This window comes from Limosilactobacillus reuteri (assembly GCF_020785355.1).
In the GTDB taxonomy this organism is placed as follows: Bacteria; Bacillota; Bacilli; order Lactobacillales; family Lactobacillaceae; genus Limosilactobacillus; species Limosilactobacillus reuteri_I.
In genome coordinates this window covers 1-52703 of sequence record NZ_JAJGVH010000064.1, presented here as the reverse complement: position 1 = coordinate 52703, position 52703 = coordinate 1, and the positions used below count along the sequence as shown (strand labels likewise).

At 37.4% G+C, this 52703-nt stretch carries 53 protein-coding genes; 27 read left to right on the top strand and 26 right to left on the bottom strand.

Translation table 11 applies throughout. The annotated features are described in order from the left end of the window. Nucleotides 1-139: 139 nt before the first annotated feature. Entirely contained in the window at nt 140-1369 is a 1230-nt protein-coding gene (locus LMB56_RS03455) for an IS110 family RNA-guided transposase (RefSeq protein WP_229282092.1), read from the bottom strand. A 364-nt stretch (nt 1370-1733) separates the two neighbouring features. Between LMB56_RS03455 and LMB56_RS03450 the strand changes: the two genes are divergently transcribed. Next, a complete protein-coding gene (locus tag LMB56_RS03450; RefSeq protein WP_229274440.1) occupies nt 1734-2411 on the top strand; it encodes a dihydrofolate reductase family protein in 678 nt (225 codons plus the stop codon). A gap of 213 nt (nt 2412-2624) precedes the next feature. Here the strand turns inward: LMB56_RS03450 and LMB56_RS03445 are convergent, their stop codons facing one another. Further along, on the bottom strand, nt 2625-2933 hold the full coding sequence (locus tag LMB56_RS03445) for a hypothetical protein (protein WP_229284153.1): 309 nt from the start codon (nt 2931-2933) through the stop codon (nt 2625-2627). Nucleotides 2934-3470: 537 nt separating this feature from the next. Here LMB56_RS03445 and LMB56_RS03440 point away from each other — a divergent pair. The 6 genes from LMB56_RS03440 (at nt 3471) to LMB56_RS03415 (ending at nt 7506) form a co-directional block, all read left to right on the top strand. Next, the gene (locus LMB56_RS03440; RefSeq protein ID WP_229284152.1) at nt 3471-3956 is read left to right on the top strand and encodes a DUF3278 domain-containing protein; all 486 of its coding nucleotides are present in this window, start codon (nt 3471-3473) and stop codon (nt 3954-3956) included. Between the two features lie 554 nt (nt 3957-4510). Next, nucleotides 4511-5572, top strand: coding sequence for a GHKL domain-containing protein (locus tag LMB56_RS03435; protein ID WP_229284151.1), 1062 nt, complete (start codon nt 4511-4513; stop codon nt 5570-5572). Nucleotides 5573-5584: 12 nt separating this feature from the next. Continuing rightward, complete coding sequence (locus tag LMB56_RS03430; protein WP_229284150.1) at nt 5585-6355, top strand: LytR/AlgR family response regulator transcription factor; 771 nt, start codon at nt 5585-5587, stop codon at nt 6353-6355. A gap of 53 nt (nt 6356-6408) precedes the next feature. Beyond that, entirely contained in the window at nt 6409-6528 is a 120-nt protein-coding gene (locus LMB56_RS03425) for a cysteine peptidase family C39 domain-containing protein (RefSeq protein WP_122481668.1), read from the top strand. A 133-nt stretch (nt 6529-6661) separates the two neighbouring features. Beyond that, nucleotides 6662-7156, top strand: coding sequence for a prolyl-tRNA synthetase associated domain-containing protein (locus LMB56_RS03420; RefSeq protein WP_229284149.1), 495 nt, complete (start codon nt 6662-6664; stop codon nt 7154-7156). 23 nt (nt 7157-7179) lie between these two features. Next, nucleotides 7180-7506: an antibiotic biosynthesis monooxygenase family protein gene (locus tag LMB56_RS03415; protein ID WP_122481636.1), complete on the top strand. Its 327-nt coding sequence runs from the start codon at nt 7180-7182 to the stop codon at nt 7504-7506. Between the two features lie 68 nt (nt 7507-7574). On the opposite strand, the gene LMB56_RS03410 is transcribed toward LMB56_RS03415, so the two are convergent. After that, a complete protein-coding gene (locus LMB56_RS03410; protein ID WP_229284148.1) occupies nt 7575-8597 on the bottom strand; it encodes a serine hydrolase domain-containing protein in 1023 nt (340 codons plus the stop codon). A 212-nt stretch (nt 8598-8809) separates the two neighbouring features. On the opposite strand from LMB56_RS03410, the gene hpt reads away from it, so the two are divergent. The 7 genes from hpt (at nt 8810) to LMB56_RS03375 (ending at nt 14617) form a co-directional block, all read left to right on the top strand. After that, on the top strand, nt 8810-9346 hold the full coding sequence (hpt, locus tag LMB56_RS03405; protein WP_003669452.1) for a hypoxanthine phosphoribosyltransferase: 537 nt from the start codon (nt 8810-8812) through the stop codon (nt 9344-9346). A gap of 130 nt (nt 9347-9476) precedes the next feature. Further along, a complete protein-coding gene (locus LMB56_RS03400; protein ID WP_229284147.1) occupies nt 9477-10154 on the top strand; it encodes an MgtC/SapB family protein in 678 nt (225 codons plus the stop codon). A gap of 19 nt (nt 10155-10173) precedes the next feature. Then, nucleotides 10174-10806 (top strand): GyrI-like domain-containing protein, encoded by a 633-nt coding sequence (locus LMB56_RS03395; protein ID WP_229284146.1) that lies wholly within the window; start codon nt 10174-10176, stop codon nt 10804-10806. A 131-nt stretch (nt 10807-10937) separates the two neighbouring features. Next, on the top strand, nt 10938-11660 hold the full coding sequence (locus LMB56_RS03390; RefSeq protein ID WP_229284145.1) for an ABC transporter ATP-binding protein: 723 nt from the start codon (nt 10938-10940) through the stop codon (nt 11658-11660). After that, the gene (locus LMB56_RS03385) at nt 11657-12775 is read left to right on the top strand and encodes an ABC transporter permease (RefSeq protein WP_229284144.1); all 1119 of its coding nucleotides are present in this window, start codon (nt 11657-11659) and stop codon (nt 12773-12775) included. The genes LMB56_RS03390 and LMB56_RS03385 overlap by 4 nt, the downstream gene beginning before the upstream one ends. A gap of 21 nt (nt 12776-12796) precedes the next feature. Next, nucleotides 12797-13417 carry a TetR/AcrR family transcriptional regulator gene (locus LMB56_RS03380; protein ID WP_229284143.1) on the top strand — a complete coding sequence of 207 codons (621 nt, stop codon included), beginning with the start codon at nt 12797-12799 and terminating at the stop codon, nt 13415-13417. A 21-nt stretch (nt 13418-13438) separates the two neighbouring features. Next, nucleotides 13439-14617 (top strand): diaminopropionate ammonia-lyase, encoded by a 1179-nt coding sequence (locus LMB56_RS03375; RefSeq protein WP_229284142.1) that lies wholly within the window; start codon nt 13439-13441, stop codon nt 14615-14617. Nucleotides 14618-14902: 285 nt separating this feature from the next. Here LMB56_RS03375 and LMB56_RS03370 read toward each other — a convergent pair whose 3' ends face one another. The 5 genes from LMB56_RS03370 to LMB56_RS03350 form a co-directional block, all read right to left on the bottom strand. Beyond that, the gene (locus LMB56_RS03370; RefSeq protein WP_229284141.1) at nt 14903-15226 is read right to left on the bottom strand and encodes a type II toxin-antitoxin system RelE/ParE family toxin; all 324 of its coding nucleotides are present in this window, start codon (nt 15224-15226) and stop codon (nt 14903-14905) included. Continuing rightward, nucleotides 15201-15467 carry a toxin-antitoxin system gene (locus tag LMB56_RS03365; protein WP_229284140.1) on the bottom strand — a complete coding sequence of 89 codons (267 nt, stop codon included), beginning with the start codon at nt 15465-15467 and terminating at the stop codon, nt 15201-15203. The genes LMB56_RS03370 and LMB56_RS03365 overlap by 26 nt, the downstream gene beginning before the upstream one ends. Before the next feature lie 120 nt (nt 15468-15587). Continuing rightward, a complete protein-coding gene (locus LMB56_RS03360; RefSeq protein WP_229284139.1) occupies nt 15588-16241 on the bottom strand; it encodes a glucose-6-phosphate 1-dehydrogenase family protein in 654 nt (217 codons plus the stop codon). A gap of 89 nt (nt 16242-16330) precedes the next feature. After that, on the bottom strand, nt 16331-16654 hold the full coding sequence (locus LMB56_RS03355; protein WP_003669460.1) for a branched-chain amino acid transporter permease: 324 nt from the start codon (nt 16652-16654) through the stop codon (nt 16331-16333). Beyond that, on the bottom strand, nt 16641-17333 hold the full coding sequence (locus tag LMB56_RS03350) for an AzlC family ABC transporter permease (protein WP_122481644.1): 693 nt from the start codon (nt 17331-17333) through the stop codon (nt 16641-16643). The genes LMB56_RS03355 and LMB56_RS03350 overlap by 14 nt, the downstream gene beginning before the upstream one ends. Nucleotides 17334-17438: 105 nt before the next feature. Here LMB56_RS03350 and LMB56_RS03345 point away from each other — a divergent pair, with 105 nt between their 5' ends. Beyond that, the gene (locus tag LMB56_RS03345; RefSeq protein WP_229284138.1) at nt 17439-18839 is read left to right on the top strand and encodes an aminotransferase-like domain-containing protein; all 1401 of its coding nucleotides are present in this window, start codon (nt 17439-17441) and stop codon (nt 18837-18839) included. Nucleotides 18840-18880: 41 nt separating this feature from the next. On the opposite strand, the gene LMB56_RS03340 is transcribed toward LMB56_RS03345, so the two are convergent. From LMB56_RS03340 to LMB56_RS03325, 4 genes are all read right to left on the bottom strand, one after another. Then, entirely contained in the window at nt 18881-20449 is a 1569-nt protein-coding gene (locus LMB56_RS03340; RefSeq protein WP_229284137.1) for an amidohydrolase, read from the bottom strand. A 137-nt stretch (nt 20450-20586) separates the two neighbouring features. After that, nucleotides 20587-21432: an alpha/beta hydrolase gene (locus LMB56_RS03335; protein WP_122481663.1), complete on the bottom strand. Its 846-nt coding sequence runs from the start codon at nt 21430-21432 to the stop codon at nt 20587-20589. Next, a complete protein-coding gene (locus LMB56_RS03330) occupies nt 21419-22720 on the bottom strand; it encodes a PTS transporter subunit EIIC (protein WP_229284136.1) in 1302 nt (433 codons plus the stop codon). Before LMB56_RS03330 ends, LMB56_RS03335 begins: the two co-directional genes overlap by 14 nt. A gap of 73 nt (nt 22721-22793) precedes the next feature. Next, nucleotides 22794-23831, bottom strand: coding sequence for a zinc-dependent alcohol dehydrogenase family protein (locus tag LMB56_RS03325; protein ID WP_229284135.1), 1038 nt, complete (start codon nt 23829-23831; stop codon nt 22794-22796). 323 nt (nt 23832-24154) lie between these two features. Here LMB56_RS03325 and LMB56_RS03320 point away from each other — a divergent pair, with 323 nt between their 5' ends. The 3 genes from LMB56_RS03320 to LMB56_RS03310 all read left to right on the top strand — a co-directional run bounded on the left by LMB56_RS03320 (nt 24155) and on the right by LMB56_RS03310 (nt 26217). Further along, nucleotides 24155-24730, top strand: coding sequence for a glycosyltransferase (locus LMB56_RS03320; protein WP_229284134.1), 576 nt, complete (start codon nt 24155-24157; stop codon nt 24728-24730). After that, a complete protein-coding gene (locus LMB56_RS03315; protein ID WP_229284133.1) occupies nt 24727-25209 on the top strand; it encodes a glycosyltransferase in 483 nt (160 codons plus the stop codon). The genes LMB56_RS03320 and LMB56_RS03315 overlap by 4 nt, the downstream gene beginning before the upstream one ends. Nucleotides 25210-25569: 360 nt before the next feature. Next, nucleotides 25570-26217: a pilin gene (locus tag LMB56_RS03310; RefSeq protein WP_229284132.1), complete on the top strand. Its 648-nt coding sequence runs from the start codon at nt 25570-25572 to the stop codon at nt 26215-26217. A 98-nt stretch (nt 26218-26315) separates the two neighbouring features. Here LMB56_RS03310 and LMB56_RS03305 read toward each other — a convergent pair whose 3' ends face one another. From LMB56_RS03305 to rpmH, 12 genes are all read right to left on the bottom strand, one after another. Then, the gene (locus LMB56_RS03305) at nt 26316-27179 is read right to left on the bottom strand and encodes an aldo/keto reductase (RefSeq protein WP_229284131.1); all 864 of its coding nucleotides are present in this window, start codon (nt 27177-27179) and stop codon (nt 26316-26318) included. A gap of 150 nt (nt 27180-27329) precedes the next feature. Continuing rightward, nucleotides 27330-27824 (bottom strand): GNAT family N-acetyltransferase, encoded by a 495-nt coding sequence (locus LMB56_RS03300; protein ID WP_229284130.1) that lies wholly within the window; start codon nt 27822-27824, stop codon nt 27330-27332. A 39-nt stretch (nt 27825-27863) separates the two neighbouring features. Then, a complete protein-coding gene (gene lepB, locus LMB56_RS03295) occupies nt 27864-28469 on the bottom strand; it encodes a signal peptidase I (RefSeq protein ID WP_003665211.1) in 606 nt (201 codons plus the stop codon). Between the two features lie 309 nt (nt 28470-28778). Continuing rightward, the gene (locus tag LMB56_RS03290; protein WP_229284129.1) at nt 28779-30023 is read right to left on the bottom strand and encodes a carboxylate--amine ligase; all 1245 of its coding nucleotides are present in this window, start codon (nt 30021-30023) and stop codon (nt 28779-28781) included. Between the two features lie 17 nt (nt 30024-30040). Then, a complete protein-coding gene (locus tag LMB56_RS03285; protein WP_229284128.1) occupies nt 30041-31591 on the bottom strand; it encodes a UDP-N-acetylmuramoyl-L-alanyl-D-glutamate--2,6-diaminopimelate ligase in 1551 nt (516 codons plus the stop codon). A gap of 142 nt (nt 31592-31733) precedes the next feature. After that, complete coding sequence (gene asnB, locus LMB56_RS03280; RefSeq protein WP_229284127.1) at nt 31734-33653, bottom strand: asparagine synthase (glutamine-hydrolyzing); 1920 nt, start codon at nt 33651-33653, stop codon at nt 31734-31736. Between the two features lie 198 nt (nt 33654-33851). Next, nucleotides 33852-35795, bottom strand: a complete 1944-nt coding sequence (mnmG, locus tag LMB56_RS03275; RefSeq protein ID WP_229284126.1) for a tRNA uridine-5-carboxymethylaminomethyl(34) synthesis enzyme MnmG — start codon at nt 35793-35795, stop codon at nt 33852-33854. Nucleotides 35796-35806: 11 nt separating this feature from the next. Next, nucleotides 35807-37195 carry a tRNA uridine-5-carboxymethylaminomethyl(34) synthesis GTPase MnmE gene (gene mnmE, locus LMB56_RS03270; RefSeq protein WP_229284125.1) on the bottom strand — a complete coding sequence of 463 codons (1389 nt, stop codon included), beginning with the start codon at nt 37193-37195 and terminating at the stop codon, nt 35807-35809. 156 nt (nt 37196-37351) lie between these two features. After that, the gene (jag, locus tag LMB56_RS03265) at nt 37352-38119 is read right to left on the bottom strand and encodes an RNA-binding cell elongation regulator Jag/EloR (RefSeq protein ID WP_229284124.1); all 768 of its coding nucleotides are present in this window, start codon (nt 38117-38119) and stop codon (nt 37352-37354) included. A gap of 93 nt (nt 38120-38212) precedes the next feature. Then, nucleotides 38213-39046 carry a membrane protein insertase YidC gene (gene yidC / locus LMB56_RS03260; protein ID WP_183144996.1) on the bottom strand — a complete coding sequence of 278 codons (834 nt, stop codon included), beginning with the start codon at nt 39044-39046 and terminating at the stop codon, nt 38213-38215. Between the two features lie 3 nt (nt 39047-39049). Beyond that, nucleotides 39050-39403 (bottom strand): ribonuclease P protein component, encoded by a 354-nt coding sequence (gene rnpA, locus LMB56_RS03255; RefSeq protein ID WP_003665224.1) that lies wholly within the window; start codon nt 39401-39403, stop codon nt 39050-39052. 138 nt (nt 39404-39541) lie between these two features. Next, nucleotides 39542-39676, bottom strand: coding sequence for a 50S ribosomal protein L34 (gene rpmH, locus LMB56_RS03250; RefSeq protein ID WP_003665227.1), 135 nt, complete (start codon nt 39674-39676; stop codon nt 39542-39544). 495 nt (nt 39677-40171) lie between these two features. Between rpmH and dnaA the strand changes: the two genes are divergently transcribed. Then, nucleotides 40172-41494: a chromosomal replication initiator protein DnaA gene (dnaA, locus tag LMB56_RS03245; RefSeq protein WP_003665228.1), complete on the top strand. Its 1323-nt coding sequence runs from the start codon at nt 40172-40174 to the stop codon at nt 41492-41494. A gap of 175 nt (nt 41495-41669) precedes the next feature. Continuing rightward, the gene (gene dnaN / locus LMB56_RS03240) at nt 41670-42812 is read left to right on the top strand and encodes a DNA polymerase III subunit beta (RefSeq protein ID WP_182588467.1); all 1143 of its coding nucleotides are present in this window, start codon (nt 41670-41672) and stop codon (nt 42810-42812) included. Between the two features lie 65 nt (nt 42813-42877). Here the strand turns inward: dnaN and LMB56_RS03235 are convergent, their stop codons facing one another. After that, nucleotides 42878-43672: an SDR family NAD(P)-dependent oxidoreductase gene (locus LMB56_RS03235; protein ID WP_153703081.1), complete on the bottom strand. Its 795-nt coding sequence runs from the start codon at nt 43670-43672 to the stop codon at nt 42878-42880. Nucleotides 43673-43939: 267 nt separating this feature from the next. On the opposite strand from LMB56_RS03235, the gene yaaA reads away from it, so the two are divergent. From yaaA to rpsR, 7 genes are all read left to right on the top strand, one after another. Beyond that, nucleotides 43940-44161, top strand: coding sequence for a S4 domain-containing protein YaaA (yaaA, locus tag LMB56_RS03230; RefSeq protein ID WP_003665230.1), 222 nt, complete (start codon nt 43940-43942; stop codon nt 44159-44161). Nucleotides 44162-44169: 8 nt separating this feature from the next. Then, nucleotides 44170-45294, top strand: a complete 1125-nt coding sequence (recF, locus tag LMB56_RS03225) for a DNA replication/repair protein RecF (protein WP_003665231.1) — start codon at nt 44170-44172, stop codon at nt 45292-45294. Between the two features lie 26 nt (nt 45295-45320). Continuing rightward, nucleotides 45321-47240 carry a DNA topoisomerase (ATP-hydrolyzing) subunit B gene (gene gyrB / locus LMB56_RS03220; RefSeq protein ID WP_229284154.1) on the top strand — a complete coding sequence of 640 codons (1920 nt, stop codon included), beginning with the start codon at nt 45321-45323 and terminating at the stop codon, nt 47238-47240. A 42-nt stretch (nt 47241-47282) separates the two neighbouring features. After that, a complete protein-coding gene (gyrA, locus tag LMB56_RS03215; protein ID WP_153701426.1) occupies nt 47283-49787 on the top strand; it encodes a DNA gyrase subunit A in 2505 nt (834 codons plus the stop codon). Nucleotides 49788-49989: 202 nt separating this feature from the next. Continuing rightward, nucleotides 49990-50286, top strand: a complete 297-nt coding sequence (rpsF, locus tag LMB56_RS03210) for a 30S ribosomal protein S6 (RefSeq protein ID WP_003665235.1) — start codon at nt 49990-49992, stop codon at nt 50284-50286. 37 nt (nt 50287-50323) lie between these two features. Further along, nucleotides 50324-50887 (top strand): single-stranded DNA-binding protein, encoded by a 564-nt coding sequence (gene ssb / locus LMB56_RS03205; RefSeq protein ID WP_003665236.1) that lies wholly within the window; start codon nt 50324-50326, stop codon nt 50885-50887. Between the two features lie 33 nt (nt 50888-50920). After that, complete coding sequence (gene rpsR, locus LMB56_RS03200; RefSeq protein WP_003665240.1) at nt 50921-51157, top strand: 30S ribosomal protein S18; 237 nt, start codon at nt 50921-50923, stop codon at nt 51155-51157. 171 nt (nt 51158-51328) lie between these two features. On the opposite strand, the gene LMB56_RS03195 is transcribed toward rpsR, so the two are convergent. Next, a complete protein-coding gene (locus LMB56_RS03195) occupies nt 51329-52576 on the bottom strand; it encodes an ISL3 family transposase (protein ID WP_229283443.1) in 1248 nt (415 codons plus the stop codon). Nucleotides 52577-52703: the final 127 nt, after the last annotated feature.

Below are 52703 nucleotides of genomic sequence, written 5' to 3'. Positions count from 1 at the left end.
AGTCATGTGGTAATAAGTCAAGATAAAATTATCACTGACAAACTTGTTTTGACCAGATTTTTGACGCACTTAAATAAGCCTTGATCCCAAGGTGTTTTAAAAGCTAAGCGTCGAGAATCAGTTTATCTTCCTATACCAATTACCTCTTTTCCTGATAGATTTGATGATTTTTGAGTAGGAAGAAAATCACCCTAATAAGTTTACGTGCGGTAAGGACGAGAGCGCGTTTTGATGGGGTATGCTTTACTTCTTGATATTTACGCCGATAATATTCACCAAAAACTGGATCTTGGATTCTAACTCTGTTGGCAGCTTCAACCAAATAGTATCTAAGATAAGCATTACCAGTTCTCTTGAGCGGAGTATTATCACTAGCGTAAGCTCCGGACTGCTTTTCTCGCCAGGAAAGCCCAGCATATTTAGCCAATTTAGCTTCATTATCAAATCGTTCGATTTGACCAATTTCAGCTAAAATACCAGCAGCGTATACTGGTCCAATTCCGGGAATGGAGCGCAAAATCTGTTCTTCATCAGTTACTTGAACTACTTTCTCAATTGCTTTGTCGAGGTCTTTAATCATCTTCTGAAAAGCTTTAATTTCCTCGGCATAAACGGAGAGAACTGTATCAACTGAATTAGCAATTACTTTGTCTAAACGATAAGAAGCACGAACTGCCTTTTGAATTATTTTCGCCAAGGCTTCAGGGTTCGCGAAGCGACCCCGGCCGTGTTCATTCAGATAATCGGCTAAATCAGTAATCGAAAGATTAAGTAAGTCATCAGTAGTCATATCTTCAGTTAGCAGACTCATCATCGTTGAACCAAAGATAGAAGTATTCAGTTCATCAGAAATTACTAATTTATTGAGCTTGTAGTATAGGTTCTCAATAAAGTGTTGCTTAGCCCGAGCTAAGCTTTGAACAAGCTCATATCGGGAACGCGTTAAGCGTTGCAGGGCAATGTAGTTCTCTTGACGAACAATCCCTACTGAATAGCGTCCAACACGTAGGAAGTCAGCAATGTAAAAAGCGTCGATTTGATCATTTTTATCTTCAGCGAAGACATCATGATAGCGCTTAGTTTTCTTAGGATCGATAACCACGGATTGTGTATTGAACTTTTTAAGGTCCGAGTCTTCTTGGAAAAACATTGCTGGGTGAAAGCTGTAAATGGAAGTGGCTTCCATGCCAATCACAACTTGGTCGAGATGATTTGAATTCGCCGTATCGATAATCATGTTTTTTAATTCTGTTGCGCCTTTCAAATCATTAACAAAGTTACCATGGAAAACAACTTCAGTTGTTTCTTCAGAAATCATTGAAGTTACTAAATCTTTTGAGCTAACGTCAATACCGACAAAAAGTTTCATTGGAATGGCCTCCTTTCATTAAAATTTACTGGTCTTAATCTGATCACTGCATGATAGCCCCTAATTACAATCACTAAAAACATCCTCGCAAGTATCAGTATTCATTGGTTAGAGAGTTAAAGCTGCACCTAATCCTACTCTGAATTAGTAAACTATCTAATCGATACAGCATGTGAGTTCGAAAATCAGTAGATTGGCTGGGCGGCAGACTTCATAAGTAGTTAAAAACTACAGGAGGTATTAACCTATACCAGTTGACCAAAGCCAATGATAATTAGAGGTTATCATGCGGTGACCAGAAAACAAGTTGTAATGTAGCAAAATCCGTAAGGATATATTTATAGAATACGAGGAGGCTTTATAAATGAATAAACCATATATTATCGTCCATATGATGACATCAGTTGATGGACGAATTGATTGTGGAATGACGGCCCAATTAGCCGGTGAACCCGAATACTATTCTACATTGGACAGTTTAAATGTTCCTACAAGGATTAGTGGACGTGTTACTGCAGAAACCGAATTGACGCGTGATGGTAAATTTAATCCGCAAAACAAAGAAATCCTTGGTAAGACTGACTTTGCTAAAAATGCAACTGCTGATAATTATAATATCGTTGTTGATACTAAAGGAACTTTACAATGGGGCACGGAAAATGGTAATAACTTCCCTCACCTCATTATTACGAGTGAACAAGTTACGAAAGATTACCTTGATTACCTCAATCGGCAAAATATTTCATGGATCGCAACTGGGAAAGATCAAATCGACCTGGCTAAAGCGATGGAAATTCTTGCCGACAAATTTAATATTGACCGTTTAGCAATTGTTGGCGGTGGAAAAATCAATGGCGGTTTCCTTGAAGCGGGATTAATTGATGAAATCAGTATTTTAATTGGGACTGGTGTCGATGGGCGAACCGGTCAACCAAGCCTTTTTGATGGCCGTCCAGAAAGCAGTCGTCCAATCGCTCTGCAATTAAAAGATGTTGCAAGTTTTGACGATGGAGCGGTCTGGTTACGGTATTTGGTTAAGTAACTGAAATTTAAATGCATGGGGTCGTGGTAAATTACTGTGATTCTATGCGTTTGTGCTTTAAAAACAAGAAAACGCAAGAACTCTCGCATATACTTTGAATATTTAAACTAAAGTAACGAAGAGTCTTGCGTAATGAAATTTATAAAGTTGAAGTGCAAGATAAAAAGGTATGATTCCAATATCCAACTGGGATCATACCTTTTATTCTCTAGATTATTGCTTTTTAAGTTTCTTTAGATAGAAAAATAAGATAAACAATCCTATTACTATACATGCGACTGCTCCCGGCCATAAATCTGCCCGAATAATTAAAATAAACACGGCATATGAGATTAGTGCTATCCCTCCTAAGAAAGAATATTTTTTCTTCAAACAACTAATCAGCCAAATTATTGCACCCAGTAAGAAATCGCTGGCCATAACAATATTTTTATCATAAGCATAATATATACAAAATCCAAAAAATATTAATATTGCAATTATATTCCATTTATTCTTTTTCAAAAAATCAATCAAAATCATTAAAACTCCCCATGATAGTCGAAACAATTTTTCCTCCGACTCTAACTATTCTAAAAGCCAGTTCATCCTCTAAAATAAAATATAAAGAAGACTATTCCAATTAAGATCAAAATTACAGAAACTATCCATGTGCTTGGATGAACTATAAAAAGTAATAATCCATATATTATGAACAATAGTGCTTGCAGATATAAAAATTTCTTCCCTAGATTACTAATTAATAGTGAAAGTCCACAAAAGATTGACATCGATATCATGCCAAAATTGTAATCAAATATTAAATACATAAAAGCTATGACAAAAAAATATAATGGATCAAACAAAATTTTTTTCATAATAATTTCCTTCTCAATTTCTATACTTTAAGCATAAAGTAAATTAAGACAGCTAAATAAAAACTTCTAATTCGTACAAATTACACTCATATCCTGCTTCAACATCCTAATACGCTAAAATTCCACTAAAATTAGAAGAAAATTATTAAAAAAGATAAATTATGCTATGGTAAAAACCAAACTTTCTAAGAGGAGTAAATTAATGAATAATAAACTTTTTCAATGGTTCTATAATATGCCCAAATTAACAAATCAAGATAATAAAGATTATATGGCGAAGATTAGTCTTAATATCGCTGTTAGCTTATTTCTTTTTAACCTCGTTGCAGTTCTTATTTCCTTTTTCATTGTTACTACAACAGAGAATTATGAATTGTCTTTTAATATTTTAGCTGGGGCGTTACTGATTTTTACTGTTTATATTGTTGGTGGCTATTCTATATATGCAAAACGTAAAATTAATCGGGTCGTGACTCATGATAACACACATATTGTAAAGAATAGTTTTGCTTCAGCTATATATATGACACTGATTATTTATTTACTTAATTCTCTTACAAATGCTCTTAGCTTTCATACTTCACTCATTAGCGAATTAAAAAATCCTATGAGTTATATAATCCCAACTGTAATTGGGATTATATATGGGGTGCTTATGGCTATTATTACATGGTATAGGGGCAAATAATAAGTATGTTTTTAATTAAGGAAGATTAACTGAAAGCAATTTCCTTATTGAGAAGTTAAACAAAAATTTAACATTTATTATTTTTTACTAACAGAATAATCGGACTCATTTCTTACAGGATTTGAACCTTAAACAACTACTTTTGATTATTTATGATTTTTTTGATGCATCCTGTTAAAATAAATTACTGATAAAACAATAGGAGAGATTTATTTATGAAAAAACTATCAACTCAGCAACTATCTTTAATTAAGGTTGGTATATACTCACTTTTAAGTCTGTAAATAATAATACATATACTTACACTAATAAAATTATAAATAACTTGCAAAATATCTTCCGTTAATTTTAATATGAATTTTTTTATTCAAATTGTTTCAGTAATTCAAGGACTTACTTTTGAACTTTTCACATTCTTTTATCTCGTAAAAATTAAGATCACTAAACGAGATATATTTTTCTTAACTATTATTTTTACTATCATATTCCTTATGATTGGCTTAGGTTATACAGGAGCATATCTCTCAACAATATTAGAGGGAGGGTTCCTATATTTGTATTTTAAAAACAGAACCTCTAATCATAAATTAATTGGTGCTATCCTATTAACCTTAACGACATCAATTGTAATTGATTTCTCAACCTTTACAATTGATAAAGTACTTTCACTACCAATCAATTATATTCTATTTATTGATCCATTCTTTTACCTAATCACTTTTATTATTCTCTACTATTACCATCCTCTTGATAAAATAGAAGAAGATAATACAACTATTAATTTATGGATCTTATCCTATCTTTTTATTACCTTAAATATCGCAGGATTTACCATTTTTACAACTCCACGGGTAACCCCAGCTTTTATTCTTATCTTTTGCTTACTGGTTCTTCAATGCAGTTTTACAGTCTTTGTATACCGAGTTAGTAAACAAATTCAACAAAAGAAACTCCAACTTCAAGAAAAGAAGAACTTATTACTTCTTATTCAAAACCTAGAGGAAAATCAATCCAAGCTAAAAAGGTTTAAACACGATTACCAAAACTTATTAAATAGCCTTAAACTAAGTGCTTTAAATGGTGATAATCAAACTTTACTTAATAAATTAGAAGCTTATTCTCGTGATAATCTTGGTGAAGATGCTCTTTGGCAGTTTCAAGATACTAAAAACATTAAAGATGATGTCTTGCGAAGTATCTTTATTAGTAAATTAAATTCAATTTACCAAAAAGATATTAAATATCATTTTGAATGTTTAACTGAAATTAATGATCTCCCAAATATCGATTTATTTGATTTAATTCGAATAATTGGAATCGCTTATGATAATGCCCTTGAAGAATGCGAAACCTTAAAAAAGTTAGGAGCACGTACTGTAGAAATCAATTCAATGCTGTATCAAAGTGCCCCTAACAAGTTAGAATTTGAAATTAAGAATACTTGTCGAAAGCAGCTTAGCACTAATAAACTCCACCAAGAAGGAATTACAAATAAAGCTAATCATGAAGGGCTAGGATTAGCAACTGTAAAAAAAATAGCTAACAAATACCACAACGTATATATTGCTTACTCCTCCAATAATGGTTACTTTACATTTACAATTTCAATTGAATAGAAAGGAATACTTATGGACTACCATTTACTTGTCTGCGATGATGACAGGACTCAAGCAAAAAATATCGCTACACTACTTAAAATGTCATCAATTATTCTTGAAGAACAAGATATTCATCCGACCATTGATTTGATTGCAACCGACGCAGAGAGTGTATTAGATTACCTTGAGTTTAATAGTGATTTAAATAATATTATTGCCTTTTTAGATATTCAGTTAGATGAAAATTCCAGTTCAAAGGGCGGTCTAGATTTAGCTCAAAAAATAAAAACACTTAACGAAAAGGCACAAATAATCTTTATTACAACGCATGAAGAACTAGCTTTTCTCACCTTTCAACGTCGAATTAATCCGTTGGACTATATAACTAAAACTACAAGCCAACGAGATTTACAAAGACGGCTAACCGAAACCCTAGAACTAGCTATAAGGAAACTGAATGAATTTAACTATATTAAAAAAAATACATTCAGTTATAAAGTTGGTACAAGGATTATAAATGTAAACTTCAGTAATATCCTTTATATCTCTACTACAAAATTCCCTCATAAATTAAAAATTGTTACATCTAATGGTCAAGGAGAATTCTCAGGTGATATTAAAACAATTGAACAAAATTATCCTCTATTTTTCAAAGCTTCGCAGTCTAGCTTAATTAACTTACAAAATGTTGAAACAATTAATACTAAAAAACGGCTTATTAAGTTTTCCAACAATGATTATCTTAAGTATTCTAGAAGCAGATCTAAAGAATTAAATAATCTATATAAATCAAGTCAATAAGACTGATTGTAGATTAGCAACAGTTCTTATAGTTATGGCATTACGGCTCTAAAATTTCATTAGCAACTCTGCGAAAATTTACAAAAACTACTACTGATGGAACTACTGCACTTGGGATTGTAAAAGCAGCAGAAAAGTTAAAAATGGATGTTGAAGCATATCAGTTTATTTGATTCAAAAGATGTAATTTATCCTTTTATTGCTCATCTCATGAAAAAGACAACCTCTCACTCCCTAATTTTGATGGTTTATCCTATAATTAATGTAAGCGTTTCACGATAAGAGATTTAATTAAGGAGCAAAATTATGACATTAGGAACCTATCAGCAAGTTAAAGATGCCCTAAAGAATTTCGGAATAACTGATTATACTGTGATTGATCACCCTGCTGCTCACACCACCGAAGAAGCTGATGCATATATCGCTGGTCATGAAGGTGTTCGCACTAAAACCATGTTTCTGAAAGGGAAGAAAAAGAATTTCTACATGGTTATTATGGATGATAAAAAAACAATGGACTTTCATAAATTTATGGATTTAACTGGAGCTAAAAGGGTTTCAATGGCTCGACCGGAATATCTGCAAGAACAGCTTGGCTTAGCACCAGGAATTGTTTCACCATTTGGCCTCCTGAATAATGAAGCTCATAATGTAAAGGTATATTTTGATAAGGACATTGTCGACGAACCAATTCAGACTTTCCATCCTAACGAAAATACTCATACAATTTTTATTAAGACAGATGACTTGTTCAAATTTCTTAAGCAGATTGATTTTGAACCAGAAATTATTGACCTATAGTTGGAGACCAAGGAGGTGACATTATGAGCTTTACAATGAATCTTTACTATACTGGTGAAGGTGATAATGCTAAAAATTTTGCCCAGGAAATGGAAGAGAGAGGAATTGCGGATCAAATTCGTCAACAACCTGGTAATCTAAAATACGAATACTTTCAACCACTTGATGATCCCCATACGATTCTTTTAATTGACACCTGGGAAAGTCAAGAAGCATTAGACGCTGATCATGATTCACCGATGATGGCGGAATTAGCTAAATTACGTGAAAAATATAATTTACACATGCGCGCAGAACGCTTTATCCCAGAAAAATTACCGGATAAGGATAATAAATTCTTGCGAAAATAAGCAGCTATAACATCAAAAAAATTCTCTAAGTCCTTTAGTAAAAACTTAGAGAATTTTTATTTAGCTATTTAGTGTTCCATATAATTATGAAGAATATCGTCCGAAGTTGCCTTTAATTTTAGATAATCAATATTATTAGAAAACAGCATAATCATTCGTTTCGTCTTGTAATCGGCGACAAAGCAACTGTTATATCCGGGAATACTCCCGTTGGCCCGGATTACATCCCCGTCAAAGTAGACCCCACCAAAATAGGCAACTTCTTGATGCTGCGCTTGTTGGTAGTATTCATTAATCATTTTTGGATCTTTCAGCACCTCATTATATACAAACTTCCAGTAATCGTTTGGCGATATAAATAGGTTCCCTGCCCCAAAGTCTGAGGAGGTCGTTACAGTTACCCGGTGCCAATCAACTGTTGGATCCATTGGTTGCGGAATTTCTTTTTTGGAAACCTCAGAAAAATCTTTAATTTGGTGAAGATGGAGCGGTTTAGCAAAGTTTTTTTGAATATAGGCATTATAGCTTAGATGTGTTTGCTTACTAATAATGGCTGCCAAGATTTCATAATCAACATCCTGATAATCCCACGTGTGCGTATGATCATACTTGAGATGTTTAAGCATATAAGCAATTTGTGCTTTTTGGCCTCTAAGTGGTTCGAAGGGACGATCATTATTAATCAAGCCACTGGTATGATTCATTAATTCCCGAATCGTAATATCTTTACTACCATCAACCTGCGGATAATACTTACTTAGCGAAGTGTCCCAATCTAATTGCTTCTTTTGCTTTAATTGATAGACAGCGGTTCCCGTTACAATCTTTTGAAGCGATGCCGTGGGAAATAGTCGATCTGCTTTTACAATTTGATCCTTATTCGTGGTTTCATTATTCTCAATAGCAACCGGCTTCCCATCTTTGCCATTAACTAGCATCACCCCATTGATATGATGGTCCTTCATATAATCTTGAAGTTGATGTTGCGTTTGCTTGTCAACCACTTCTGCCTTTACCTTTGATGGCGTGGTTAATAAGAAGATAGCAAAGGAACAGAGCGTCAAAAAAATATATAAATTAACTTTTTTCATAATTATAAGTATCCCTTCCAGGCATCCGTTTAAAAAAATATCTACCTGTATTATACAAATTTTATGCCTCATCTTACAAAGCAGAACAAAAATCTGATTTTTCTTGCTAAAACACTTTAAATTCATTCGATTTATGTTAAAATTCTAACGTCAATAAATAAAAACCGCAAAAATAGTTCGTAAATAACGAACATTATCAAGGGAGAGCTAGAATGAATAACGACGTCGAAAAAGTTTTATATACTCAAGATCAAGTCAATCAACGCTTAGATGAACTTGCCAATACACTTACTGAAAAATATCAAGATGAATTTCCAGTTTTAGTTTCCGTAATGACAGGAGCAATGATTTTCACTAGTGAAATGATGAAGCGCCTTAATTTTAAGTTAAACGTTGATTATGTCGACGTTTCTAGTTACGAAGAAAGTTCAGAATCCACTGGAAAAGTTAAATTAATTCAAGATCTTTCCCACGATATTAAGGACCGACCAGTTATTATTATGGAAGACATTATTGATACTGGTCATACGTTAAAATATCTCGCTGATCTTTTCGCTGATCGTGGAGCTAAAAGTATTGAAATCTGCTCCTTACTCGATAAGCCGGACCGTCGTGAAGTTGATGTTGAAGCCGATTACGTTGGTTTTAAAGTTCCAAACGAATTTATTGTCGGATATGGCCTAGACTTTAATGGCCTTTACCGGAATCTGCCATTCGTGGGCGTACTAAAACGTTCCGTATATGAATAATAGTTAAAGGCTGAGAGAAAATGTTATTTCTTTCAGCTTTCTTTTTGGCTTTAAACATCTAAACGCGATATAGTACAGTTAGGCTAATAAAATTGATAATAATTGATTTTTGGTAAAGGAGGGGTAATCGTTGCTTAGGCTTGACTGGTGTTTACGAATGCTCATGGCCGCCTTATGTGGTGGAATCATTGGGTTTGAGCGAAAAAGTAAGGCTAAAATGGCTGGAATTCGGACGCATGCCCTAATTGCTGTGGGGGCGGCAATGGTCATGATCATTTCAAAATACGGATTTTTCGATTTAATGAAAATCACCCATAGCAATTGGAACGTTGACCCATCACGGATTGCCGCTCAAGTTGTTAGCGGGATTGGTTTTTTAGGCGCTGGGACAATCATTAATCGTCACGATGAAATAATCGATGGTTTAACTACGGCAGCTGGAATTTGGGTTACCGGCGCAATCGGTCTTGCCTATGGTAGTGGTTTATACAGTATTGGGATTATTGGTACCTGTTGCGTTCTTTTAGCAGAAGTTATTGGAAAATATCTAGATCAGTTTGCACTCAGACAAGGTAAAGGATTCTCCTGTTTTATTCAACTAGAAGGAAATACTGATGATTTGCATGCACTTATTACTCAGTTAAACAAAAAATATTTTGAAGTTCCGCTCAAATACTCGATCTATGATTATGGAGACGGAAAAATCTCCTGTCAACTTTATGGTGAATTAAGATCTGGCTTCAAATCAGAAAACGTCTTTACTGATCTTACTGAGCTAGGCAACATTAAAAAAGTTGAGCTAGAATAAAAACATAGGAAGTGACAAGATGGCTTATAATTTCAGAAAAGAGCAGAAAGAATTGTATGTCCCCGGAAAGAATCCCAGCCTAATCAATGTACCGATGATGAAGTATCTTGCTGTGCGGGGACATGGGGATCCTAATCAGGAAAATAGTGAGTATAAAAAAGCAATTGAAAAGCTTTACGCTGTTGCTTATACCATAAAAATGAGCAAAAAAGGCACCTACCAAATTCCAGATTATTTTGATTTTGTTGTTCCCCCACTAGAAGGACTATGGTGGCAAGATGGCATTGTGGGAATTGACTATGCTCACAAAGAAATGTTCAATTTCATTGCGATGATTCGGCTTCCTAACTTTGTTACTCAAGATGTTTTTGACTGGGCAATTCAAATGGCTAGCGAAAAGAAGCAGCTTGATTTACATAACGTAGAATTCCTGTCAATGCACGAAGGCCTCTGTGTGCAAGCACTTCATATCGGGTCATACGATGATGAACCAGCAACAATCGACAAAATACATAAATTTATTGAGGAACAGGGCTTAAAAGTAGATATTAACGATGACCGCCACCATCATGAAATTTATTTGTCAGATCCTCGCCGTACCAAGATCGAAAATCTAAAAACAGTATTGCGAATTCCGGTAAAAAACAATTAAAAAGCACTATTAATAGGCACTTCTATTAGTAGTGTTTTATTTTTCACCTTGACTGGTGAGTAAGCACTCACTATAATAAAAACAAAAAAGTAAGTGTTTACTCACCAAAAAAAGAAATGAGGGAATTAAATATGGCAGATCTTATTCAACTTAGTCACTTGAGTAAGAAATTCGGTGACCGTACCATTCTTCATGATATTAATTTAACTGTCACTCCCGGTGAAATTGTTGGGCTAATTGGGCCCTCGGGTTCGGGAAAGACGACCGCAATCAAGACAATGTTAGGAATGGAAAAAGCTACTCAAGGAACTGCCCTTGTTCTTGGCAAAACGATGCCAAATCGAAAAGTACTTAGTAAAATCGGCTATATGGCACAATCTGATGCCTTATACGAAAGCCTCTCTGCCAAAGAAAACCTTGAATTCTTTGGCAAAATGAAGGGAGTAACTGGTAGAAAACTCTCCGAAGAAATTATTCATGTTAGTAAAGTTGTTGACCTTCAAAATTACCTTACTCAGCGCGTTAGTGGTTATTCTGGAGGGATGAAGCGACGACTTTCACTGGCAATTGCATTACTGGGTCAGCCAGAACTACTAATTCTCGATGAACCGACTGTAGGAATTGACCCTGCTCTTCGGCGGCAAATTTGGCAAGAACTCCTTGAACTTCGTAATCAGGGACAAAGTATTCTTATTACTACTCACGTCATGGACGAAACAGAACTAACTGATCGTGTTGCCTTATTGTTACATGGAGATGTGATTGCCTTCGCTTCACCAAAAGAGCTTGAAAAACAATATGGCGTGCCAACAATTGAAGATGTCTTTTTAAAAGCTGAGGAGGAAGAAGCATGAGGACCCTAGCAATTACTAAACGCGTTTTAAAAGAATTATTTCGTGATAAACGAACGCTGGCATTGATGTTTTTAGTCCCAATCTTAATTATGTGGTTAATGAACGTAATGTTTTCTGCCAGTTCTAACACCAACGTTAATATTTCAACAGTAAATGTCAGCCAATCTATTGAACGTAACCTCAAAAAAGTAGACGGCGTAACTGTTACGCCTAGTTCGATTGAACATGCAAGAAAAAAGCTAAAAGATAATTCTACGGATGCCATCATCGAATATGATCAAGCAAAAAATAAATATAATGTGACCTATGCGAATACTGACTCAGGAAAAACGGCATTAACAAAACAGGCATTGAATGCTGCGATTACAAAAACCACCATTAGCTCATTAGCAAATGGTGTCCAACAATTACAAACAATTGTTAAAACGACAAATCCCAATGTGCCGATTGCAACAACTAATTCTGGAAGCTCACCAACGATCAGTAATCATTACCAATATGGGGATGCCGACACTGGCTTCTTTGTCAAAATTGTACCTATTTTGATGGGATTCTTTGTTTTCTTCTTTGTCTTTTTAATTTCTGGAATGGCCTTATTAAAAGAGCGGACTTCTGGTACTCTTGACCGCTTGCTTGCGACTCCGGTAAAAAGAAGCGAAATCGTGTTTGGCTATATGCTAAGTTATGGAATCATTTCAATTATCCAATCGACTGTAATTGTCCTGGCAACTATTTGGCTTCTAAAAGTAGAAGTTGTCGGAAACATCTTTAACGTCATTATCATTAGTGTGCTCCTTGCCCTCGTTGCCCTCGCCTTCGGAATTTTAATGTCAACACTTGCTAATTCTGAATTTCAGATGATGCAGTTTATTCCGCTAGTTGTTGTTCCCCAAATTTTCTTCTCCGGGATTATTCCGCTCGACTCCATGGCCCACTGGGTTCAATATATTGGGAAGATTCTCCCCTTAACCTATACCGGAGATGCTCTAACTCAAATTGTGATGTATGGAAAAGGTCTAACTAGTCTTGGTGGCGATATTTTAGCGTTGCTTATCTTCCTCGTCGTTCTTCTGTGGTTAAATATTATTGGCCTCAAACGGTATCGCAAAGTATAATTTTATTAAGAGGTGAAGCAGATGTCCCAAGTTCTAGCAAATTATGAAGAACAACTTGCCAACGCTAAAATGCCTGCTGGTAAAAAGAAAGTTCTCATAACATCATTAAAACTTTTTGCTAATAATGGCTTTCACGCCACTACTACGGCTAAAATTGCCAAAGAGGCTGGCGTAAGTGAAGGAACAATCTATAAATATTTTTCTTCAAAGGATGATTTACTAGCTAAATTATTGCAGCCTATTTTGATTGAAATTAAAAATAACTTTTTTAGTAATCTTGATGATAAAACAGATTTACCTTCATTAATAAAATTTATTGTTACTGACCGGATTCACTTTATCGAAGTAAACTTTGATTTTATTCGATTAATCTTTCAAGAAATTCTAACAGGTCAATTAACAGATAAATCTTATCGAGATTTTTTTAGTGGCAATGACGGTATATTTGCCAAACTAAAAGAATTCCAAGTTAATTTTCCTGAAATCAATTCAGTGTTGACTCCACCCCAAATTACGCGTATTTTTATTGGTCCTATCCTCACCTATGTCTTGCAGAACAAATTATTAGGCCTACCAGTAAATAACGATGATCTTGAACTAATTCAAAAGCAAATTATAATAAATTTAACATTTGATTATTAAAGTTTGAAAGGAGGATATTAAATGACAAATATTCAATTGATTAAATCTCCATTTTCACTATTAGATAAAGAATTTCCAAATGATCCGCTAATTAATATCGCTACTAATTTTTATCAGTCAGTTCCTTTTTACCGACCCACTCCATTAGTAGAATTAAAACATTTTGCACACAAAAACAACTTAGGTAAGGTCTACATTAAGGATGAAGCACAACGCTTTGATTCACGTTTAAAGGCATTTAAGGCAACAGGTGGTTTCTTTGCAATGGCTTGTTGTATTGCTAAAAGAGCCGGTCTTCCATTAAATAAGTTGACATATCAACAACTTCAATCACCAACAGTTAAAAATATAGCTAATACTTTAACTTTCTATACTGCCACTGATGGTAATCATGGTCGTGGGATTGCATGGGCAGCTGCAAAACTTGGTACTCATTCGGTAATAAAAATGCCTGCTGGCTCAACCAAACTTCGGGCCAAACATATCGCGCAATTTAATAATAGTCAAGTTGAGATTACAGATAAAAACTATGACGATACCGTTCAATACGCTAATAAATTAGCACAGAATGACCCCCATGGTATTTTAATCCAAGATATGGCCTGGCAAGATTACACCGAAATCCCTCAAGAAATATCTGCTGGTTATTCAATTATTGTGACTGAAATACTTGATCAGTTAACTAAGAATAATTATCCAACTCATCTTTTCTTACAAGCAGGAGTTGGACAATTATCATCGGGCATTATTAACGCATTATTTAGTAGCTTGCCGATTAATTACCGTCCAACTGTAATTATTGTTGAACCTTCAACAGTTGCATGTTATTTCCTTTCTGCCCAAAAAGCAGATGGGAAAGCTCATACTGTATCCGGATCACCAAAAACTATTATGGCAGGTCTTAACTGTCAAACTCCTAGCTCTATTTCATTCCCTATTATAAAAGAAACAGCTAGTTTTTATGGCACATTAACAGATGATGTTGCTATCGCCGGAATGCGCACTTTAGCTTATCCAGATGGGTCTGATCCTGTAATTGTATCAGGAGAATCAGGTGTAGCATCTTTTGCTTTTCTTAATGCTGCTGTTCATAACCTAAAATATCGACAACTTCTTAACCTCGATTCATCTTCACGGATTCTTATTATTAATACTGAAGGTGATACCGATGAACATGATTATCAAGAAATTATTAAGTAATTTTTTAGTCTGCCATAACATAAAAGAGCCATCCAATTGAAACTTGAAAGCGCAGAATTGCAGTAATTAACCGCAATTCTGCGCTTCTCCTTATAAAAATAATTTCTTCATTTATTCGGCTAATTGGTCTAGGTTAGATTATTAAACGAATTAATTAGCAAAAACTACTATATCTCGTGTTGGGTCAACCACTACTGACTAAAGTTAGTGGTGGTTGACACCTAATTTTAGTAAAGAAAAGCCAGAGCTGATAGCGCCAATTATGACTAACTTCTGGTACCCTTTTCAAAACTTTACTTTCACTTGCGACGTGCTAAAAATCGATCCAACTACAATAGAATTATTTTCTTTATCTATTCGATAGAAAATTTCGTAACTATGTCCAATCAATAAACGATATGTAGTTTGATCAAGCTGATACAGGTCTGTTATATCAGTTCCCATTTTCGGAAAATCTTTTAATAAATCTATCTTTTGACTGATATGGCCTGTAAAACGGCTAATGGTTGTTGAAGATAATTGTAATTTATCTTGCCAATAATCAATAATTTGTTCTAAGGAATCCCCAAATTGACGTGTATACCTAATCTTCATGTTTTCCCCAACCATACTTACCAAAACGTTCTTTCATTTCTTCGGAAGTAAATAACTTATCACTAGCAAAAGATGCTTCAATCATTTTCCGATCATGTTCAATATCTTCGGAACTGGCAATAGGAGAATACATAATTGTTCCATCATCTTTTAACCTAGGTTCGAATAATGCATTTTCACTTACCTTAAATTGAGCAGGAATAGTTAATGTTAAAGATGTCCCTTGTTTTCGCGCTTTTACTGGTTTATATTGCATATAAAACACCTCGGTATAATTATAGCATAATTATATTAACTCATTTAATAACCCTGCCGAATTTTCATTTAGTACACCCGCAGTTTCAGAAAATATAAAATTCGTGTCTCTATCTTATCTTCACTTCAATTCTTCATATAATGGTGTAAGTTGCCTAATAACTGAACTGATATATTCTTCCATATCATCAACTTGATCTTTTCCCCGAAATGCAAACTTTCCAAGTAAGAAACTTGTTTGTCGGGCCTCAGTATTAAACTGTTGCTGAACATCATGATTATTAAGATATTTAGACAGTGACAGATGATCAGAAAATTCCATCTCATCCTTATCCCAAAGATACCAGTGAGTGGCGTCAATATTATCAGCCCATTCTGGTACTTTATCCAGTAATTTGTTGTATTCATCTGGCGTACTTTGTCGTTGTTCACTCTTATAATGTTGAAACATGAGGTAGACCTGTAACTGTTTTTTATCAAGCATCACCCCAATACAGGGATTATAGTCTGCTAATAATGCTAAACGATAAGAGGCCCAGTAATGATCACGCAGGTTCCAGCCATTCGTCCAACTCTCAACGTGAACCTTCGCAAATTCACCCGTTGGTAGTTGACTAGCGACAGTTTGATTTACCTTCTTCCACACTTGCCAAACTGCTTTAAACTTCTCTTTTAGGTCTGCAACTTCTTCTGGTGAATGAGTTTCTTTAATCTTCTTAAAGGAAAATTCTGGTTGGTCAAAGATTGCAAACATATTTTCAGTTAATGCTGTCATTTTAGCTCGCCCCTTTTTATTCAAGAATATTATAACTAAAAAAAACTAAACTACGACTCTTAATTTACACGAATCATAATTCAGCTTCATTAAAACAAATTCAGCATTACCATATAAAAGCCAGTTCCGACTAAGATTGATAGTGGCATATTTCTTTTCCAAAGGTGAATAAATAATGTTACTAAGCCGGCAACGATTTCTAATAATGCCTTACTAGGCTCAGCAAAAGAAATATTCCGATAACAATAGATTACTAATACTCCCATGATTGCTGCTGGGAGGAATTTCCCCAGTTCTTCCAAGTAAGGTGATAATTCTTTTGACTGGTCAAAAATCAGAAACGGAATAAAGCGAGTCGCCATAGTTACAACTGCGGCGATTAAAATTGAAATAATTTGTTCAGTTAATGTCATTTTTTCTCCTCGTGATTAAATAATTTAATGAAAACAGCGCGACAAGTGTTACTAATGTCACTAATAGGAAAGCATTTTTGTTACAAAATAGTAAACAAATAATTGCAAATACTAAACCAATCAGAGCATCACGCTGAGTTCGGGCATTTTTCAACTGTTCTGTAAACAAAACAATGAAAAGCGCCGTCATTACAAAATCTAAACCAGCTAAGTTGAGATTAATCATCCCACCAAGAAGTCCGCCTAAGCCTGCACCAACTACCCAACTAAAATAGTTGAACGCGGTTATGTAAAAATAAACATATGAGCGATCGAGGCCAGCTGGTACTTTTAACGTTGCATTTAAGGAAAAAGACTCATCACACATTCCGAAAATAAGAATCGGCTTTAACTTTCCCGTATTGGAATATTTTTTTAACATCGTAATGCCATAAAAAATATGTCGTGAATTAACAAGGGCAGTTAAAATAAGAACAGTCAATGGCTGAAAACTCTGGACTAAAAGATTACCAATTACAAATTCGACTGATCCAGCAAAAATGGTCGCAGCCATTAATAACGGATATAAAAAATTAAAGCCCAGTTTATGCATATATATCCCATAGCTGGCGCCTAAAAATAAAAAGCCAAGCATTACCGGACTAGTTTTTTGAAAAGCGTAACGTACTTCCTTTCTCATGGTCGAATTCTCCCTCCTTAAAATAACTTGAATTTATTTTAAACAGGAGTATTTTATCCATACAAGGAATTAATTGTATGGATTACAATATTGGAGTGATTAACTATGCCCATTAATGATTTCTCCCACTATCAGCTTACCTGGTACCCCGACAAAAATAAGCTGACGCGACCAATTTATAAGAGCTTGCTTGACCAACTAAAATCAGCGATTGAGCGTGGAATTCTTACACCCGGAACGAAACTGCCTCCGCAACGTGAACTCGCCGATTATCTCGACATTAATTTCACCACCGTTACTCGTACTTACAAATTAAGTGCGCAACTTGGATTAACTTATGGAATTCACGGTAAAGGAACTTTTGTTAACTCAAATGGTATCGATCCGTTAACTGCCAATTCTCCTTTGACCCGTACCATCGACCTTGGCTTTGTTGCTTCCTTTGAACAGACAAACCACCTCCTTGACAATATTCTTAGCAACACCGTTAAACAAGGCGCCTCGCAACTTCTAACCTATGATTCACCAACTGGGCGTCCGATTGATAAGGAGGCTTTTCGGCATTATCTTGACTGGCTTGGTGTGAGATTAACTCCTACTCAGCATATCCTTATTACAGCGGGAGGAGAAAACTCACTTACATTACTGTTAATGACCTTATTTTCAAGTGGCGATAAAATTGCTGTCGACGAATTTACCTATGCCAACCTGATTGCAACCGCGCAACTAAATAATCTCCATTTAGTAGCAATAAAAAATGATCAAGGCGGGATGAATATTGAAGCATTAAAACACGCTTGTCAAAACAATAATCTAGCTGGCCTTTATATCATGCCGGAATATAGTAACCCGACTGGCGCTGTTCTCTCGATAGCTCGCCGGAAAGAAATCGCAATGCTTGCGCAAGAATATGGGCTAAAAATAATTGAAGATGACTACTTAAGTTTTCTCAGTAAACTCAATCCAGAACGGCCGCCCAAAATAATGGAATTACTACCAGACCAGACTTGTTACGTTTGCAGCATGTCAAAAGTTCTTGCATCAGGACTCCGTGTTGGTTATCTAGTTTTTCCAGCACAATTAGCCCAGCAAATTAAAAATGGCTTCTTTAATACAACAGTCAAAACATCAACACTCAATACAGCAATTGCATCCATGGCAATAAAAGAGCATGTCGTCCAACAAATCATTCAAAATAAAGTCACCCTTGCCAAACAAGCTAATATCCTTTTTGAACAATATTTCCCGACTGCTCCTACAAACCAATTAACCGATTATGCCTTTTTTCGTCGATTACCACTTAAAAATGTTCAAAATACAGCCAAAGTCGAACAAGCCCTTGCTAATATAAATATCCGTTGTTTTGGCTCTGATCGTTTTCAAATTAACGCTTCTTCAAATGACCATTTTCTCCGTGTTTCATTGTCCGCAAATAAGTCACTTGATGAGTTAGAAACAGGACTAAAAAAATTACGCAAGTTTTTGCAAAAATCTAATTTAATTTAAAAAGTGATGTTAAGGATTTTCCCTAGCATCACTTCTACTTTCTATTTAACTCTCTTCCCCGCCATCCAGGTTTCATTAACGTGAATATTTTTAAGTTCGCTATGAGTAACTGTAAAGATATCATCATTTAAGATAACAAAGTCCGCGGCCTTTCCTACTTCAAGGGTTCCATTATCATCAAAGCCGCCAATCTTAGCACCATCCCGAGTATAACCAAGAATAGCTTGTGGAACCGTAATTGCTTCTTCTGCATTAACAACATCGTCATTAGCTGCCCTTCTCGTTACAGCCGCATAAATACTATAAAACGGACTATCAGGCTCTGCCCATGGCGTACATGGAGCATCAGAACTTAACCCTAACATTGCTTGAGAATTCAGCATTGTTTTGACGCGGTAAGCTAATTTAAACTGGGCCGGTGAAAGATAATGACGATAGGATTCATCCTCCGCAAAGAAAAAGATTGGTTGTGTGACTAACGCATAGTTCATTTCACTATTGGCAATTTCTGCAAACATTTGATCAGTCATTAAAGATGCGTGTTCAATTCGTACGGATGGCATCGTTGTTAGCCACGGCTTCATATCTTTTGTTACATCAATTACTGTTTGAATTGCTTTATCGCCCATCGCATGCACAGCTAGTTGAAGCTTATTATCACGCGCCATCTTAACTGCTCGCTTAAGCTTTTCCACTGAAGTTAAACTAACTCCCATTTTTCCCGATGGATACGGATCAGTATTATAGGCCGTTTCACCAGAAATACTCCCATCCATAAAGACTTTAATTCCAGCAACGCGGAGTTTTTCATCCCCGCTTGGTTGCAGTCCAACCTGCGGATCAATTTCATTAAAGACATAGTAGATCGAAGCTTTAGGACCAAACCCTTGTTTAACTGCATCTTGGTATAGTTTTAAAGAAGTATATGGCTTCATCCGGCCCATCATTTCACCAATTGCCACAATTCCTTCTTTAAGATAGTGTTCGGAACTATTAACCATATTAGCTACGTCATTCTCATAGCTCTGTGCCGATTTAGCCCGAATAAGAAGTTGCGAGGCAGCTACTTCGCGCATAAAACCAGTTGGTCGTCCATCAGCAAATCGTTCAATTTTCCCACCAACCGGGTCAGGCGTATTTTCATCAATTCCTGCAAGTTCCAAGGCTTTAGAATTGCCAACAGAAGAGTGACAGTCAGAGCGATAAATAAAGATTGGTTGCGTTGTTGACACAGCATCTAAATCATCACGGTTAGGACTCCGATGTTCTGCTAATTTTGTCTCATCAAAACCCCAACCTTCAATCCACACATCTTCGCCTTGACCATATGCAGGAGAGTTGCGAAGTGCTTCTTGCATTTCCTTGATACTATTAACATTTGGCGGGGTACAAGCAACACCATGGAGGGCATCAGCGATATATTTAGGATGTGTATGACAGTCAATTAATCCTGGCAAAACTGTTTGTCCTTGCAGATCAATAACTTTGCCTTCATTAGGTAAATTATCACCAATTCGTTTAACCGTTCCATCTTCAACTACCATGCTATTAACAAAATGATCCTCAGTATCACCAACAAAGATTTTACCGTTAATAAATGTCTGGGTCATAATCCTAACTCCTTTCAACTTTAGATATCCTTACCAAAGATACTTTTATTATAGAATGAAATCGCTTTAAAAATGACTACAATTTAAAAGAAAAACGCCGTGACTTCTAAGCCATGACGTTTTATAAATCTTTTTAACTAATTATTTGGTCGTGCACGTTCAGGATGCGAATTTAAAATATACCTTCTAATCAAGCTTAAGACTTCTTGATTTTGTGGCAGCGCTGAATGTTGAGCTAGTTTTCCCGTCACTGTAATTTGCGTATAATGACGAACTTCTCCTTGATAAATATATTTACCAGCAAGCACACTACTTAATGGCACTAACCCATCTTCAACATAATTTTCCGACCCAGCAATCGAGTACATCGTCAGGTTGCTGGGTAATTTTTTACGATTTTTAATGAAATCAGTTAGCATTTGCGTCCGCCGCTTTGAAGGTTCCGCAAAGTTATATGGTGTTCCGATTGTCATTAGTCGCTTTATCCGAATTTGTCGCTCATTAAAATAGTGTTCTAAGAAATAGGTATAGATTAGTCCACCATTAGAATGACCAATACCCTTGAAATTATTAAAGTTGTATTGTGCTTTTAACTGATTAAAGGCCGTATTAAACATGCGGGCTTGCTTTTTGATGTTACTATAGCCATCATGATTATTTTCGAATCCGACAACAATAAAAGGTTCATTATCGCCTTGCCTGATCCGTCCAGTATAAGTGATTTGACCATTGTTATAGACTTTAACTTTTAGCAAGCTATGATTCTGCCGGTCACGTTGGTTAATTTTTGTCACCAGCGTATCAAACCGATTAACAGTCGCGCTACTTCCTGGAATCATAATTACTGGAGACATTTGCGATTGTTGCCGCTTTTCAAGAACACTAACACTTTTTCGGGACCAGCAATAGGAAACAGCTGTTAAAAGCACAAGAATAATAATCGAGGAAACGATGATAATCTTATGGCGTTTACTTATCTTCATTTTGAAATTCCTCCTGCTCTTTCACCAAACGTTCCTCAACTGCAAATGCTAATTTGATAAAAGGAATATAAATTATTATATCCATAATCACTAATAAGATTGAGATTAAAAGGGCTCGCCAATCTCCACCAGTTCCAATGAATGGGATCAGGATTCCAGGTGTACCATTGGGGACTGGATAAACAATTGGCGGAATCGCATGAATAAAGATAAATACACTCGCAACCAACATATTAGCGATTGGCAAAAGGATAAACGGAAAAACATAAACTGGATTAAGGAAAACACGCGAGCCAAATAAGATTGGTAATCCATGATTAAAGATTGCAGGAAAAACACTTAACTTCGCTATTTCTTGCTGATTATTCTGTCGGCCGACCCATAAAATACCAATGACTAATGCTAAGGTAACGCCAATTCCGCCAAAGTTAGCAAAGCCATTATATAAAGATGACAGCGTAAAAGGATACGGAACAGCAAATGACTTATGGGTTAAAGCATAGATTAGATTATTTCGGACCTCATTACTATAAGCATCATTAGTAATGTTAACTGGTTCCGCAAATCCTAGCCAAACTAAAAGTGTATTGAAAAATGATAAAGTGATATTAAGAAAATAATTACTATGACGGCCAATTAGTGAAGAAATGTTTTGGGTCGTGATTGCGTCAAGATTAAATGTCCGCCAGACTGCATATAGGGTATGAAGGATGAAGGCCCCGCTAAAGGAAATTGTAAACGGCTTAAGATTTCGTAAGACTCTTGCCATTAACTTCCTACTCCCTAAGCGAATATCACTCAAAGTGAAATGATAGCCCCATTTCACAAAAATCAATCCAATGACATAACCCACAAGACTTCCAATAATCAACCACCCTGCGCCAAAATACCGCGTTTCAAGCGTCTGACTACCCCGAACACTATGATAAAAGATTAATACATAGCTAATCATTGCACAGACACCCGCGATTAGATTTTCTCGTCGATAGCGGCGGGTGGTCATAATTGCACTAACAAATGCAGCATAGGACGCTAACCAGCCAACGGTTATCATTGTTGCATCATTAAATAATGCCCTTAAAAATTGGCGTTCTGGAAGCCACTGCTGAATATAGAATACATTCGCCAAAAAGCCATTAGAAGCTAAAAGATTATCACTAATAATCCAAACAATGGTTCCAATTAAAGCAACCGGGAATAACATTATCATTGTTTCACGAAAAATTTGCACAAACGACAAGCGGTTAAACCACATTGCCCGCTTAATTAGTTTTTCATTTTTATCCATAAGCCTTCCTCATTAAAAATTATCTTTAAACCACAAAAAGTCCGAGCCATTTATTGGTCTCAGACTTTAGCTTTTATTCACTTACGATTACTAATGATTTAATTGCTTCACGCTTGTCCATTGCCTCATATGCCTTTTGGATTTCATCAAGGTTGAAACGCTTTGTGAAAACCTTTCCTGGGTGAATTTCACCCTTTAAGACAGCATCAAGAAGGACATTACGATCGTAAGTAGTGACAGATGCAATTCCACCACGAAGGCCAATGTTCTTCCAGAAGAGATTGTTAGATGCTGGTTCAGTTTGAGGAACACCAACCCGACCAATAATTGCACCCGGGCGAGCTAATTTACCAGCTTGTTCAATCGCAGATACAGCTCCAACACATTCAAGAACCGCGTCTACCCCGTTGCCATCAGTTAATTCGAGAACCTTCTTAACCGCATCATCGCCACGTTCAGCAACAATGTCAGTAGCCCCAAATTCCTTAGCAAGGTTTGCCCGGTCTTCGTGGTGACTCAAAGCAATAATTCGCTTAGCCCCACGTAATTTAGCACCAATTACCCCACAAAGGCCGACAGCACCGTCACCGATAACGGCAACAGTATCACCTCCTTTAACTTCAGCACTTGCGGCAGCGTGGTAACCAGTTGCCATAACATCAGCTAAAGTTAAAAGGTCATTTAATTGTTCGTCTGTGTAGTCTGATGGTTGACCAGGAATCTTTACTAATGCCCAGTTAGCATTTGTAAAACGTAGATATTCGCCTTGGTAACCACCATTGCCGCCAGCTTCTTGGTTCATACAGTTACCATCAAAGCCGGCTAAGCAAGCAGCACAGTGACCACAACCATGAGTAAATGGTGCAATTACAAAGTCACCGGGTTTAACATCTTTAACGTCCGATCCAACTTCTTCAACAATTGCAATTGCTTCGTGACCAACTAATGATCCCTTTTCACGATTGGCAATTCCACGATACCACCAAAGATCAGATCCACACACACAAGCCCGAACAATCTTCAAAATCGCATCAGTTGGCTTTTGAATTGTTGGCTTTTCAACTTCATGAACTTCCATCTTACCGGGTTCCATAAATACGGCTGCTTTCATTTATTTCCGCTCCTTTACGTTTTATCTAATTAACAATATACAATATAAACCTTCAAGTCGACTACAAGGCAAGTACTTTTTCTAATTTAAATTGACATTTCAGATAACTAAAATTTTTATTAATTATTCGATTTATCATCAAGCATCTTTTTCTTTCTTAGTTCATACATAGTAATCTTCTTTCTCTAAGAAAGGCATGACATAATCTTCAAAATGATCTAACTTGTATGATAAATAATTAAGGGCATTATCAAGTTCATTTCTCTTAGCTAACAGAATTTTATATTTTAGTGCGGTAAAATAATAAAAAGAAGGTGGAGAAAATGAAAATTCTAATGGTAATTGACGATTATTTTAACACTACTAACGGCATGGCCATTTCTACGCAACGTTTTACAAGACAACTTCGCCAGTTTGGTCACGAGGTTCGAATTCTTTCCACCTCATCAAATGATAATAAGGTTGATTATCCTGTCCCCAGAATAAAACCAGTTTTGTTTTCAAAACTCATCTCGCAGCAAGGATATATCTTCGGCAAGCCAATTGATTCTACCATTCAAAAAGCTGTTCAGTGGGCTGACATCGTCCATCTTGACACCCCTTTTTTTCTTGGTGCGCGAGCGGGAAGTATTGCTAAAGAATACAGAAAAACGGTTACGGGAACCTTTCATCTTTATCCAGAAAATATGACTGCTTCCGTTCCTGTTTTTGATCGACCGCTTATTAACGACCAACTTATGCGGCTTTTTCGAGACTGGTCATTCAAAACCTGTACAGCAATCCAATGTCCTACCCTAAAAGTAAAAGAACGGCTCATAAAGTATAATTTCCCCTTACAATTCTTTGCATCGAGCGGTACTCAAACGAAAAAAATCAAGAAACTTTATTTAAAGCTATGAAACAAGTTCACAATAGTAAAAACATGCACCTTATTTTAGCGAGCAAAGGTCCTTTAGAAGGAAAATATGCGCAATTAGCACAGGAAATTTCTAGCAAAGTTATTATGAAGTATTATCCACCACACGAATTACAGCAATTGACTCGCAACGCCGATCTCATTGTTCATTGTGCGAATGTGGAAGTTGAGGGGATGTCTTGTATGGAAGCTTTTGCATCAGGATGTGTTCCAATTATTGCAGATAGTCCTTTATCCTCAACAGTTTCATACGCACTTACAGAGTACAACAAATTTCCTGCTGGCGATGAAATAAGCCTAGCGAAACGAATCGATTACTGGTACACTCATCCCCAACAGCTAGAGGATAACCGGCAAAAATACGTTAACTACGCTAAAACACTTACTGTGAAAAAATCAGCTGAAAAAGTTGCTTTAATGATGCAAGATGCTTTAAATCAAAATAAGGAATATAAGCTCTAACAAATAAAAGAAAGTTAGTTGAAACCTTCGAATTTCATATCGCCCAAAGGATGTTGCAACCGTATTTAAGATTTTGACAACATACCAAGCTCAAATTAAAAAAATGGTTACAAAAGTTTATCCATGGGATGAATTAGAAGCAGCAATTAAATTGGCATCTGATTCCCACCGATCTTTGAACATTCAAATTAAGTGCTAAATAATCTTACCTAGTTTCCAATTAATTCTTAATAATCTTCCCAAGACTAACATATGCAACAGCTAAGAAATTTGGTAAACTGTAAGTGTCTAAAAACTGATTGGTCAATCGACGCATTAAACTACGCTGATTGACCATTTTGTGTATTTTAGGAGGAACTTATGGATATCATGGAAATTTTAGGAGACTTATTTAGTTTAATCTTCCTAGGGGCCCTCATTTGTGTGATCATTTTTGCTATTATGTGGTTTCGTACTAATCGCGAGAAGGACAAAGAAAAATATCAAAAGAGTAAAAAATATACAATCATCTCTATCATTATGTTAGTCATAGGCTTCGTTGGTTCAGACATTTTTATTCCTGATGATGAAGAAAACTCAGCTAGTACCGAACAAACTAGTAAAATTTCGTCAAGCAGCAAAACAAGCAGTGCTGAGCCAGAAGTTGATTCCGAGATTTCACGCAAGCCTACACAGAACACAATCGTCAAAGTAACTGAAGCCTTAAATAGTGATCTCATAACAGCAGATACTGGTAACACCAAATGGGCATGGAACGAAGAAGATGCTTGTTGGGAGACAACGCTTGATCAGAATAGTACTCTATACCAATCAATGAATTCCGGGCAAGTGTCATTATGGAATAGCTATGTGCGAGACATTCAAGAAGCTTCGCAAGCAATAGCAGATGAAAAGCTCGATTCTATGTCTACGTTTAAGGTATTGACACCCACTGATCAAAATAGATGTTTCTTAATTGTAAGAGATGGAAAAATAAAATATAATATTGGCGAAGATTTAACTAACTAAAATTTTTGTCAAGAATATAAAATAACCTAAGTTCAAAAAATGGCACGCCTGTTTGAATGTAATCAGCACTCAAACAGACCTGCCATTTTTATTTAATTTTACATTTTTCCGCCATAAACTGGGAAGACATCAAAATCGCCGTAGTCTAATGGCTTTACTCGCCGTAATAGGTCCATATCAGCTTCGGAAATTTCAAAATCGATTTCAGCATTTTCTTTCATATGCTCTGGATTAGCAGTCTTTGGTAAGACAATCATTCCTAATTGCCAATCATATCGAATGCATAATTGTGGAACTGAAACGTTGTACTTTTTCGCCATCTTTTCAATTACGGGATTGTCCAAAGCCGCTCCGTGAGCAACTGGTGAATATGCTTCAACCGCAATGTCGTGTTCATGAGTAAATGATAAAAGATTGAATGGAGTATGACCAATATGAGCTAAAACTTGATCAACAGCGGGAACGGTATCGCTATTCTTGATAATATTTTCAAGATCGGCTTTTTCAAAATTAGAAACCCCAATTGTCCGAATCTTGCCTTCACTTACAGCATCTTCCATAGCCCGCCATGCCGCAAGATTTCCTTCAAGGTATCGATTGTCAGACTGATTTACTTCTTTCCATGGTTGGGGACTATGAATAATCATCATATCGATATAATCAAGCCCCATCTTTTCAAGAGTTTCATCAATCGACTTCTTGGTTACATCATAGTCTTTGTGTTCGGCAGCCACCTTTGAAGTAACAAAGATTTTATCTCGATCTATGCCAGCTGTGCGGACACCTTCACCAACTCCCCGCTCATTTCCATATGCTTGAGCAGTATCAATGTGCCGGTAACCAATCTTAATTGCATTGCGAACTGCTTCGGCTGCTTGGTCATCATCAATCATCCAGGTTCCTAATGCAAACTTTGGAATTTTCACACCACTATTAAGCGTAATTATCTCATCTAAAATCATTGTTCTCCATCCTTTCACATTTCAAGTTATCCCTACAAAGCTATTGTCGTCATTTTTTTGACAAATGTAAAATGGTAAGCCTTGATAAAATCAACAAAAAAGAGGTTAAAGCTTAAAATTGTTCAACCTCAATCAAGTTCTTCTACTAATTTAATTAAAATTTCTGCCCATCATATAAAGGGACCGCATTTGACCATTTATCTCAGAAATCTGTGGTAATTTACCCCATTCTTTGTACCCGCAGGAGGTAAAAAGACGATAGCTTGCTTGATTTTCAATATAAATATACGCAATTACGGTTCTTATATTTAAATGATCTTCAATTTGTTTTTGCACATATGTTAATAAATCATGGCCAAGATGTTGCCGTCGATAATCTTCATGAATATAAATAGCTATCTGTGCCGAATGATCATAGGCCGGATGCGGATAAAAATACTCAAGGGCACACCAGGCGATCACTTGTTCACTGACTGTCGCAACCCAAATTGGATGAGTACTGTCAAATTGCATAAACCATTCACGCCGATCAACAACCTCAATCGGTGCACTCTCATCATTGACTTGTAATGGAATAGCTTGATTAAATATGTCGACAATCGCTGGTAGATCATCTATTGTCGCTAGCCGAATTTGATAATCCATTTCAAAGCTTCCTTGCAGAATTTTTTACCCACTAAATTATTACTTATCATAGAAGTGTTGCCATTCTTTATTAACGTTTTCGCGCGTCGTCTTTGTCCCAGTCCATGATGGAACTTTTACGACCCCATCAATCTTACTCTTAGGCACAAATCCCCAGTAACGACCATCATTGGAAACGCTCCGGTGGTCCCCAAGAACAAAGTATTCACCCTTCGGAACTTTTGTGGCACCATTATTCTTTAACCAACTATTTTGAACCGAGATACTACGCAGTGTCCAGTTTCCAGTTCCGGTTGTTCGTTGACTCTTACTAATGTAGTCTTGATTAATCTTTTTGCCGTTAACATAAATGTTTCCATTCTTAGAGCTAACAGTATCACCAGGAAGTCCAATTACTCGCTTAACATAATCAGTCTTGACCGATACTTGCGGATCAACACCATTAGCATCAAATACAACGACACTTCCATGATGGATCTTGGCAGTTTTCAAGCAAAATACTCGTTCATTATTTTGTAAGTTTGGTTGCATGGATGGTCCATCAACCCGAACAATTTGGAAGAAAAACTGCTTAATTACTAATGCGATTATTAACCCGATTAAAATGGGAATAATCCAACTCATTGCTTCACGAAATGCTTTCATTATAATTCCTCAATTTCTTTATTTAACTGTTATTAATCATACAACTAGTAATAAAACCTGAAAAGTTATTTATAATAAATAATATATTATTTTCACATTTAATAACATTAAAAAGATGTGAGTGGAAAATTAACCTTCTCGACAAGGCGGTGGGCTAAGGATAGAACGGTGATTAGCACGGCACGGGCTGATTATCGTTCGGACTTAGCCTCGAGCCTTGTGGTTAATTTCCACGATATCTTAAACAATATTCGTATAAATAAAGAGGCTGTTGAAAAAACAAGTTTTTCCAGCCTCTTCTTTTAATTTTTATTTCTTTTCGACAAAGTACTTTTCGAAGTTCTTTTGATAGTTATGATTAATCCGTTGTTCCATTAACCACCGCATGAAATTCATGTCCTTGTCATAATGGAAAGTTGTTCCATAACGACCTTCTTTAATAAGCTCCTCAGCCTGCTTTTTAATTTCGTTATTTTTAGCATACTGAAGGAAGGTCTTTTTTGAAACCCCAAGCCATAACTTGTAGTTGCTTTCATCCTTGTTTCCATAAATCGTCTCTTGATCTTTTAAGCTATCAAAAACGTAATCTTCAACGGGGAAAGTAGCAAGTTGATAGCCATTTAATGAAACGAAGAAACTACTACGACCTTGGCGAGGATTGAGGTCAAATACCTTGAATTGGCCATCACGACGGTCATATTTTAAATCAAAGTTAACAAATCCAGTAAATTCAATGCTTTCAAGGAAATTCTTGATGTTGTCATAGATTTGTTGGTCATATGCTGGCATAATCGCAACGTAATTACCAACATTTGCTGGATTACAATCTTCAAGTAGCGGGTGACCGAGACACATCATCTTTACCTTATGATCTTTATCGACATAACAATTGATGGTCCGCATATTACTATCATCACCAGGAATAAATTCTTGTAAAACGAGGTCCCCATTGTATGGACTATGCTCATAGATAATCTCCAGAACTTCCGCTAATCTTTCTGGTGTCTTAATAATATAAGCCTTTTCGTATCCTTCAAAGTTTCCCTTATGCCATTGCACCGCATCAGCAGCCTTTAAAGCAATTGGAAATTCAAATGGTGATTTATAGTTCTTATAATCAAGGTCTGGTTTTAAAATATCGGTTTTAGGATAAGGCAAACCATACTTTTCACAGACATTGTAGAACTTCTCTTTATCCGTTAATGTTGCCACTTCATCATAATCAGCATACGGGCAGAACATGTGCTGCGAAAGTTCTTTACGGTTTTTCGCAACTAATTCAGTATAGTCATCCCCACAACTAATTAAAACGGTCTTCTTGCCTTGCTTAGCAAACTCATCTGCCGCTTCAATTAAAACCTTCGTAAACACTTCTGGTGATTGTAATTGTTCGTTATAATGCAACTCGACAATTTTTGAATAACGGGTTGGTGCCAATGGTTGGCGAGCATATAATTGCGACTTAATCCCATATTTTTCATACATCGACCGTGCCATTCCGTAAGCGTTGAAATCACTACCTAGAATCAATGGAACAAAAGGTTGTTCACTCATTAGATCCCCACTCCTCTTTATTTTTCTAGTTCATTAATATAATCACGTGCAATCTTCACATCAGTTGGGTAAGGGACATCTTCCCCATTAACTTTTTGATAAGGATCTTCACCTTTCCCTGCAAGGACTACAATATCATCATTTTCACTACCGTCAATTGCCTTTTTGATCGCCGTTTCGCGGTCCATTTCAAATTGAATATGTTTTACTTTATCATGATCAATATAAGAATCTATTTCCCGGGCAATAGTCATCGGATCCTCAAACCCTGGATCATCAGTCGTCAAAATTACTTCATCTGGTTGTTCTTCAGTTAAAGCTTTTCCAAACCCTGGACGGCGCGAAATACCTTTATCACCGGTCGCTCCTAAGACAACTGTTACTTTGCCAGCATTAGTTTGTCGTTTTAAGAATGCCAAGAGTCGCTTCAAGCTAGCGTAATTATGGGCATAATCAACATAAATTGTTCCATGGGTATTACTGTTAATCATTTCCATTCGACCACGGATGTGAACATGATTTAATGTTTTTACGGCATCATTAGCACTCGCCCCAGCTAATCCACTGGCAATGATTGCAGCGACCGCATTTCCTTCATTATAATCTCCAGGGACACTCGTTTTATAACGACCATCTAAGTTCAACTGCTTTGCTTTCTCAGTTAAGGCGGTCAACTCAAATTCACTTTCATGAAGATCTTCTAAATCATTTCGATATTCAAAATCTATTTGGGCATTGTCAGGTAATTCGATGGTTGCTCCTCGCCGTGCAAATAAAAAAATGTCCTCTGGTTGTGTAGTTGCCTTAGCCGTGTAATAAACATCGATAAATTTTTCCGTTTCTGCATTGATTAAGCATTTAGCAGAATTTACTAATAATTGTTCCTTGCAGTGAAGATAATCAGCAAAAGTTGGGTGCTCATTTCGTCCGATATGGTCTGGCGAAATGTTTAAGAAAATTCCAACATCATACTTCAAACCATAAATCCGGTTTTTCTTGTATGCTTGCGATGATACTTCCATTACTAAGTGCGTCATCCCATTATCAACGGCAACGCGCATATCATGGAAAAGGTCTAAGGATTCGGGAGTAGTCAAATCAGATTTAAATTTATCTTCCGGCTTATTGCCTAGAATCCGATCAAGCGTTGAAAAAAGGGCAATATGATCAGCTGTACTTTGGGCTAAAATATGGTCAGCAAAATAAGCCGTTGTTGTTTTGCCTTTTGTTCCTGTAATCGCAATAATGAACAAATCATTTTGTGGATAGCCATAAAATGCTGCCCCCAGTAAAGACATTGCTTTTTGTTCATCGTTCACGATAATAGCTGGCAATCCTTCGCCCTCTGGATATTCTTTTTCAGCCACATACGCAATCGCACCTTTTTCTTTAGCAGATGCTAGGTATTTAGGCAAAAAATTTCCTTTACAAAAGAATAAAGTTCCTGATTTTACCTTCCGTGAATCATAGGACACGCTAGTTGCGGTAAAATCAGTCAAGTTACTAACATGATCCAATAAATGGTGCTCGCGCAATAATGCTAAAGCAGGTGTAATATGCAATTCCATCTTGCAAATGACTCTCCTTCAATCTAATCTGCCCTATATTATTTCATTTTTTATCACAAAAATAAATAAGGGTTATCAACTAACAAAAAAGGAGACTTAGAAGAGTCCTACAGCCCTTCGCCAGCCTCCTTTAATATTTTTTCTATGCTTCTGTTGTAGCCGTTTTTTGTGCGCGGTCAATTCCTGATTCATCAGGTCTGAAGTTATCAATGAAGTATAACTTATACCACGTTAAGAAGGTGTAGATTGTCCAAATCTTACGACGACCATCCACCTTGCCTTCGAAGTTATCATCAGCAAGTTTTAGAAGCTTTTCTTGATCAAAGAACTCTTTTACGAAGTCTTGTTCAAATAATTCACGTACTTCTTGGTAATACTTCTTTTCTCGAAGCCATGCACGAACTGGGGTTGGGAAGCCCATCTTAGGCCGAGTAGCCCATTCTTCCGGTAAGTGCCGGTTAGCTGCCATCCGGAATGCCCACTTTGTATCCTTATAGTTAAAGAGATACTTAGTTGGTGTTGTTTCAGCCACTTTCATTACCTCTTTATCAAGAAGTGGTACCCGGATTTCAACAGAGTTAGCCATACTCATCTTATCCGCCTTTAAGCAAATATCGCCAGGCATGAAACGGTGCAAGTCAATATACTGCTTCTTTGCGACTTCATCGATATCTTTATCTTCCATCTTATCAAAAAGTGGATTAAGAATGTCGGCAATACTTGGTCCACAATCAAATTCTGGTTGCAAGTAGTCAGCGGCTTCTTCAGGACTAAAGATGTATGCTTGACCAATAAAAGTATCCCGTGCTGGCGCTAAGTTGCGGTACATATGCTCTTGGCCGTGGAAGTGTTTCCCATCTAACCACTTAGCAAACTTATACCGACGTTCGCGAGGCATCTTCTTTAATTGATCAGTTACCCACCGGATAAACTTAACTTTAGTGTTGAAACCATAATCAATATATCCTGCAAATAATTCATCAGCACCTTCACCAGAAAGTAGAGCCTTGTAGCCGTTATCCTTTGCCAACTTGTTCAAGAAGTATAAAGGAACAACAGATGGGTTAGAATCGGGTTCATCTAAGTAGTATTGAATCATTGGGAATGCATGGAAAGCTTCTTCGTTAGTTAACTTTTCATCAGTATTCTTCAAGCCCATCTTAGCTGCTAATTCACGTGCTTGTTTGGTCTCATCGTAAGTACTATCAAATCCGATTGAGAACGTATTATCTGGACGCATCAAAGCCGTTACTAAACTTGAATCAACCCCCGCGGAAAGGAATGAACCAACCTTAATTCCTTTATCCGCAAAAGTATGTGCCTTAACAGAATTCTTAACAACATCGTCAATCTTGTTAACAGCTTCATCAAATGTCTCGTCTTCTGGTTCAAAGTTTTCGTCCCAGTATTGAGTCATTTCAAACTGACCGTCTTTATAAGTGAAGTAATGACCTTCTGGAAGCCGGTAAACACCCTTAAAGAAAGTTTCTTGAGTAACTGGGTATTGGAATGTCATGTATGGTTTAAGCGCTTCTTTATTAAGTTCTTTCTTAAAATTAGGGTGATCAAGAAATGCCTTAATTTCAGACCCAACAAAGAAAGTACCGTTCATTTTAGCGTAATATAATGGTTTGATTCCAAAATGATCACGGGCACCGAACATTTCTTTAGTCTCAAAATCCCAAATAATAAAGCCGAACATTCCGCGCAGCTTGTTAACAACATCCTTGCCCCATTCTTCATATCCGTGCAAGATTACTTCAGTATCGGCATGGGTTTTAAATGTGTGACCCTTACTGATTAATTCTTCACGTAATTCTTCAAAATTGTAAATTTCACCGTTGAATTCAATGGCTTTTGAGCTATCTTCATTAAAGATTGGTTGATTACCAGACTTAACATCAATAAAACTCAAGCGCCGGAAGCCAAGTGCTACATCATCATCCACATATTGACCTTCCGCATCAGGCCCCCGGTGAATAATCCGGTCCTTCATTTTTTTGATTAATTGGTCTTTAATTTGTGGTTTTTCATTATCAACAAATGCAACAATCCCACACATTATAAATTTCCTCTTCTTTCTCTTAAATTCACGGATCACAAAATAGTTATTTAAAATTCGTTATTAAAACTCGAACCTAAATTATACCATATAATGCCAAACTTAAGTATATTATCCCTTTGCTTTAAGAAAACCATAATAAAATCTGGAGAGCGGAGTCATTACTCTGTTTCTCCAGATTTTATTTCCCGGGAAATTTTATTTGCGATCCTTCTTGGAAAACTTCCCCTGGCGGACGTAAACACTCAAGATTGCAATATCAGCGGGGTTAACTCCACTAATTCGTGAAGCTTGGGCTAAAGTTTCTGGACGAATCTTTTCAAGCTTTTGACGTCCTTCAGTTGCTAGACCATCAATATCACCATAATCGATATCATCTGGAATCCGTTTAGCTTCCATCCGTTTCATCCGTTCAACCTTAACTTCCTCTTTCTTGATGTAACCAGCATATTTCAATTGAATTTCAACCTGCTCAATCACATGACGATCAAGTTCCTGTTCTGGTGCCGGAATGAATTCGGCCAACGTTTGATAATCGAAGTATGGTCGCTTCAAGAGGTCAGCTGCCGCAATTCCATCTTTTAAGCGATTATCCCCGTGCGCTTCAATAAATTCGTTAACCTTATCATCGCTTGGCTTGAGCTTAATTTCTTCTAATCGTTTGATTTCAGCTGCAACTTGACGCTTCTTCTCTTCCATTTTAGCAAGCCGCTCATCACTAACTAAGCCAACATGATGACCCATTTCCATTAACCGGAAATCAGCATTATCATGACGTAAAATTAGCCGATATTCTGCCCGACTTGTAAGTAAACGGTAAGGTTCTTTCGTCCCCTTTGTTACTAAGTCGTCGATCATCACGCCGATATATGCGTCCGAACGCTTAAGGACAAATGGTTCCTTGCCTTGTGCCCGTAATCCTGCATTAATCCCCGCAATTAATCCTTGACCCGCTGCTTCTTCATAACCCGAAGAACCGTTTGTTTGGCCTGCAGTATAGAGATTCTTAATGATCTTAGTTTCCAGGGTTGGGTGAAGTTGGTACGGCGCAACTACATCGTATTCAATTGCATATCCAGGACGCATCATTTCAGCATTCTCTAACCCCTTGATTGAGTGCACAATCTTTTGTTGGATTTCTTCTGGCATTGATGTTGAAATTCCATCAAGATAGTACTCATCCGTATCCCGGCCTTCTGGTTCAAGGAAAACTTGATGCCGCGGCTTATCAGCAAAACGAACAATCTTATCTTCAATTGAAGGACAGTAGCGTGGTCCAACCCCCTTGATAACACCAGAGAACATTGGTGCCCGGCTAAGGTTTTCCCGAATAATGGCATGCGTCCCTTCATTTGTATAAGTTAACCAACAAGATAATTGTTCGCTAATTGGAATATAGGCACTATCAGAAGTATCAAAACTAAAGTGATGTGGTTCCTCATCCCCTGGTTGTTCTTCCGTTACACTATAATCGATTGTCTTTCCGTTAACCCGTGGTGGCGTTCCCGTCTTAAAACGTTCAAGATCAAAGCCAAGTTCTTCAAGGTTTTCCGAAAGTTTTACCGCTGTCTTAGAGTTATTTGGACCAGATTCATACTGTAATTCACCAATAATGATCTTTCCGCGCGCTGCAGTTCCAACAGTTAGTACAACCGTCTTAGCATGGTAACGAGCTCCTGTATTAGTAATAACACCTTTGCAGACACCATCTTCAACAATTAACTGGTCAACAGTTGCTTGACGGAGAGTAAGGTTAGGTTCTTCCTCAATCGTCTGCTTCATTGCACGGTGATAAGCATGTTTATCTGCTTGAGCTCGTAATGCACGGACAGCGGGACCCTTACCGGTATTTAACATCCGCATTTGGACATAGGTCTTATCAATGTTATGACCCATTTCACCACCAAGAGCATCAATTTCGCGGACCACGATTCCTTTTGCCGGACCACCAACAGAGGGATTACATGGCATAAAAGCAACCATTTCAAGATTAATTGTTACCAATAAGGTTTTATTCCCCATCCGGGCTGCGGCAAGGGCGGCCTCGCTTCCGGCATGACCCGCCCCGACAACAATTACATCGTATGATCCCGCTTCGTATTGAACGGCATCAGATGTTTGCAATGCTTCTGAACTCTTCATTCTTCTATTCCCTACTTTCCTAAACAGAATTGACTAAATAACTGGTCAAGTAACTCATCTTGGTAACTATCCCCAGTAATCTCACCTAATAATTCCCAACACCGGGTCATATCAATTTGAACTAGGTCTACCGGCATTCCATCATTAATTCCTTTTAAGACATCGCTTAAAGCATCATTAGCTTGGTGGAGTAAACCAATGTGCCGAGCATTGGTAACCATTACATTATTCTGGTTACTTTCAATCCCCTCGTTGAAGAACATGTGACCAATCTGTTTACCAAGTTGGTCCATTCCTTCATGGTTAACGATTGAAGTTTCAATAACGGCACTCTTGCCAGCTAGTGATTTCAATTCCTCTAAATCAACCTTGCGTGGAAGATCCGTCTTATTTAAGATGATGATCCGCTGCTTATCCTTGGTTGCTTCCAGTAATTGGCGATCCTCGTCAGTCAATTCATTTGAACTATCAATCAAGAGAAGTACTAAGTCAGCGGCTCCCAAGGCTTTACGACTCCGCTCTACCCCGATCTTTTCGACTTGGTCATTTGTATCGCGGATTCCGGCTGTATCAATTAACTTCAATGGCACCCCGTTGACATTGACGTATTCTTCAATTACGTCCCGGGTTGTCCCAGCAACATTTGTAACGATCGCCTTGTCTTCGTGAAGCAAGGAATTCAATAAACTTGATTTACCAACATTTGGCTGCCCGATGATAGCCGTTGCTAAACCATCTCGCAAAACCTTTCCTTGCTTAGCTGTTTTAAGAAGACCTTGGATTCGTTGTTGAATGTCCGCTGCTTTTTCTTTTAAGAGTTTCGTCGTCATTTCTTCAACAGCATCATATTCTGGATAGTCAATATTAACTTCTACCTGCGCTAATACATCCAAAATATCCTGGCGCAAATTACGAATTAACCGCGACAAATCACCATCAAGCTGGTTTAATGCAACCTTCATCGATTTATCTGTCTTTGCGCGAATTAGATCCATTACCGCTTCTGATTGAGATAAATCGAGACGACCATTTAAGAAGGCCCGTTTAGTAAATTCACCTGGTTCTGCCATCCGAGCGCCAAAGCTCAGTACCAATTGCAGAATACGGTTAGTTGCTAACAATCCCCCGTGACAGTTGATTTCAATCACGTCTTCACGCGTATAAGTGTGAGGAGCGCGCATTACTGAAACCATCACTTCATCAACTTCCTGATCCGTATCAGGGTCGACAATATGACCATAGTTAATAGTATGAGTTGCTACTTTGGCGAGATCTTTTCCTTTGTAGATCCGTTGAGCAACTTTCACCGCGTCATCCCCACTAATTCGGATAATGGAAATTCCACCTTCACCAACCGGCGTCGAAATTGCTGCAATCGTATCATTCTCGCTATTTGCCATCGCTACTTTACTCCTTTCTAACAAAAAAAGTGCCAGTCCATGCATAGTAATAAAAATATCACTAACATGGTCAAAGCACTTTCACTACTTTAACGAATATTAAATTTATAACCGCTCATATTCTAAGATCATTACCAGAAATTGTCAACAAATAAGTTAGTCCTTGGGCGCAATCACGATACTCCGGTAAGGTTCCCGACCGTGAGAGTATGTTTTTACGTGGTGATTATTCTCAAGTTCATGGTGAATTTGTTTCCGTTCGCGGGCGGGCATCGGGTCCATAAAAACTGCTTTCCCACTTGCAACTACTTCCATCGCTGCCTTTTGCGCCAGGTTGTGAACTGCTTCTTGACGTCGTTCACGATAATTGGAAGTATCAAGTTCAACGTTTACTTTTGCCGCTCCATGGTAATCCATGAATATATTACTAAGCTGTTCCATCGCATTGATCCGGCGACCGTGCTTCCCGATCACTCGTCCATTTTCCTCAGTCTGAAGATCAATTTTGAGGTCATGAGCTTCTAAATTAATAATCCGTGGTTCAACAGCAATACCCAATTCCTTAAATACTGTTGTTAGATACTTAACCAATTCTTTACTAGTTGCTTGAACCTTTTTAAGATTGGCCTGTTGCCGCCGCTTGATTTCAGCAGGGTCGAGCTCATCTTCAGCTGAATTTAAGCTTGCAGGCTTTTGTTCTGGCTCTTTTGCCGGTTGCTCATCTTTTTCTTCCAGTGAGGGTATCGCAATTTCTTTATCTTTTATTACTGCATCCACTTGCGCTTGGCGTCGTCCAATTCCTAGAAAACCGTGCCGCGGCTGTTGAAGAACCGTAAATTCAATTGTTTGATTAACGGTTGGCTTCAATTGCACACGTGCCTTTTCTTTTGCTTCTTCAATTGTTGTTCCAGTAAAAACTGCCATTTTTATCCCCCGTGAATTTAATTAATTTCCACTCTTTAAATTTATTACCAAATAAAAAGGCTCGCAACAACTACTTGTCACAGCCTTAATAATTTATTTCCGCCGACTTTGGTAAGCGCGACGTTTTGCCTTTTCAATCTTGCGACGTTTTGCTTTCTCAGCCCGTTGCTTTTCTTCACGTTCACGACGAATCTTAAATGGATTCTGAATGATAAGCGTTTGGACAACTTGGAAGGCATTTGTTACTACCCAGTATAAGGTAATAGCTGAAGAGAATCCTAATGCCATGAAGAATACCATAATCGGCATAAACCACGTCATTGTAGTTGTCATTGAATTTCTTTCGGGCATTGAAGCCATGGATAACCATGAACTAATAAACGTAAATAATGCCGCTAAAATAGGCATGATGTAGTATGGGTCCGGGTGACCTAACTGAAGCCACAAGAAAGTTCCATTCCGTAAGGCTGAGGTCCGCCAGATCGCTTGATAAAGAGCCCACATAACTGGCAACTGAACCAGTAATGGAAGCATCGAAGCCCATGGATTAACTCCAGCTTCTTTATAGAGCTTCTGAGTTTCCATTTGCATCTTTTGCATTGACTCGCGATCACGTGATGAGTACTTTTTCTGAATTGCCTTTAGTTGAGGAGCAAGTTCTTGCGTCTTCATCATGGTCTTTGTTTGGTAGAACATCAATGGCAGTAAAATGATCCGGATGATGATCGTAAAGATAATTATCCCCATTCCATATCCGCCAAAGTGCTTTGATAACCAAATGATAAATTGTGAACAGTTATAGATAATGTAGTGGTCCCAGATACCAGTACTATGACTAGTAATTGGCTTATTGGAGCAAGCAGCTAAAAATAGGGTTAAGCTCATGATTGCTCCCAAGCTTAGGAATTTTTTTGTTTTCTTATTCAAATCCTAATCCTCACTTTTTTCATCTAACAAATGTGCACGCTTTAAAACGTGCACTAGGTTTTTCTTTGTTTCTGCCATTGATAAACCATCTGCCGCTGACCGAGCAATAACCAAGAAATCAACATCAGACCGTAATTGCGGTTTCACCTCTAATAATGTTTGACGAATACGCCGCTTAACCCAATTACGATGCACAGCATTTCCAATCTTTTTTCCAACAGAAATACCGACACGAAAATGTTTTTGTCCTGGCTTTTCCATTTGATATACGACAAATTTGTGGTTGGCCACGGAATTATGGGTTTCAAAAACCCGTTGAAACTCACTTTCCTTTTTTACGCGATATGATTTTCTCATTTGTATAATCCCCAGCCTTAATTTAAGTAGATATAAAAATAGGGCCGGACATACGACAACTTTAACGATTCAAATTGCTCGTCAAGCTGACTGCCCTGCCCCACACAATAAAAAAAGCCACTATAAAAGTGGCCGTGGTTATGCAGATAATACTTTTCTGCCCTTTTGACGCCGACGTGCTAATACCTTACGGCCGTTACTGGTGCTCATGCGCTTACGGAAGCCATGGACACGTGCACGGTGACGCTTCTTTGGTTGAAACGTGCGCTTCATACAATTGCACCTCCTATTAAATTCGAGTGGTTTGGTTTCTAGAGTCTAAAAGACGATCTCTTCAAACATACTTTGGTAGTATAACACACTTACCGAAATTAATAAACGGCGAATTTTTATTTAAATTTTTTTGATTATTAACAAAATTAGTAAAATAATCCACAGCGTTGTGTAAATTCATAATTTGTGGACAAGTTATCAACAACGTTTTTCAGAGATTATCCCCAGATTAACACCTGTTGATAAAGTTATCCACAAGCAGTCTTTTAGGTGTTGATAACTCTCTAGTTTACTGCTATATCAATAGCATATATCAACACAATTCTGTGGATAAGTGATAACGGAATCTCCTTTTCCCCATTTTTCACAGCAATATTATTAATTTACACACAGTGTTGTGTAAACTTTTTTATTATTATCCACTTGGTTGTGGAAAACTTTCCCATGTAATGATAAAATACCGTTTGTAATTTAATACTTTAGGAGGAAATTATTTTGACTGAGCTCGATTCTCTGTGGGAAGCGATCCAAAATTCATTTCGTCAGGATACCACTCCGGTTACCTTTGACACTTTGATTGCTCCGGCAAAAGCAATTTCTCTCTCTCAAAATCAACTGGAAATCGAGGTGCCCACTCCGGTGCACCGCGATTTTTGGCGCAAAAATTTAAATACGCAGCTTAAAGAATTCGCTCAACGGGAATTGGGACGAAATATTGAGCCGCATTATATTTTAGAGGGAGAATTTACCTATACAAATAAAAAAACAGAAGATGATCCAACTCCTTCTTTTGAGATGGATACTCCTCTTAATCCTCATTACAACTTTGGAACATTCGTTGTTGGAGAAGGAAATAAAATGGCACACGCTGCAGCATTTGCCGTTGCCGAAAGCCCTGGCAGCCTTTACAACCCGCTCTTTATTTATGGGGGAGTTGGTTTAGGAAAAACCCACTTAATGGAAGCGATCGGTAACCATATGCTTCAAGTTAATCCAAATTCGCGTGTCAAATATGTGACGAGTGAGGATTTTACCAACGATTATATTAATGCTATTCGTAATAATACGACTGAACAATTAAGAGAAGAATATCGTAACCTTGATCTCCTATTAATTGATGATATTCAATTTTTAGCCAACAAAGAGGGAACACAGCTAGAATTTTTCAATACTTTTAATGCCCTTCATGATCGCAAAAAACAAATTGTTATGACATCTGATCGGATTCCAAATGAGATTCCTGAACTGCAAGACCGGCTTGTATCACGTTTCAGATGGGGACTTACTGTCGAAATTACTCCTCCTGACTTAGAGACGAGAATTGCTATCTTGCGGAGTAAAGTTGAGGAAGATCATATTGATATTGGAAACGACACCCTTAATTATATCGCTGGCCAAATCGATACAAACATTCGTGAACTAGAAGGAGCCTTAACAAAGGTTCAAGCATTTGCTAATTTAAGCGGTGAGCGAATCACGCCAAGCTTAGCATCTCAAGCATTAAAGGGACTTCACCGCGTAGCAAAAAACGAAATATCAATCGCTACAATTCAAAAACAAGTCGCTGATTTTTATAATATAACTCAAGGAGATATCCTTGGTAAAAAGCGAGTTAAACAAATCGTTATGCCTCGCCAAATCGCTATGTATCTTTCTCGAGAACTCACCGATTCCTCGTTGCCAAAAATCGGCAACGAATTCGGCGGCAAAGACCATACCACCGTTTTACATGCTATCGATAAAATCGAGGCAGAACTAAAAAAGGATACTGACTTACAAAACGATATTACAAAATTAAAAGCTAAACTACGATCATAAGCTGTGGATAAGTATAATAATTATCCTCAAACTTATCCACAAGTTATCAACAGGTGGATAACTCGCAATAACAGGTGTCTAAATAGTTTTCCACAGTATTAACAGGCCCTACTACTACGACTATATTTTAAACTATTAAATATATTTATATACTTACACAAAAGGACTGAAACATATGAATTTTACAATTAACCGATCTGCATTCATTAGTCAACTAAATAATGTCTTACGTGCTATTTCATCTAAAACCACAATTCCAATTCTTACTGGATTAAAGATGGTCGTAAACGAAGACAACATTGTGTTAACTGGTAGTAATTCAGATATTACAATTGAAAGTGTTATTAGCGCTAATGATGCTGATAATGATTTAACAATTGAAGATACTGGAGCTATTGTGTTACCAGCCCGCTTCTTCAGTGATATTGTTAAAAAGTTACCAGATAAAAAAGTAACTATTGAAGTTACAAGTGGTTTTCAAGCAGATATTACATCTGGTTCAGCTAAATTCCAAATTAATGGTCAAGATGCTGAAAACTTTCCCCATTTACCAGAAATTGAAACTAACAAATCAGTAACTCTTCCTAACGACATCCTTAAAGAAGTAATTCGTCAAACCGTCATTGCGGTATCAAAGCAAGAAAGTCGCCCAATCCTTGCCGGGGTGCATATGACGTTAAAAGATGGCGTCCTAACAGCTGTTGCAACAGATAGTCATCGACTTGCACAACGGAAAGTGGTCCTCGAAAATATCGATAACGGCATAGATTTTGATGTGATCATTCCTGGAAAGAGCATGGAAGAACTTTCCGGAATGATTAGCGATGTCCATGAAGATGTACAAATGCAAGTAACCGAAAATCAAGTATTGTTTATTTTTGGTAATACTCATTTTTATTCGCGATTACTAGAAGGGAACTACCCTGAAACCAGTCAATTAATTCCACAAACTGCTGATACAACTGTTGAGCTAGAAGCTGGGACATTTCTATCATCAATTGAGCGTGCTTCACTTTTATCTCATGAAAGCCGTAACGATGTGGTTAAGTTAAGTCTAAAGCCATCAGAAAATCTTGTCCGAATTAGTGGTGATTCTCCAGATATCGGTACCGTTGAAGAAGAGGTAGTAACGTCTGCTCTTGATGGTAATGATCTTGAAATCTCGTTTAATCCTAACTACATGAAAGATGCTTTGCGTTCTTTTGGTCAGGCAACGATCAAGATTTCATTTACTTCACCATTGCGACCATTTACCTTGGTGCCAACAGAAGATCAAGAAAACTTTGTCCACTTAATTACGCCAGTACGGACATTTTAAGCATAAAAAAGAGGGTGTTGAAATTTTTACAACATCCTCTTTTTGTGTAATTGTGAATTTAGATTTTAGAAGAGTGTCGGGACTAATCCACCGTCAAGTCGGAGTGCTTCACCGGAAAATGATGATGAATATGGACTAGCTACAAAAGCAGTAAAACGACCAACTTCTTCTGGACGAATTAATCGTTGAATTTGTGAAAGTGGACGGTGATTTTTCATGAAGTCACTTTCCCATTTATTTTCAGGAACATCTGTATTGCTATACATGTCAACAAGCATTTGTTGGACTCCTTCTGTAAGAGTTGAACCAGGCATTATAGTATTAACTGTTACATGGGTACCTTTAGTCAACTTAGATAAACTTTTTGCTAATGACAAGTTCATTGTCTTTGTCAAACTATATTGTGGCATTTCACCAGATGGCATAACAGCTTCTTCGCTGGCAATAAAAATAATTCTCCCAAAATCCTGTTCAAGCATTTTAGGCAAATAGAATTTAGCAAGAGCATTACCTGAATAGAAGTTAACATCGATAAAGTGTTGCCAAGTTTCTTCAGAAATGTCGAAGTAATCCATCGGTTTAAAAATTCCCATATTATTTACTAAAATATCAATCTTTGGGAATGCTGCAAATAATTCTTGACGTTGTTGTGATTGGGAAATATCGTATGCTGCCCCTTGAGGATTAGTATCTGGGAATTGCTCTTTAATTTCGCTAACAATGGTATCAACATCTGCTTTTTTACGACCATTGATAATAACATTTGTGCCTTCTTTTGCCATTTCAATTGCAATTGCTTTGCCAATTCCCTTAGTTGATCCTGTAATTAAAGCTGTTTTTCCTGTTAAACCTAAATCCATATTCATCTACCTCCAATAAATATTTATATAATTATATTTCACTGCTAACTTTTGACAAGTAAAATGTATTAATATACTCATCATAGTTAGACTGAGAATAATTTTAATTAACATTTTTGATTTATATTCAGATTTTTGACCATAGAGCAAATTTAACCGAATTTTGATAAAAAAGGCTAAATTAAGTTAATGCGCTCAGAAAGGCTAATAACGCAAAATTAGGCCGAATAATGTGGTATAATAGAATTACAAAAGTAGGTGAAAAAAATGGAAGAAAAGTCAGTGTTGATTGATAGTCCATTTATTACACTCGGCCAGTTACTCAAAGAAGAGGGGATTATTCCTACTGGCGGAGCAGCTAAATGGTTTCTAAAAGAAAATACTGTATTAGTAAATGATGAGCCAGATGATCGGCGAGGACGCAAATTGTATCCCGAAGATAAGATTCAAATTCCTGACCACCAATTACTTGTTATTAAGAGTAAGTAGGGATAAGCATGATTCTGACGGAATTGCATTTACATCACTTTCGAAATTATCAGGATCTAACCGTTCACTTCAACCCTGGAGTGAACGTTTTAATTGGTCATAATGCACAGGGTAAAACGAATATGCTAGAGGCAATCTATGTTCTTTCCCTGACCAAGAGTCATCGAACAAGTAATGACCATGAACTTATTAATTGGCAAGAAAAATCAGCCCTAATAAGTGGTACGGTAGAGAAAAGTATTGGTAAGATTCCGCTTGAATTACAATTCTCAAGTAAAGGAAAAAAGGCAAAGGTAAATCATTTAGAACAAGCGCGATTATCACAGTATGTTGGTCAACTAAATGCAATATTGTTTGCTCCTGAGGACTTGTCGTTGGTAAAAGGGTCCCCAGCTTTACGGCGCCACTTTATGGATCGAGAGTTTAGCCAGATGAGTAGCAAATACCTCTACAATGCAGGCCAATATCGCACACTCTTACGACAAAAAAACAAATATTTAAAGCAACTAAAATATAAGCAACAAACTGATCGCGTCCTTTTAGGAGTCCTATCTGATCAGCTTGCTGCTTTTGGTGCGGAAGTAATTATTGCCCGTCAACATTTTTTAAAGCACCTTGAAGGATGGGCAGCTGATTTGCATCAAGAAATTTCACTAAATAAGGAATCATTACGGCTTGAATACGTTAATCAATTAAAGGTTAGTGATGATACTACTGTTGAAGAGGCTTATCAGGCACTTTTTAAGTTATATCAGGATAATGAACAGCGTGAAATCGAGCAAGGAACAACAATTTATGGTCCTCATCGGGATGATATCCGCTTTCTGGTAAATGATAAAAATGTGCAGGCGTTTGGATCGCAAGGACAACAGCGAACGACAGCACTATCAGTAAAACTAGCAGAGATTGATTTGATGAAAGAGCAAACAGGCGAGTATCCATTATTATTATTAGACGATGTGTTATCAGAACTAGATACGATTCGACAAACACACCTGTTAACAGCCATTCAGAATAAAGTTCAAACATTTTTGACGACCACTAGTCTGAGTGATGTTGCTCGCCAGTTAATTAATGAACCCACGATTTTTGAAATTGAGCACGGCACTTTGAATAAGGAGGAAGTAAAGTGAGCAACGAACAACAAAAAGAAACCAAGATGAAATTGGCTAGCGAGTATGATGCTAGTCAAATTCAGGTTTTAAAGGGATTGGATGCAGTTCGAAAGCGTCCCGGAATGTATATTGGTTCCACTTCAGCCCAGGGACTTCATCACCTTGTTTGGGAAATTGTCGATAACGGAATTGATGAAGCCTTAGCAGGATTCTGTGATGAAATTAATGTTGTAGTTAATCCAGATAACAGTATTACTGTTAAGGATAATGGTCGGGGAATTCCAGTTGATACACAAAAAGAAACCGGAAAGTCAGCCTTAGAAACGGTCTTTACCGTTCTGCACGCCGGAGGAAAATTTGGCGGCGGCGGATATAAGGTTTCTGGAGGTCTTCACGGGGTAGGGGCTTCTGTTGTAAATGCCTTATCCACTGAATTGGATGTTAAAGTTGCTCGTCAAGGTAAACGTTACTACATGGATTTTGATCATGGTCATGTTAAGTCTGCAATGAAGGTAATTGAAGAAGGACTTCCAGAAACTGAGCATGGTACAACTGTTCACTTTAAGCCGGATCCAGAAATTTTCCGTGAAACAACGACTTACAATATTAAAACTTTAACTGATCGTTTAAGAGAGTTAGCCTTCTTAAACAAGGGACTTAAAATCACGATCGAAGACTTACGACAAGCAGACCATGAACGGAAAGAATTCCATTATGAAGGTGGGATTCGTCATTATGTTGAATACCTTAATGAAGATCAAAATGTCTTATTTGACCCACCAATTTACGTGGAAGGTAAAGAAAACGATATTACTGTTGAAGTATCCTTACAATATACAGATTCATATCGCAGCAACTTGCTAACTTTCACTAACAATATTCATACTTACGAAGGTGGGACTCATGAGACCGGATTTAAGATGGCTCTTACACGCGTTATCAATGACTACGGCCACAAAGCAGGTATCTTAAAGTCTAATGAAACCTTATCAGGGGATGACGTACGGGAAGGTTTAACTGCGGTTGTCTCCATTAAGCACCCTGATCCGCAATTCGAGGGACAGACTAAGACTAAGTTAGGAAACTCAGATGCACGAACAGCGACTGACCATGTCTTTGCGGCAACATTTACCCGGTTCTTATTAGAACACCCAGACGAAGCGCGGCAAATTATTGAAAAAGGTCAACTCGCTTCCAAAGCACGGGTGGCTGCTAAACGTGCCCGGGAAGTTACCCGTAAAAAGAGTGGTCTTGAAATTAGCAATTTGCCAGGTAAGTTAGCTGATAACACGAGTAAGGATCCGGAAATTTCAGAATTATTTATTGTCGAGGGTGATTCTGCCGGTGGTTCAGCAAAGCAAGGACGTTCGCGCCTCACCCAGGCAATCCTTCCAATTCGCGGAAAGATCTTGAATGTTGAAAAAGCAACTCTTGATCGAGTCCTAGCTAATGACGAAATTCGTTCTTTATTTACCGCCCTTGGAACAGGATTTGGTGATGACTTTGATATTACAAAGGCTAATTACCATAAATTAATTATCATGACTGATGCGGATGTCGATGGTGCCCACATTCGGACATTACTGTTAACCTTGTTCTACCGCTTTATGAAACCAATGATTACGCATGGGTATGTTTATATTGCTCAACCGCCGCTATATCAAGTTCGGCAAGGTAAATTTGTAAAATACATTGACTCTGATGAAGAACTAGAACAGGTTGTAAGCTCACTGCAACCAAGTCCTAAGCCAGTTATTCAACGTTACAAAGGGCTAGGTGAAATGGATGCTGAGCAATTATGGGAAACAACAATGGACCCAGAAAATCGGCACCTATTACGAGTAAAACTAGACGACGCAGAACAGGCTGATAAGATTTTCCCAATGCTAATGGGAACCAAGGTCGGACCACGGCGCGACTTTATTGAGCAAAATGCTAAGTTCGTTGAAAACCTTGACCTGTAATTAACTGTTGTTTACTGCTAACGCAAAAAAGGAGGAACGACATTGGCTGAACAAGATATGCCTAATCGGATCACGGATGTAAATCTTACGAGTCAGATGAAAAACTCATTCTTGGATTATGCAATGAGTGTTATTGTTTCACGTGCGCTTCCAGACGTCCGTGATGGATTAAAACCGGTACAACGCCGGATTTTATATGGAATGAATGAATTAGGGGTCACTCCCGATAAGCCTTACAAGAAGTCAGCCCGGATTGTCGGGGATGTAATGGGTAAGTTCCACCCACATGGTGACTCTTCAATTTATGAAGGACTTGTACGGATGGCTCAAGACTTTAGTTACCGTTACATGCTTGTTGATGGTCACGGTAACTTCGGGTCAGTTGATGGTGATGGAGCGGCTGCCATGCGTTATACCGAAGCAAAGATGAGCAAAATTGCGGTTGAAATGCTTCGGGATATCAATAAAGATACCGTTGATTTTCATGATAACTATGATGGTACTGAAAAAGAACCGGATGTATTACCAGCTCGTTTTCCTAATTTATTAGTTAACGGTGCTTCAGGGATTGCTGTAGGGATGGCTACTAATATTCCAACCCATAATTTAGGTGAGGTTATTAATGGCCTGCATATGTTAATGAATAATCCTGATATTACAACGGAAGGACTAATGAAGGCTATTCCAGGCCCCGACTTTCCAACTGGTGGAGTAGTAATGGGTAAGTCTGGTATTCGTAAAGCATATGAAACTGGCCGGGGAACTATTATTGTTCGAGCAAAAGTTGATATTGAAGAACAGAAGAATGGTAAGCAACGGATCATTGTCCACGAAATTCCTTACATGGTTAATAAGGCAAAGTTAATTGAACGAATTGCTGAATTAGCTCGGAATAAAGATATTGATGGAATTACTGATGTTAATGATGAAACTGACCGTGACGGAATGCGAATCGTAATTGATGTTCGTCGTGATGCCAGTGCTGAAGTTATCTTGAATAATCTTTACAAGATGACCTTGATGCAAACAACTTTTAACTTCAATATGCTAGCAATTGTTAATGGTGCTCCAAAGATTTTAAGCTTAAAACAAATTTTGCAACATTATCTGGAACACCAAGAATCAGTTGTACGGCGACGGACAGAATTTGAATTAAAGAAAGCCCAAAATCGTGCGCACATTGTTGCCGGATTGCGGATCGCTTTAGACCATATTGATGAGATAATTAATATTATTCGTAACTCACAAACAAGTGAAGTAGCGAAGAATGAGTTGATGAATAATTATGGTTTATCAGATCGGCAGGCACAAGCTATCCTCGATATGCGGTTAGTTCGGTTGACTGGCCTAGAACGGGAAAAGATAGAGGATGAATACCAAAAATTAATGGCAGCAATTGCCGATTACAAGGATATTCTTGCTCATCGCGAACGGATTAATCAAATCATTTATGACGAATTGATGGAAATTCAAAAACGTTTTGGGGATGAACGCCGGACTGAGCTTCAAGTTGGTGATATTACCAATATTGAAGATGAAGACCTAATTGAAGAAGAAGATATTATCGTTGCCTTGACCCACAATGGATACATTAAACGTCTTCCGGTTGATGAATTTAAGTCTCAGCATCGTGGCGGCCGTGGTGTTAAGGGAATGGGAGTTCATAAAGATGACTTTATTGAACAACTAATTTCTAGTTCAACTCATGATATGTTGCTCTTCTTCACTAATTCAGGAAAAGTATACTCAATGAAGGGGTATGAAGTTCCTGAATATGGTCGGGCTGCTCAAGGAATTCCAATTATTAATCTTCTTGGAATTAATAATAAAGAGAAGATTAGTGCTGTTATCAATGTTTCACATGAAACTAACGATGATGATAAATACCTCTTCTTTACTACCAAGCTAGGAACCGTTAAACGAACAGCAGTAACAGAATTTAAGAATATTCGAAGCAATGGATTGAAGGCGCTCAACCTTCATGAAAACGATGAATTGATCGATGTAGAAGTTATTAGTGAAGATCAGCCAATGATTATTGGTACTCATAATGGGTATGCGCTTAGCTTTAAATCATCGGTTGTTCGATCAATGGGACGAAGCGCAGCTGGAGTTCGTGGAATTCGCCTACGAGATGAAGACTACGTAATTGGTGCTGCCCCTCTTAATTCTGATAGCAAGGTTCTTGTAATTAGTGAAAATGGTTTTGGAAAGCAAACGCCTGCTTCTGAATACCCAATCAAAGGACGGGGAGGACTAGGCGTTAAGACAGTTAATGTTACTGCAAAGAATGGTCCATTAGTTGGTTTAACGACTGTCAATGGTGATGAAGATATTATGTTAGTGACCGACCAGGGAGTAATTATTCGTTTTGGCATTGAAAGTGTATCGCAAACTGGACGATCTGCTGTTGGTGTTCACTTAATTAAGATGGATAATGGTGCCCGTGTTGCTACGATTGCAAAGGTGGATAAAGAGGTCGATGAGGAAACTGAAGAAGCTACTAACAATTCCTCGCAAGAAGAAAGTCAACCAACAGAAAATTAAAAAAATAAAGTGAAAAAGTAGATATTTTACGTATATATAGTTATAGTGACCGCAACATTTAGGATTTCTTGTTAGATGTTCCTTGTTTTAAATAGAATTTTATGCTATATTTTATGTCTGTGAGTATACGTAATGACGTCTACTTTCCTTGTTCTTCTCAAATAGCGAGAAGAGCCAGAGTCCATAAGGAGGTGTAACATTCATGGAAACACGCAAATATGAAATTACTTACATCATTCGTCCTGATATCGAAGAATCTGCAAAGAGCGAATTGGTAGACCGATTCGACAAGATCTTGGCGGACAATGGTGCAACTATCGCTGATTCAAAGGATTGGTCAACTCGTCGTTTTGCTTACCCAATCGCTAAGTACACTGAAGGTACTTACCACGTGGTAAACTTAACTACTGATTCCGATCAAGCTTTAAACGAATTTGATCGTTTAGCTAAGTTCAGTGATGATATCCTACGTCACATGATTGTTAAGCTTGATGCTTAATTAATTTGTCAATAAAGTAAAGAGAGGAGAAAGATCTATGCTTAATCGTGCAGTCTTAACTGGGCGTTTAACAAGAGATCCCGAGTTGCGGTACACAACCAGCGGGACAGCAGTTGTTTCATTTACGTTAGCTGTTGATCGGCAATTCCGAAACCAAAATGGTGATCGTGATGCTGATTTTATCAATTGCGTTATTTGGCGTAAATCCGCTGAAAACTTTAGTAACTTTACGCATAAGGGTTCACTTGTTGGAATTGAAGGGCGCATTCAAACCCGGAATTATGAAAACCAACAGGGTAACCGTGTATATGTTACCGAAGTTGTTGTAGATAACTTTGCATTGTTAGAACCTCGCCAAAATGGTGGTATGAACCAGTCAGGCGTTCAACAGCCATTTAACAATAACCAACAATCGTTTGGTGCTCAGGCTCCACAATATGGCAGTCAACCACAACCTGGAAATAATGCTCCTCAAAGTAATCCGTCACCAAGTATGGATAATGGTTTCGATCCCAATCAAAATGCTGGCAACCAGTTCCCTGGAAGCAGTGATGATGGTGGTCAATCCATTGATTTAGCTGATGACGAATTACCATTCTAAATAAATTTTTACTCAGAATAGGAGGGTAATTTCATGGCACAACAACGTCGGGGCGGACGTCGTCGTCGTAAGGTCGACTTCATCGCCGCAAACCACATCGAATACATCGATTACAAAGACACTGATTTATTACGTCGGTTCATTTCTGAACGTGGTAAGATCTTACCACGTCGGGTTACTGGTACTAGTGCTAAGAACCAACGTAAGTTAACTATCGCTATCAAGCGTGCACGGATCATGGGTCTTTTGCCATTTGTTGCAGAAGACTAGTTTCCGCAAGAATAAAAAATAATAAAGAGGCCGAGGTTTACTCAGCCTCTTTATTATTTTAAATTACTGTTATCTTTTCTAGAATTTTTCGACTGCTATATTAATATGGATATCTGTCAACTGGTATGGTTGACTAAAAATACTTCCTACGAAAATGTAGGGGGTATTTTTTTACGAAAAAATACAATCGATTCTTAAAAAGAAAAATTTTTGATTGGCAAAACCATAACAAGTTCGTTTTAGAGTTTTGATTTTGCGATTGATGCCTTCTAAAGGACCATTAGAGTATTCAAACTTAGCACTATTTAAGACATATTTTCTGTTTTGACGAAGGGTTTGGATAGCGGTATCCATTTCTGTATTGGTTTTTTGGTAGTCTAAGATGGTTGACTCTAGTAATTCACTATTGCGCTCGTTGAGGGCTTTCGTGATATCTTGGTAAGTTTGGTATACTTCAGCGAACTTAGAAAATTTACTAGTAATGAGATCCACAGCATTTTGGCGAGTCATATATTGCTTAACGCCGCGAAGAAAAACTACTTCTTCAGGGTGAAGATCTTCAGCTTTTTTATGGAATAGCTTCCAATGTGACTTCATAATTTTATATTCTCGGCTCTGTTTATCGAGTTGTTTTAGGATAGAAATACGACAATTGTCCAAAGCGCGACCAGCTAATTGCACAAGATGGAAGCGATCAATAATAATGTTGGCATTAGGGAAAAGGCGATAGATAAAGCTTTGATATTGAGCATTTAAATCAATTACAACTGATTGAACGTATTCGCGTTCGGCTTTTGAATAACGACTTTCAAAATAATCAATAATTGTAGGTGATAGACGATCCTGTAACTTTGTGACAATTTGGTGGGTTTCAGCATCACAACAGATAAAGGACATCACAGACTTAGTTGAACGAAACTCGTCAAAACATAAATGCTTAGGCAACTTAGCCACACGATAGTGTGGTTCCATGCGCTCTAAAATTGTTCGACGAACACTACTAGGAGAGCAGTGACACATTTCAGCAATTAGCTGACCGGATAGTCCTTTACGAGCCAAAAGCATGATTTGATTTTTGAGATCACTGGATAGGGTTTGATTTTCTTTGGTTAAATTAGTAATAGCACCAAACGTAGTATGACATGATTTACATTTATAGCGTTGTTTACGAAGCTCTAATTCATATCTTCTCCCGTTTAAACTAGCCAGTCGTACATGAGTTTTGCGAAAGCCATCCTTATTAACAGTGGGAAAGCCACAGTTGCGACAACGATTAATCGGATAAGAAAGAGTAGCTGTTATTAGCGTTATATACTCTTTAACAGAATCATTGTTGTGTTCAGCTTCTTCAACAGAAATAATTTTAATATTTTTATCTTTAATTCCAAGAATATTTAGGATAGAATCATTATGGGACATTTGTTTAACCTTCTTTCATGATTTTTGTGGTGAATTGATTGTATAACGAGGGGACAGCAAATGCCTCTTTTTTATACAAAAAAATCTGGCATGGAATCTCCATCCATACCAGAAAGTGTATACCCAT

What these genes read in the sequence shown, in the direction of transcription:
- lepB (WP_003665211.1), bottom strand. Translation starts at nt 28,469, where the DNA reads ATGAAAGCATTTCGTGAAGCAATGAGTTGGATTATTCCCATTTTAATC.
- LMB56_RS03420 (WP_229284149.1), top strand. Translation starts at nt 6,662, where the DNA reads ATGACATTAGGAACCTATCAGCAAGTTAAAGATGCCCTAAAGAATTTC.
- LMB56_RS03355 (WP_003669460.1), bottom strand. Translation starts at nt 16,654, where the DNA reads ATGACATTAACTGAACAAATTATTTCAATTTTAATCGCCGCAGTTGTA.
- LMB56_RS03345 (WP_229284138.1), top strand. Translation starts at nt 17,439, where the DNA reads ATGCCCATTAATGATTTCTCCCACTATCAGCTTACCTGGTACCCCGAC.
- yaaA (WP_003665230.1), top strand. Translation starts at nt 43,940, where the DNA reads ATGGAAGAAAAGTCAGTGTTGATTGATAGTCCATTTATTACACTCGGC.
- gyrB (WP_229284154.1), top strand. Translation starts at nt 45,321, where the DNA reads ATGAAATTGGCTAGCGAGTATGATGCTAGTCAAATTCAGGTTTTAAAG.
- LMB56_RS03390 (WP_229284145.1), top strand. Translation starts at nt 10,938, where the DNA reads ATGGCAGATCTTATTCAACTTAGTCACTTGAGTAAGAAATTCGGTGAC.
- LMB56_RS03375 (WP_229284142.1), top strand. Translation starts at nt 13,439, where the DNA reads ATGACAAATATTCAATTGATTAAATCTCCATTTTCACTATTAGATAAA.
- LMB56_RS03440 (WP_229284152.1), top strand. Translation starts at nt 3,471, where the DNA reads ATGAATAATAAACTTTTTCAATGGTTCTATAATATGCCCAAATTAACA.
- LMB56_RS03365 (WP_229284140.1), bottom strand. Translation starts at nt 15,467, where the DNA reads ATGCAATATAAACCAGTAAAAGCGCGAAAACAAGGGACATCTTTAACA.
- LMB56_RS03430 (WP_229284150.1), top strand. Translation starts at nt 5,585, where the DNA reads ATGGACTACCATTTACTTGTCTGCGATGATGACAGGACTCAAGCAAAA.
- rpsR (WP_003665240.1), top strand. Translation starts at nt 50,921, where the DNA reads ATGGCACAACAACGTCGGGGCGGACGTCGTCGTCGTAAGGTCGACTTC.
- rnpA (WP_003665224.1), bottom strand. Translation starts at nt 39,403, where the DNA reads ATGAGAAAATCATATCGCGTAAAAAAGGAAAGTGAGTTTCAACGGGTT.
- LMB56_RS03370 (WP_229284141.1), bottom strand. Translation starts at nt 15,226, where the DNA reads ATGGTTGGGGAAAACATGAAGATTAGGTATACACGTCAATTTGGGGAT.
- LMB56_RS03300 (WP_229284130.1), bottom strand. Translation starts at nt 27,824, where the DNA reads ATGGATTATCAAATTCGGCTAGCGACAATAGATGATCTACCAGCGATT.
- ssb (WP_003665236.1), top strand. Translation starts at nt 50,324, where the DNA reads ATGCTTAATCGTGCAGTCTTAACTGGGCGTTTAACAAGAGATCCCGAG.
- LMB56_RS03235 (WP_153703081.1), bottom strand. Translation starts at nt 43,672, where the DNA reads ATGGATTTAGGTTTAACAGGAAAAACAGCTTTAATTACAGGATCAACT.
- recF (WP_003665231.1), top strand. Translation starts at nt 44,170, where the DNA reads ATGATTCTGACGGAATTGCATTTACATCACTTTCGAAATTATCAGGAT.
- LMB56_RS03335 (WP_122481663.1), bottom strand. Translation starts at nt 21,432, where the DNA reads ATGAAGATAAGTAAACGCCATAAGATTATCATCGTTTCCTCGATTATT.
- LMB56_RS03410 (WP_229284148.1), bottom strand. Translation starts at nt 8,597, where the DNA reads ATGAAAAAAGTTAATTTATATATTTTTTTGACGCTCTGTTCCTTTGCT.
- LMB56_RS03380 (WP_229284143.1), top strand. Translation starts at nt 12,797, where the DNA reads ATGTCCCAAGTTCTAGCAAATTATGAAGAACAACTTGCCAACGCTAAA.
- LMB56_RS03325 (WP_229284135.1), bottom strand. Translation starts at nt 23,831, where the DNA reads ATGAAAGCAGCCGTATTTATGGAACCCGGTAAGATGGAAGTTCATGAA.
- asnB (WP_229284127.1), bottom strand. Translation starts at nt 33,653, where the DNA reads ATGTGTGGGATTGTTGCATTTGTTGATAATGAAAAACCACAAATTAAA.
- jag (WP_229284124.1), bottom strand. Translation starts at nt 38,119, where the DNA reads ATGGCAGTTTTTACTGGAACAACAATTGAAGAAGCAAAAGAAAAGGCA.
- mnmE (WP_229284125.1), bottom strand. Translation starts at nt 37,195, where the DNA reads ATGGCAAATAGCGAGAATGATACGATTGCAGCAATTTCGACGCCGGTT.
- LMB56_RS03330 (WP_229284136.1), bottom strand. Translation starts at nt 22,720, where the DNA reads ATGGATAAAAATGAAAAACTAATTAAGCGGGCAATGTGGTTTAACCGC.
- LMB56_RS03450 (WP_229274440.1), top strand. Translation starts at nt 1,734, where the DNA reads ATGAATAAACCATATATTATCGTCCATATGATGACATCAGTTGATGGA.
- LMB56_RS03360 (WP_229284139.1), bottom strand. Translation starts at nt 16,241, where the DNA reads ATGACAGCATTAACTGAAAATATGTTTGCAATCTTTGACCAACCAGAA.
- LMB56_RS03340 (WP_229284137.1), bottom strand. Translation starts at nt 20,449, where the DNA reads ATGACCCAGACATTTATTAACGGTAAAATCTTTGTTGGTGATACTGAG.
- LMB56_RS03395 (WP_229284146.1), top strand. Translation starts at nt 10,174, where the DNA reads ATGGCTTATAATTTCAGAAAAGAGCAGAAAGAATTGTATGTCCCCGGA.
- LMB56_RS03455 (WP_229282092.1), bottom strand. Translation starts at nt 1,369, where the DNA reads ATGAAACTTTTTGTCGGTATTGACGTTAGCTCAAAAGATTTAGTAACT.
- LMB56_RS03285 (WP_229284128.1), bottom strand. Translation starts at nt 31,591, where the DNA reads ATGGAATTGCATATTACACCTGCTTTAGCATTATTGCGCGAGCACCAT.
- LMB56_RS03320 (WP_229284134.1), top strand. Translation starts at nt 24,155, where the DNA reads ATGAAAATTCTAATGGTAATTGACGATTATTTTAACACTACTAACGGC.
- LMB56_RS03290 (WP_229284129.1), bottom strand. Translation starts at nt 30,023, where the DNA reads ATGAGTGAACAACCTTTTGTTCCATTGATTCTAGGTAGTGATTTCAAC.
- LMB56_RS03350 (WP_122481644.1), bottom strand. Translation starts at nt 17,333, where the DNA reads ATGAGAAAGGAAGTACGTTACGCTTTTCAAAAAACTAGTCCGGTAATG.
- mnmG (WP_229284126.1), bottom strand. Translation starts at nt 35,795, where the DNA reads ATGAAGAGTTCAGAAGCATTGCAAACATCTGATGCCGTTCAATACGAA.
- LMB56_RS03310 (WP_229284132.1), top strand. Translation starts at nt 25,570, where the DNA reads ATGGATATCATGGAAATTTTAGGAGACTTATTTAGTTTAATCTTCCTA.
- LMB56_RS03305 (WP_229284131.1), bottom strand. Translation starts at nt 27,179, where the DNA reads ATGATTTTAGATGAGATAATTACGCTTAATAGTGGTGTGAAAATTCCA.
- rpsF (WP_003665235.1), top strand. Translation starts at nt 49,990, where the DNA reads ATGGAAACACGCAAATATGAAATTACTTACATCATTCGTCCTGATATC.
- LMB56_RS03315 (WP_229284133.1), top strand. Translation starts at nt 24,727, where the DNA reads ATGAAACAAGTTCACAATAGTAAAAACATGCACCTTATTTTAGCGAGC.
- LMB56_RS03195 (WP_229283443.1), bottom strand. Translation starts at nt 52,576, where the DNA reads ATGTCCCATAATGATTCTATCCTAAATATTCTTGGAATTAAAGATAAA.
- LMB56_RS03445 (WP_229284153.1), bottom strand. Translation starts at nt 2,933, where the DNA reads ATGATTTTGATTGATTTTTTGAAAAAGAATAAATGGAATATAATTGCA.
- LMB56_RS03415 (WP_122481636.1), top strand. Translation starts at nt 7,180, where the DNA reads ATGAGCTTTACAATGAATCTTTACTATACTGGTGAAGGTGATAATGCT.
- dnaN (WP_182588467.1), top strand. Translation starts at nt 41,670, where the DNA reads ATGAATTTTACAATTAACCGATCTGCATTCATTAGTCAACTAAATAAT.
- LMB56_RS03385 (WP_229284144.1), top strand. Translation starts at nt 11,657, where the DNA reads ATGAGGACCCTAGCAATTACTAAACGCGTTTTAAAAGAATTATTTCGT.
- rpmH (WP_003665227.1), bottom strand. Translation starts at nt 39,676, where the DNA reads ATGAAGCGCACGTTTCAACCAAAGAAGCGTCACCGTGCACGTGTCCAT.
- hpt (WP_003669452.1), top strand. Translation starts at nt 8,810, where the DNA reads ATGAATAACGACGTCGAAAAAGTTTTATATACTCAAGATCAAGTCAAT.